The sequence below is a fragment of the Chryseobacterium sp. NFX27 genome, assembly GCF_049887855.1.
GTDB lineage: Bacteria > Bacteroidota > Bacteroidia > Flavobacteriales > Weeksellaceae > Chryseobacterium.
This window is the reverse complement of the sequence record NZ_JAGEKK010000007.1, coordinates 1-57671: the sequence shown is the minus strand read 5'-3', so window position 1 is coordinate 57671 and position 57671 is coordinate 1. Positions and strand designations below refer to the sequence as shown.

Here is a 57671-nt window from a genome sequence, read left to right as displayed (position 1 = left end):
AAAAACTATTATTTCTATTGTTGGTAACCATTACAACAACAGCTTTTGCTCAGAATCAAATTAACGTCGAATCAGGAAACTTTGATTTTTTAAAAGACCAGACTGAAGTTAATGTTCAGTTAAAGTTCGATAATGCAGTTTATCAGGAGAAAAATTTCACGGAAGCACAATATATTGAAAACAGAAAAACAGATATTACTGCTAAAAAAAATGAAGCGGTTTGGAAAAACTGGGAATTTCAATGGGGAAAATTTAAAGCTTCAGAATATTTGGATTATTTCTTTAAAGGAATTAATAACAAATCAAAAAAAGTAACTTTTAAAAATGATACCAAAGCCAAGTATACTTTAATCATTGATGCAAAATGGGTATACGCAGGCTGGTACGGTGGAATGATCGGATCACAGGAAGCAAAATTAACTTCAGATCTGACATTCGTGGAGACTGACAACCCTTCAAAAGTGGTTATGAAACTACACGCTGACAAAATTCAAGGAAAAAAGATGAATAAAGATTTTTCCTGGGAGTACGGAAGAATTGCAGCAGCATACGAAGTTACAGGAAAGAAGCTAGGTACAGAAATTAAAAAAGCAATTAAATAAAACAAAAAGCGGGCTGAAAATTTTCAGACCGCTTTTTTTATGGCTGTTCCTGCTGTTTCTCTGTTTTGATGAGGTTGGCAAGATTTTTAACAACGGTATCGTGCTTTTTTACAAAAGGATTGTCTTTATTCCAGACATAACCTGCTAAGACCGCACATATTTTCCTTTTTACATCTTCATTTTCAGGTCTGTGGAAAAATAATTCCTGAAGATTTCCTGTATACCACTCCTTTACGTAAGTCGTGAAAACATCTACTCCATAAAGAATATAATCTGTGTATTCTTTCTGCCAGTCAATTCGCTCTCCGTTAAGCTGTCGCAAAGCCAATTTTGCAGCAAGCATTCCCGATTCCGTGGCAAATGCCATTCCCGATGAGAAAACAGGATCAAGGAATTCAGAGGCGTTTCCGGTAAGGGCATATCCGTCACCAAACAGTTGCTTTACCGAGCAAGAATAATCTTTCAGGTGTCTGGGTTCAAAGATAAATTCTACATTGCCAAAACGTTTTACATAATAATCAGAAAGAGAAATAGCTTTCCTTAATGCTTCTGTTGTATCCTCGTTTTCAGACAGTTTTTCAATATATTCTGTAGGGCCTACAATGCCTACACTCGTGTTTCCGTTAGAAAAAGGTATTACCCAAAGCCAGACTTCAGTTTCAATGATGTCAAAAGAAATTAAAGTTCCTTCCTCACCTGCTTCTCTGTTGATATCTTCTACATGAGAGAAAATAGCAGAATGCGGAGAAAGTTTTGAAGGCTTTTCAAGATCAAGGAGTCTTGGCAGTACTCTTCCATAGCCGCTTGAATCGATCACAAATTTAGAATGGATCTCCTTCGTTTCACCGTCTTTATTTCTTACGGTAGTTATAGAATCTGTGCCGTTGAACTGAATATCAATAACTTCCGTTTCAAATTCCAGATCAATGCCTTTATTGATAACTTCCTGAGCCAGAGTATGATCAAAATCAGCTCTCGGAACCTGCCAGGTCCAATCCCAGCCTTCCCCGAACTTATCACTAAAATCAAAAATGCATACTTCATTGCCTCGTAAAAAACGTGCTCCCAGCTTTTTTTCAAAGCCCATTTTATCCAAAGCCGGGAAAAGTCCGGCTTCATCAAAATGATCCATTACCCTGGGAATTAAGCTTTCACCAACGACCAGTCTGGGGAACTTTGTCTTCTCGACAACTTTCACGTTGACATTGTTCTTCTTTAAGTATGAAGAAGATACGCATCCGGAAGGTCCAGCACCGATTACGAGAACGTCAACAAATTCTTTACTCATCTTGATTTTTTATTTTAATAATAACTTCTATCTTTGCCGCAAAATTAGTGACAATTAATTAATATTTTACAAAATTAGCAACTATTACTTTTAATTGATGAAAATAAATAACTTTTTAGAACTGAAGGATTTTCAAAAAATTATCATTGAAAACGAAAAAATTGAACTGAATGACTCACTTTTGGACAGAGTGGAAGAAAGTTTTCAGTTTTTAAAGGAATTTTCGAAAAATAAAGTAATATATGGTGTCAATACCGGTTTCGGACCGATGGCCCAGTTTAAGATCAGCGATGAAGATACTCATCAGCTTCAGTATAACCTGATCAGAAGCCACTCTTCAGGAATCGGAAACCCATTGCCTGCCCGGGAAGTAAAAGCCTGTATGTTGGCAAGACTCAATACGCTTTCTCTTGGGAATTCAGGGGTTCATCAGTCTGTTATTCATTTGCTTAAAGAATTGATCAACAGAGATATTACACCGTTGATTTTCGAACATGGAGGAGTAGGTGCTAGTGGTGATTTGGTACAGCTTGCCCACCTTGCCTTGGTTTTGATCGGGGAAGGTGAAGTTTTTTATAAAGGAGAAAGAAAAGCAACAAAAGAAGTTTTTGAAACCGAAGGATTAGAGCCGATCACGGTGGAAATCCGTGAAGGACTTGCTTTGATGAACGGAACTTCCGTGATGTCCGGAATAGGAATTGTTAATGCCTATAAAGCCAATCAGTTAACGGATATTTCAATCAGACTTTCCTGTGCGATTAATGAGATTGTTCAGGCATATGATGATCATTTATCAGAAGCTTTGAATGGTACAAAAAAACATATCGGTCAGCAGAAAGTGGCCGAAAGAATGCGTGCCCATCTGGCAGACAGTAAACTGATCAGAAAAAGAGAGGACCATCTTTATACTCACTTTGAAGAGCAGGAAAAAGTATTTAAGGAAAAAGTTCAGGAATATTATTCATTAAGATGTGTTCCCCAGATCTTAGGTCCGGTTTTGGATACCTTGGAATATACTGAGAATGTTCTTGAAAACGAGATCAATTCAGCCAATGACAACCCGATCATTAATGTAAAAGACAGGCATGTATACCACGGCGGAAATTTCCACGGAGATTATATTTCATTGGAAATGGATAAGCTGAAAATTGTTGTTACGAAGCTTACAATGTTAGCAGAAAGGCAGTTGAACTACCTTTTAAATGCAAAGATTAACGAAATTTTGCCTCCTTTTGTAAATTTAGGTAAATTAGGTTTTAATTTCGGAATGCAGGGCGTTCAGTTTACCGCAACATCTACAACCGCGGAAAGTCAGATGCTTTCAAATTCCATGTATGTACACAGTATCCCTAACAATAATGATAATCAGGATATTGTAAGTATGGGAACCAATGCAGCGGTAATCTGCAGAAAAGTGATCGAGAATGCATTTGAAGTATTGGCCATTGAAGCGATTACCATCATCCAGGCTGTTGAATACCTTGGATTTCAGGATAAAGTTTCGTCTTCTACCAAAGAGCTGTATGACGAGATAAGAAAGATCATTCCTGCATTCTCTGATGATATGGTGATGTATCCGTACTTGGAAGAAGTGAAAAAATATTTGAAGACCATGTAATTATCATTGATAATGAATTGTCATACACTAGGGGATTGAAATTAAAAAAAAAGCTAAAACTAAATAAACACTAACACATGAAATGTGCAATTGTCACAGGCGGCTCCAGGGGAATTGGAAGAGCGGTCTGTATAAAACTGGCGGAAGAAAAAAACTATCATATACTCATTAACTACGCTTCAAACGAGGCGGCGGCTAAAGAAACTTTGGCTAAAGTAGAAGAATTGGGAGCTACAGGAGAGATCCTTAAATTTGATGTAGCCAATGCTGAAGAAAGTCAAAATGTCTTAACGCAATGGCAGGACAGAAACCCCGATGCTATTGTTGAGGTGATCGTAAACAACGCCGGTATTACAAGAGACGGATTGTTCATGTGGATGCAGAGTGAAGACTGGAACAGTGTCATCAACACAAGTCTTAACGGCTTTTTTAATGTAACCAACTTCTTTATTCAAAAACTTCTCCGCAATAAATACGGAAGAATCATCAATATGGTGTCTGTTTCCGGAGTAAAGGGAACAGCGGGGCAAACCAATTATTCTGCAGCAAAAGGAGCTTTGGTTGGTGCTACAAAAGCTTTGGCTCAGGAAGTCGCTAAAAGAAATATTACAGTAAATGCAGTAGCTCCGGGATTCATCAGAACAGATATGACCCAGGATTTTAATGAAGACGAACTTAAAGCGATGATTCCGGCCAACAGGTTTGGGGAAGCAGAAGAAGTCGCAGATCTGGTCGCATTTTTAGCTTCTAAAAAAGCTTCGTACATTACCGGAGAAATAGTCAATATAAACGGAGGAATTTACTCTTAACAATATAACAATATAGCAATGTATCAGTGTAGCAATGTGGCTTTGTCCTCAATATGATGGTTACATTGTTAAATTAATAGAACTCATGGAAAATAGGGTTGTAATTACCGGAATGGGAATTTATTCTTGCATCGGGACCTCTTTGGAAGAAGTCAGAGAATCCCTATATCAAGGAAAATCCGGTATTGCTTTAGTACAGGAAAGAAAAGAATTCGGTTTCAGGTCAGGCCTTACAGGGGTGGTGCCCAAGCCGGATCTTAAAAATCTACTCAACAGACGCCAGCGTGTAAGCATGGGCGAAGAAAGCGAATATGCATACCTTGCAACCAGTGACGCACTGAGGCAGGCAGGTATAGACCAGGATTTCCTGGACAGCCATGAAGTAGGTATTCTATATGGAAATGACAGTGTTTCTCAGGCAGTGGTAGAATCTATCGACATTGCCAGAGAAAAGAAAGATACCACACTGATGGGGTCGGGAGCCATCTTCAAATCGATGAACTCTACCGTAACGATGAACCTTTCAACCATCTTTAAGCTGAAAGGCATCAATCTTACCATCAGTGCAGCCTGTGCCAGCGGTTCGCATTCCCTGGGACTGGCCTATATGATGATCAGGAATGGTTTTCAGGATATGATCATCTGCGGAGGAGCCCAGGAAACCAACAAATACTCAATGGCGAGCTTTGACGGGCTCGGTGTTTTCTCTGTGAGAGAAGACGAACCTACAAAAGCATCAAGGCCTTTTGATACCGGAAGAGACGGGCTTATCCCGAGCGGAGGTGCGGCAAGCCTTATTGTGGAAAGCTTAGAATCTGCTCAGAAAAGAGGAGCCACCATCCTTGCAGAGATTGTGGGTTATGGTTTCTCTTCAAACGGAGGACATATCTCAACCCCTAATGTGGACGGTCCGGCCTTGGCCATGGACAGAGCTTTGAAGCAATCTGGATTAAAAGCAGAAGATATCGACTATATTAATGCCCATGCGACTTCCACACCCATTGGCGATGCCAATGAAGCCAAAGCGATACACGAGATCTTCGGAAGTGATGTTCCTGTAAGTTCTACCAAGTCGATGACCGGCCATGAGTGCTGGATGGCAGGAGCAAGTGAAGTTGTTTACTCAATTCTGATGATGCAGAATGATTTCGTTGCCCCGAACATTAATCTGGAAAACCCTGACGATGAGGCAAAAAAGATAAATTTGGTCTCAAAAACGAAAAATCAAAAAATTGACGTATTTTTGTCAAATTCTTTCGGATTTGGGGGAACCAACTCCGCATTAATAGTTAAAAAATTTGATTAAAAACATGGAAAGGGAAAAAATTGTTGACATCGTTAATGATTTCTTAGTAAACGAATTCGAGGTGGATGGTGATGAGATCAGCAATGATGCTAACCTGAAAAAGACGCTTGGACTTGACAGTCTGGACTATATCGATATGGTCGTGGTTATCGAATCTAATTTTGGAGTGAAATTAGGAGAGGCAGATTTCAAAAAAATGGTCACATTTGATGATTTCTATACTACTATTGAACAAAAAATCGCTGAAAAAAACGCATAACTATCGATTGAACTTTATTTTTTAATAATGTAACAATAAACAATGTACCAGTGTAGCAATTAATTCAACCGAATATTGTTACACTGGTACATTGATAAATGGTAAATTGTATATATGAACAAGTGGAAAGGTAAATCTAAAGGAACCATATTAGGATATAAAATATTCGTTTGGTGTATTAGAAATATCGGGATCCGGAGTTCATATGTTGTGCTGTATTTTGTAGCTTCCTATTATTTTTTATTTCTGAAAAAGAGCAACCGTTACATCTTTTACTATTTTCATAAAAGACTGGATTATGGATACTGGAAATCAAAAGCTTCCGTATTTAAAAGCTATTTTACCTTCGGAAAAGTACTGATTGATAAAACTGCCATTTCTGCAGGACTAAGAGAAAAATATACCTACGAATTTGATGGTGTTGAAAATCTTACCAGCCTTCTGGCTGAAAAAAAAGGCGGTGTCCTTATCAGTGCCCATATCGGAAATTTTGAAATAGCAGAACATTTCTTTGCCGACATTGATTTCGACTGCCAGATCAATCTTGTCACTACAGACCAGGAAGTAACGGTCATTAAAGAGTACCTGGAAAGTGTTTCCGTAAAACAGAGTAATATCAAGTTCATCTATGTCAAAGAAGATATGTCGCATATTTTTGAGATCAATCAGGCTTTGTCGAATAATGAACTGATCTGCTTTACAGGAGACCGATATTTCGAGGGTTCAAAATATCTCGAAGCCGATCTGCTGGGTAAAAGTGCAAAATTTCCTGCCGGTCCGTTCCTTATTGCTTCACGTCTCGGTGTTCCCGTGGTGTATGTGTATGTGATGAAAGAAAAGAATCTTCATTACCACTTATACGCAAGGGTGGCAAAAAACATTAAAAACCGTGATTCTCAGGGACTTCTCAATTCTTATGTTCAAAACCTTGAGACCATGATTGAAAAATATCCGCTTCAATGGTTCAATTATTTCGATTTTTGGGATGATATTGATTAATTTTTCTAATTTTAACCCTGAAAACTAATTAATAAACTCAAATCGTTAAATAAATTCAGGAATTGGATAGATGAACCTTTCATTCGGGTTCAGGTATTATTTTCCAATCCGGGATTTCTTAATTTTTGAAATAAAAACACAGCTTTTCTCCTTTTGAAAAAAGAATACGACATACTTGTGATCGGCAGCGGATTGGGAGGTCTTGTTTCGGCTCTAATTTTGGCGAAACAAGGTCTGAAAGTCTGTGTTCTGGAGAAAAATAATCAGTATGGCGGAAACCTGCAGACTTTTTCAAGGGAAAAGCTCATCTTTGATACCGGAGTTCATTATCTGGGTGGCCTTTCAAAAGGACAGAACCTCCATCAGTTCTTTTCCTATCTTGAGATTATGGATGATCTGGAGCTTCAGCAAATGAATGAAGACGGTTATGATAAAATCTCTTTTGGTGATGAAAACATCGAATATCCTCATGCACAGGGCTATGAGAATTTTATTGAACAGCTCACAGCCTATTTTCCCAATGAAAAACAAAACCTGGAAAGCTACTGCGAAGAAATCCAGTATGTCTGTGCACAGTTTCCGAGGTATCAGGTGGTTGGGAAAGACAGCTATAATGAGGAAATTCTCCATCTCAATACCAAAAGATTTATAGAATCTGTTACCCAGGATAAAAAGCTGCAGGCTGTATTGCTCGGCTCTAATTTTTTATATGGTGGAGATTCAGAAAACATACCGTTTTACGTTCATGCACTTACAGTGAATTCCTATATTCAGAGTGCTTACAAATGCGTAAATGGAGGAAGTCAGATCACAAAACTCCTGATCAAAAAGCTTCGCCAATACGGTGCAGAAGTGCACAAGCACTCGGAGGTTTCCGGATTTATTTTTAATGAAGCCGGAGTGCTGTCTTCCGTAAAAACAAAGTCTGGAAAAGAATATGCAGCGAAGAAATTTATTTCAAACATAGAAATCCGTTCCTTCATCAAGCTAATTGGAGAAGAAAAGCTGAGGAAATCTTTCCTGAACAGAGTGATGAGCTGGGAGCCTGTTTCTTCGTGTTTCAGTGTTTATCTGGTTTTAAAACCACAGTCACTGCCAAACTTTAATTATAATATTTACCATTATTCATCAGAAGAAATGATCTGGAATGCATTCCGGTACAGTAAAGACAGCTGGCCTGAGACCTACATGCTTTCTTCCACTCCCTCAAAGCATCATCCTGATTATGCAGAAAGCCTTACCGCGATCTCCTATATGGATTTTGATGAGGTTAAAGCCTGGGAAAAAACGGTAAATACAGTTGCTGAAGAACACGAAAGAGGGTTGAAATACGAACAGTTCAAGCTGGAAAAAGCAGAAAAAATGATCGGTGCTTTAGAAAAGAAAATCCCAAACCTCAGGCATTCTATAAAAAGTATTTATACTTCATCTCCGCTGTCTTACAGAGACTATATCGGAAGCTTTGAAGGAAATATGTACGGATACATGAAAAGTTCAGATAATCCGCTTAAAACAATGGTCTCGCCCCGTACCAAGACCGAAAATCTGTTCCTGACAGGGCAGTCTGTCAACATGCACGGAATTCTGGGAGTAACGATCGGGGCTTTCAATACCTGTGCAGAAATTCTGGGAAAAGAAATTATAGATGAACGCCTGAAACAAATGATCAATACCCATGAAAAGAAATAACAGGCTTGCTGCAGCATTTAAAGGATTCCAGTTTATCCTGATTCTTTCCCTTATCTCATGTGGTGTCTCAAAATCGGTTCACCATACTCCGGAGGTCAGTACCTATGCGCTGGAAACACCAAAGGTCAATAAGATCAATGACTCTACATTTAGCTTTAACCGGAATTATTTAACCAAAAATAAGCAGCAGCTTTGGGAGCTTTATATTCAGGGAAATCCATTGCAGCTCGGATATAATAACGGAGCCTTAACCCAAAACCTGATGCAGCGGCAGGAAGAGATCTTCTTCTCTAAAGTAGAAGGTTTTGTGCCGTCAAAATTTAAACAGAAACTCCTGAGAGGATTCCTGAAATGGTACAACAGAAAAATGTACCTGAATGTAAGAGAAGACTATCAGGCAGAATTGTACGGGCTGTCTCAGTATTCTTCGGATAAATATAATTTTATTGCGCCAAAATATCTCCGGAGCCTCTATCTTCACGGAGCTCACGACATTGGCCATGCCATGCAGGATTTAGCTATGGTAGGCTGTACTTCGCTGGCCGTCTGGAATGAAAATACAGAAGATGGGCAGTTACTTATCGGCAGGAACTTTGATTTTTATGTAGGAGATGAGTTTGCTAAAAATAAGCTGGTCGAATTTGTAGAACCGGAAGCCGGAATTCCATACATGTCCGTTAGCTGGCCGGGAATGATAGGTGTAGTTTCCGGAATGAATAAAGAAGGAATAACAGTAACAATTAATGCCGGAAAATCTAAAATTCCTTTAACAGCCAAGACGCCGATCTCCCTTGTGACACGGGAAATTCTGCAGTATGCTAAAAATATTGAGGAGGCCATTGCTATTGCAAAAAAAAGAAAGGTTTTCGTTTCCGAATCTATTCTGGTTGGAAGTGCTCATGATAAAAATGCAGTAATCATTGAAGTATCCCCTGAAAATTTCGGAGTTTACAGGGTGGAAAATACCAGCAGAGTGTTTTGTACCAATCATTTTCAGTCCGAGGCCTATAAAGATGACAGAAGAAACCAGAAACATATTATAGAAAGTCACTCCGAATACCGGTATGAAAAACTTCAGGAACTTCTTGAGGAAAAGAAAAAGCTCAACCCTGAAAAAATGGCAGCCATTTTACGGGACAAATCCGGTTTAAAAGATCAAAAGATAGGCTACGGGAATGAAAAAGCAATCAACCAGTTGCTGGCTCACCATGCGGTCATTTTCTCACCTGAAAAAAGGCTGGTGTGGGTTTCGTCAAACCCTTATCAGTTGGGAGAATTTGTCTGTTATGACCTGAATGAGATCTTTTCCGGAACAGATTTGAAAGAAAGCCTACAGGCAAAAACAACACTGAATATCGCCAGAGATCCCTTTTTAGATTCGGAAGAATTCAATAATTATGAAATTTCTAAGATGTTAGAAACAGAAGTTAGTGCCGCCATAAATAAAAAAGAGGATATAGCATTAACTGATGATTTTATTCCTTATTATCAATCTATGAATCCGGATTATTGGCTGGTCTATTTTCAGGCCGGGAAATACTATTTTGGTATCAATGAATTTTCAAAAGCAAAAACTGAGTTTGAAAAAGCGCTAGCCAAAGAAATTACCACAGTTCCGGACAGAGAAAATGTAGAAAAATACCTGAAAAGAACTTTAAAAAAGCTAAAATGATCCCCAAACATATAAAATTACTGTTCTGTATTCCTTTTATCATTATTATGGGTTACACCGTTTACCTGCTTACAAAGTACAGCTCTATTCCGGATATTATACCTATTCATGGATACGGAGGCAAGAATGACGGGTTCGGAAGCAAACTGTTTCTTTTTGCACCCATCGTCTTGAACCTTATTATTTTGGTATTTATCTGGCTGATCATCAGGAAACCGGATAAAATTAGATTTACTTTTGAAGTAAAAGAAGAGGATAAAGCAAAAACCTATGCTCAGTATCAGTTGGTTCTGATTATACTTGCTATATTTGTCACCCTGATTATGAGCCCGTTATCATTTTCGGATGTTGTCTTTAAATGATTTTATATGAAAAGGCTTACAGCTGATTAATTATTTTCTGGATTCAGTTTATTCAGAAAAATAAACGCTACAATCCCGCAAAGAGCAGACATTGAAGTAGCCAGAATAGCACTCCCGATCACATATTGAAGAAGATTATTCTTGATCAGCTCAAAATTGAGTTCACTGCTCAAAATATTACTGTCCCCATGCACAAAAGGAGATCCTAAAAATAGAGAAACTGCGATAATAAAAGGAATAAATGGTGGAAGGCTGACATTGGAGGCTATAAAAGCCAGAACCTTGTTCAGCTTAAAAAGAACGGATAGAGAGATGACAAGCAGAGTGTGGAATCCCCAAAAAGGAGAAAGCCCTATAAAAACGCCGAGAGCGATTGAAAATGCCTTTGTGCGGTTGCTGCCGTCACTTTCCAGAACATCTTCCTTTAAGAACTTTTTAAAGCTTTTTTTTTTGAAATTATTCACGAAATTTCTCGGAATAATGTAAAGCAGTGTTATAGCCACTAAAATAGTATTCAGAATGCTGATCCTTGTGAAATCTTGAAATGGCCTGAAATGTGAAACCCGTTCTGCCGGATCATACAGCACTTTTATCGGAACATTTTTTACAGGAACATGCCTCCAGGCCGTTCTTACAATAATCTCGATCTCAAATTCAAATTTTGGGGTAAAATACTTCTTCGGAATTTTCAGTAATGGATATAATCTATAGCCGGATTGGGTGTCCTCCAGTTTTATTCCGGTCTCAAACCAGAACCAGAAGTTGGAGAACCTGTTTCCGAAACTGCTTTTTTTAGGAATTCCGTCCTGTGACATGTTGCGGTTTCCAATCAGAAGTACATCTTCTTTTTCTTTGGCTAGGGCTTCCACGAATACAGGAATGTCATCGGGATAATGCTGCCCGTCAGAATCAATGGTGATGGCGTAATGATAGCCCAGTGCTTTTGCCTTTCTGAAGCCTGTTTTAAGTCCGTTTCCCTTTCCTTTGTTCTCCGGTAGAGAGATCACCGCTATCTGAGGATATTGTGCTAATATTTTTGAAGTAGAATCTGTAGAACCGTCATTAACTGCAATAATACTGTCGGTATATTCCATAACACCGTCTATCACTCTCTTCAGAGTTTTCTCATTATTGTAGGTAGGTATTAAAATGCAGATCTTCTTTTCAGAAATCGCATTTTGTACTTCAGGAAGGGTCATTGGTTTATTTTATAGTAGCTCTTTCAGTATCTGTAAAGGATTTAGACTGCATGGCAAATTTTTTCACATAACTTTTCAGTGTGGTGTTCTGCTTGCTGTAATTATTGATAAGAAAAGCTTTATCGTCTTTAATACTGCCTCTGTACCCAACTATTTTCGGAATATTTTCCTGAACGCTCAGCCTGATCAGGCGCAGTTCTATATTGTTGGGATTACTTTTGATAATACTTTCAAGGCTGGTAGCACCGGTCTTTACAAGCGCTTTTCTATTATTTTTAGCAATCCTTGCTTCCATGATCTTTGCCGCTGCTTTATAGGCGCTGGTTACGGCATCTGAACCGGATTGTTTTTCTGCAAGGTTAATGAAGGCTTCCGTATTGGCGTTAGACAGATTGGCTTTTGCATAGCTGCTTCTTAAAGATTCCAGATCACTCTGGAAGAAAAAAATAAAAGCCGTTATGAGAGATAAAAAAAGTTTCATAATCTTATTTTTTATAGCTTACTGACATTTTCAATGCAATAGTCTCGCCAAAAGAGGTTGTATTTTTTACTTTAACATCTTCTTCATTCTCAGTGATATCCAGCTGCAGTTTCAGATCCGGGGTTTCAAAAGGATTGATAATAGCCATAAATTTCACATTAGAAGCTGTTTTCAGAAATAGCTTAGAGCCTGTGAACTCTTCCGTCAGCTCTTTTACGATCTGCATCATACAAACCCCTGGTGTAACCGGATTCCCCGGAAAATGGCCTTTAAAAATATCATGATCTTTATTCAGATGAATATAAGCGGTAAAACTTCCGTTTTCTGCCTTTTCATAAGATTCCAAAGTATAAAAGTCTGTAAGAATGGTCTGCATGATCTTATTTTTTCAGATTAAATGTATAATAAAGTCCTGTCTGGAAAACAACATTAGAGTGATTTCTATTGTAGCTGTCCACAGGAATAAAACCTTTTTTTACTCTGGCTTCGATGCCAAAGTTTTTAGTAATGTCGTACCCTAAACCTGCTGTAATTCCCAGGTCGATCTCATTTTCAGGATCAAAATTCTTTTTATCAACTACGAATTCTAAAGTTGGCCCAACATGTACATTGAACTGGTTGAAATAGAATTTGTTGATCAGCTGTAATCCCAGATAAGATACGGAAAGTGCTTTCCCGTCCCAGTTGTTTACATTCGTGCTTATTTTAGCTCCCTGTCTGGAATAATTGATCTCCGGCTGCAAAGCATAAAATTTCGCAAGACGGATATTCCCTATAAAGCCGATGTAAAAATCTGTTTTCGTTTTATAGTCCAGATAAGGTTCAGCAGCGTTGGGGAATTCTTCCAGATAATAATAATTAAATTCTTCACTGTTCGAAAAATGAGAGAAATTGGCTCCCGCTCTGATTCCCGGGGTAAAAGTTACCTGTGAGAAAGACAGACCTGAAATAAAGGCTGTGACTAAAAATAGAAGTTTTTTCATGTTAATTCTGTTCAGTTTCGGTTATTTGAAATAGTTTTATATTGATCTTAAAATCCTTATGCTGCAGGTTTAAGCTATCCGCGAAGATATGTTTTTTTGCCTCAAAAGTAAAATCGATTTTTTCCTTATTGTTTTTTGTGTACACAATTTCTTTTAACAGGCCGTTTTCTTTATTGAAGAACAGATAATAGGCCTTATGATCAGCCTTTGACAGATAAATTTTAGAATCATTATTTTCAAATGATTCACTCACCGGGTATTGTTTTTTCAACAGCTCCCGGAAGTCATTTCTTAAAAAATTGATAACGATCTTTTTATCCAGATCCGGGAGAACATAATTCAGCTTAAAATCATTCTCAGAGATCTCGAAATCGATTAGTTTATTTCCAAAATCAGAGGTCATAGCCACACGATGGGTTGTTTCATTAAGCTTCTTAATGATCAGTATACCGCTTACATGATTTTTATAAATATCCATTTGGCATTTATAAACATAGTCTTCACCGGATGAAAAATATAAATTTTCAACAGTTTTTTCAGAACTCTGAACCGGTTTTGCCTCTGGAAGTTTATAGCTTTTGCAGGAAACAAACAGCAAAACAAGGAAACTATAAACTAAACTCTGAAGCTGCGATCGTTGCATTGATCTTGGTGTTTTTGAAAACAATATTAGTAGTATCTCCCGAGGCTTCCGTCATATTCACCTGAGAAACAGCAGATTGATTCTTAGGAAAATGCAGTTCGATCTGTTTGATGTATTTCAACAGTTGGGAAGATTTCGGAGTGAATTTCGCCACGTTGAAGTTTCCGTTTTTGTAATAAGAAACAGTAAATTCAGGATCGCTGAACATTTTTCCGTTCGAGCTTCCTACAATCAGCTTATTGATTTTTTCAAATGTCTTACTCTTGGCATCTACCGATGATTTTTTCCCCTGGTCGTTGATGAAAATTTTATTATCCTTAAAAACAATGCTGTACTGATAAGGTTTGGTGTATTTCCAGCTCAGCATATTCGGGGTTTTTAAAGACATTTTCCCGTAAGTGACAATATTTTTATCCAGAAAATCCATTTTCTTGGTCTGGGTAAAGTCGCTTTGCATGGTTTTGATTTGTTGGGCCTCAGAAGAAACTTTGGTGACAAATGCTTTTGCTTCCGCTCCTGACATTGCTGTCATCTGTGCAGAAATGAAGCCGGAAACTAATAAAAATGCTCCAAAAGCAATATTTTTAATCATTTTTCTTTGATTTTTGTAATTGAATCGACCGTAAATGTCGAATATTTTTTATCCTTCAAAAATAACAATAAATCGGCCAATACGTGATAAGTCTTTTCGGAAGTGTCGTGCAGAAGAATGATACTTCCTTTCTTCAGACCTTTTGTTATTCTTTTATAAATCTTCTTTTCATCGTCTATCACCGTATCCAGTGAACGGACATTCCAGCCGATGCTTTTTTTATGAGTTCTTTTTATAGCTTTGGCAATATTTGGATTGGTAACACCGAAAGGAGGCCGGTATAAATCAGTTTGTACAGGGCCGGCTTTTGCCATTATATCATCACATTTCTCAATCTCCTCTGTCATTTTTGAAGCTGATAGGAAGCCTGTATTGTTGGAATGGGAAAAGGTGTGATTTCCGACGGTATGCCCTTCGGCAATAATCCTTTGAAATGTTTCAGGAAATTTTTCGATCTGTTTTCCGATGCAGAAAAAGGTAGCCTTTACCTGATGTTCTTTAAGCAAATCTAAAAACTGCGGGGTAAATTCAGTCGGCCCGTCGTCAAAAGTCAGGGCAACTTCATTGGTTTTCGTTCTTTTATGAGTAATGCTGTTGACAAAATACCCGAGCTGTATATCAAAAGATCCCCAGACTATAACTGCAGAAAATGCCAGAAAACAAGCTATATAAACCCAAAAGCTTCCATGAAACGCATAAATAAATGCATTGCAGACAAGATAAAATAGAATGAATGGGTAATGCTTCATCTTCTGTTATTTTGAATTTGGCAATAACAAATTTACAAATTCATTATTTACCCTTTCATTTTAAGCTCTCTCCAGCAGCATAAGACTATGATCGCTTCCTGCCAGATGATTATAAAGAAGAATATTTTTAACTTCTGTCTTTTTCTCTGAATTGATCATCATTATTTCCGGGATCTGCTGATCCTTCAGAATATGACACGCCATAAATGTTGAAAAGCCACTGGCTGTATTGAATTCTCCGCTCAGATGTTTGTAGTACAGCAAAGCTGAATTTTGAAATGCATCCATCGCTTTTGTATAGTACGCATCAGATGCAGAATCGCTGCTGAAACCTAAGATCACCACGTCAATGTCTTCATGTTTCAAATTATTTTTGGCTAAAAAGTCGGTTATAAAAGTCGGTGTTTCTTCCAGATCCAATCTGTTGATCATCTGAATATCTCTGAGTTTAGCATAAGAATTTTCAGTTTTTTCTTCTCCTAAAACAAAGAAAGCCGCACCTTCACCCCAGATCACGCCATTTGTTTCAGAATGTAAATAATCAGCAGGAAGATCCTCTTCTTTTTTAATAGTGTTATTCAAACAATACAGCTCCATAGTTCTGTTAGTCTGCTCATCCGCAGCACCTACGAGAACATTTTCAGCTTCGCCGTCATTGATCTGAAGTTTGGCATCCAGGAATGAAAACTCCAGAGATGAAGAGGTATTAACATACGTGAAATTGTACGCATGGCATTGAAGTCCAAGCGCAATTTGTCCTGCAACGGTATTATGAGTAGACTGAATAAAGAATGTTGGAGTTAAAAACTCTTCCTTGTTATCAATCACATTTTTCAAAAATTTTTCAGAATCCTGTGAACATCCCATTCCTGTTCCCACAATAATGGCATCCGGCTGTTCAATTCCAGCTTCTTTTAAAGCATAATGGGAAGCTACGGAGCTCATTTTTACGGTCTTAGACATTCTTCTGCTCATCGCAGGCGGAATGAATTCTTTATAATTAGGCTCTACCGCTTTTAAAATCTGAATAGATTGGTCAGCCTTAAGATCCTGGAGGAAATTTTCTTTTAAAGTGTCCTGTACTGAAATGCAGGATGCACTGTTGATGTATACGGCACTCATGATTTTGAGAAAATTAAAGTAGAACAGTTACCACCAAATCCGAATGAATTGGAAAGAACATGGTTGATATTTTTCTCTTTCAGCTCAGTAACCGGGGTTAAATTAAACTCCTGCATTTTCGTTTTGAAATTCAGATTCGGGAAAATGACACTGTGCTGCATCGCCAAAATAGAGAATACCGCTTCAATTCCCGCTGCTGCTGCCAGAGTATGCCCGGTAAAAGCTTTGGTAGAGCTGAATTCAGGAACATTATTTTCTCCAAAAATCCTGATCATGGCAATTCCTTCCGAAAGATCATTATTGGGAGTAGCCGTTCCGTGAACATTGATATAATGGATGTCTGTTTTGGCCAGCCCGGATACTTTAAGTGCCTGCTGCATGGCCAGAAAAGCACCCTGCCCGTTTTCAGACGATGCGGTCTGATGATGGGCATCATTTGCATTACCATAGCCGGAAAGGTAAGCCAGTACTTTTTTATTTTCTTTTTTTACAATCTCATCAGATTCGAGAACGATAAAAGCGGCTGCCTCACCAAGATTCAGACCTTTCCGGTCGTTGTCAAAAGGAGTATTGTAAGAATCTGTAAGGATCATCAGGGTATTGAATCCGTTCAAAGTAAATTTTGAAAGGGAATCTGTTCCTCCAACGATGACACGGTCTAAAACTCCGTTTTTAATCAGTTTTGCTCCCATCATAATAGCATTGGCAGCCGAAGAGCATGCTGTACTGATGGTGGAAACCATACCTTTCAACCCCAGATAATCCGCAATGGCTAAAGAGGAATTACCTGCATCATGAGCATCGATATATTTTTGCTTTTCAGGAAAATGTTCGTAAGAGTAAAAATATCTTTCAGTGATATCCATTCCGGCTACACTGGTGGAAGAGATGAGCCCGGTTTTGTATTCATTGATCTTTGAAATCCCGGCAGATTTTACAGCTTCTCTTGCGGCAATCATACCTAATAAAGAGGTTCTCGTCACATTATTGTCTTCAGGCAGCTGAAGCTGTTGTACGAGCTCTTCATTAGACCATTTTATCTCGCCTGTTTTTATAGATCCGGCATGCCGGGTTTCAAACATCTCAATGTCTGAAATTCCGTGTTTTCCGGATTTTAACGAAATAAAATTTTCCTCCACATTGTTTCCGATGGAGGAAATAATGCCCATTCCTGTTATGGCAATTTTTCGACTCATTTTATTGTATAATGTAACAATATATCAATCTATCAGTGTAACAATAATTGGTAAACTGTTAGATTGATATATTGCTAGATTGAATAAATTATTTCGTTCTGTTCTCTTCAATGAATGCAGCCATTGTATCAATAGACTGGAAGATTTCCTTTCCTTTTTTAGGATCGGCTAATTTTATTCCGTAATCTTTATCAAGCAGAACAATCAGTTCCAGAGCATCAATAGAATCAAGGCCCAAACCGCCTCCGAATAATGGATCCGTATCTTTAATCTCTTCTACAGAAACATCTTCAAGGTTAAGGACTTCAATAATTTTGTGTTTCAATTCTGTTTTTAAGTTTTCCATAATTTTATTAATTAATGTAGCAATTTATCAATTTACCAGTGTAACAATGAAGGGATTGTTACATTGCCGGAATGCTATATTGTTACATTTATGTTATTACATTTTTTATAAGGTTAGCAAATATACAAAAGCTTTGTAATTTTCCTGAAAAAGTTCTGTCCAACCACAAAGAACTTTTTCCGCTTTTCCGGACAGCAGGATCTGTTCTGCATAATCGGTTAAAAATTTTTCATCAAATTCATCTAAAACGAAAAAAGCATTCTCCGTCTGCATTGTATGTCTGATACTGATCTCACCTACACAGATGTTAGGTAAGGTATAGACAAATACAGCAGGACTTGGGAAGTAATTTTCCTGCGAATTGATGCTTTCCTGATATTTAAAATCAGTATCCAGACTTGATGACCTGTTGGCAAGAACCACTGCTGTTCTGCTGTGGTCTTCATCTTTTAAAACCATTTCAGCAGCGAGAAATGCAAGTTTACTCAGATTATCCATTTTATGAAACTTTGGGTAATTGAGTTCTAAGCTTTTATAGGCACCTTTTGCAAAGTCATGAAATGTTTCGCTCTGGCTTTCAAAAACAGGATCTCCGTTAACGGTTATTTTTGAATGTTCTATGATACAGCTGTCAGTTTTTTTCATCACTTTCATTTTAACATTTTTCGAAAACAATAGCCGCATTGCATCCGCCAAAGCCTGAAGCTGTTTTTAAAATATACTGAATGGCTGCAAACTGGTTTTCTTTAATGATATTTAAAGGCTGGGAAACTCCTGTTTCTTCAAAATTCTTTGAAGGAATCAGAATCCCGTGGCGGGCACTTTCCATAGATATAATGCTTTCAAGAAGTCCGGATGCGCCGAGACAGTGTCCGTAATACCCCTTCATGCTGTTTAATGGAATATTTTGAAGCTCCATTCTGTTGAAAGCAATGGCTTCCATTTCATCATTATAAATAGTAGCAGTTCCGTGGGCGGAAACAAAATCAATCTGTTCCGATGTGACATTTGCTTCTGTCATTGCACTTTTGATGCTGGCATAGAGTCCGTCTCCTGTTCTGGAAGGGCCGGAAATATGATTGGCATCATTCACTGCAGAATCTCCGGATATTTTAAACCTAAAGTTTTCGTTTTTATTCGGGGCAGAAGTAATATACGTGGCGGCAGCTGCTTCACCAATATTGATGCCGTTCCTGTTTTTATCATATGGTTTACAGGGTTCTGTTCCGATGGCCTGGAAAGAATTGAATCCGGAGATCACAAACTCAGAAACCTCATCGCCGGCAATCACAAAAGCATCTTTATATTTTCCTGCCTGGATCATATTTTTGGCAACAGCAATAGCCATTACTCCTGAAACACAGGCATTGGAAACGACAACTGGTTTTGTTTTAAATCCAAAGTAATCAGCAATTTTCTGCGCTAAATTTGAAAGATAAACGCCTTCCGGTAACTCCGCCTGATTTTTTAATAAGCTGATATTTCCTTTGGTCGTTGATAATATAAAAGCCGTTTCTTCCGTAATTTCATGCTTTTCAACCAGAGGTTTAAGACTCAGAAGAAACATTTTTTCCAGCCTTGTAAAATCCGGGTTGTCGAAATTGGTTTTAAATTCTTCTTCCAGCTTTTCAGTATCAATAATGGAAGCATAAAAAGCTTCGTGGTTTTCGATAACTTTATGTAATGCGACTCCTGATTTTCCTTCCACCAGATGGTTCCAGTTGGAAGCAACATCGAATCCTAAAGGAGTGACGCAGTTGTAGTCTGTAATATAAGTTTCTTTCTTCATTATAATCCCATTTTAACTTTCCAGGCCTGAAAAAAGTCCGGATTATAAAGGCATAAGCTTCCATTGCTGTCTAAGAATACCTGAATGGTTTCTCCACTGCATACCAATTGATCTTCCTGGTTGAAAAGCTCATAAGTGTAGATCAGTTTTGCGGATACCGAATTCACAAAAGTGGTGACAATCCTGAATGTTTCACCATACTTTAACGGCAAAAAATGCTCACAGGTACTTTTTACGATAGGTGTCACATAGCCTTCCCTCTGAATATCAAGATAAGTGAGGCCGTGTTCTCTTCCGAAAGCCTCCCTTCCGTCTTCAAAATACACGATATAATGTCCGTGCCAGACAATGCCCAGCGGATCTGTTTCGTTGAACCTTACTCTTACTTCTTCGGTACAGGTCAATATGTTTTCTTTAGACTGCATTTTGTTTTCGCTCGTAAAAAATAGAAATAGTTACCATGGCAATATAGAATGCAAAAAGGAATGCGAGCTCTTTGGCAATTCCTCCGATACTGCTGTTCCTTAAAATAATATCGTAATAGGCATTCAGTCCCCAGTTCATTGGAGAAAATTTTGCTACGGTCTGCATAAATTCAGGCATTAAGAATACGGGAACCCATATTCCTCCGATCGCGGCCAGAACAACCACCGAAGTAGCTCCAAAAGGAGCAGACTGTTCCTGGGTGTCGGCAATGGTTCCCAGTAAAACGCCAAATCCGATCGCCGCCAGCCCTGAAAACAGGGTAACAACAAGGAGATGGAACATTTTTCCAGAAACATCGAAAGCCGGAAGATCCATATAGGGAAAAAGATAGATACCCACGGCTACCATCAGTAAAAACTGAATGATACAGATGATGAGGTAAGTGAATGTTTTTCCTAAAATATGAACAAAATAAGGGGTCGGACTGATCCTTGCTCTTACGCTTGTACCCTGGCTTTTTTCTTTCACTAAATTAATAGAAAGAGGAACTACAATGAAAAAAATGGCAAAAAGTGTCCATGCCGGGACATTATGCTGAACAGAATTCGGCATTACGTCCATGGTGCCCTTTTTCGGGGTGATTTCTTTGAAACTGATCAGGTTTTTATTTTCCTCAAGGTTTTCCTCAGTTCCCAGCTGATCCTGAAATGCTTTGTAGATCTTTTTGTTTTCGATCTCAAAAACCATTTTATTCACGGAATTCATCACTGAGTTTTTGAATCCTGCATTGGTAGCCGGATCAAAATACAGGTGAATTTCTTTTGCTTTCGGAGCTGTTTTTTTAACAGCTGCAGAATCTCCTTCCAAGCCAAACGAGCTTACAATCGTCTGAACTTTGGAATCTATATTTGAATTTAAATCTTTCGTTAAATTTTCAGGAATAACGATGGCCATCTGGTAATCTCCGGAAAACACGGCTTCCTGCGCTGACTTTTCATTATAGTTGGTCAGCAGCTGGAATGTTTTACTGGTTTCCAGTTCCTGTTTTATATTTTTTGAGACTTCAGACTTGTCATTATCAATGAAAATGATCGGGATCTTTGAGCCTTCCAGATTTTTGAAGGTAGAATCCTGAATTAAAGTGATCGTTACAATTAACAGCAACGGCATGACGAAAATAATGACTATTCCCCCGATATCTCTCTTCAGAAGAAGGATTTCCTTCACGAAGCTTCTCCAAAGTTTATACAACAACATCTCTTAGTTCTTTTCCTGTTAATGATATGAAAACGTCTTCCAGGTTTTCAGCGTTTGCGATCTGTGATACCAATTCTTCCGGTGTTCCTATGGCGTGGATTCTTCCCCGGTCGATAATGGCGATCTTGGTACAGAACTCCTCCGCTTCGGAAAGGTGGTGAGACGTATAAATAATACAGGTTCCGTTTTTATTCAGCTCCTGCAGGAAGTCGATGATCACTTTTTTAGACTGAACATCAACGCCTACGGTCGGCTCATCCAGAAACAGTACTTTCGGATTGTGAAGCGTTCCTGCGATGAGGTTGCAGCGGCGCTTCATTCCTCCGGAAAACTGTTCTACCTGTTTATCTGCAAACTTCGAGAGCCCCATGATCTCTAAGGATTCATCGATGACTCTTTTAAGTTCTTTATGCTTTAAACCGTACAGGCTTCCATAAAACATTAAGTTTTCTTTAGCAGTAAGAGTTGGATAAAGAGCATATTCCTGAGGAACGATGCCAATAATCTGTTTGATTTTAAAGCTGTCTTTATGAGGAGACAGACCGTTGATGGTAAACTGTCCCGAGGTCGGTTTGATCAAGCCTGAAAGCATAGAGATCAAAGTGGTTTTTCCTGCTCCGTTCGGCCCAAGAATTCCATAGATCTCGTTTTTTTCTATAGTCAGCGAAATGTCGTTGACAGAAAAGTCATCGGAGTTTTTATATTTTTTATAGAGATTTTTAATCTCAATCATATTCTCTGCCATATCAGATCGCTTTTCTCAGTTTTTTATAAAAAGCTTCTTCCAGATCAGCAATATGAAGCATGGATTTTGAAAGGTTGTTGTAAATATCGCTTTTCGAGTTTCTGTTTTTGTAAACACGGGCAATATCCACGGCAAAGTCTCTCCATAAATCGCCGATGGCTGTAATTTCTTTTGAAAGCTCTTTTAACTCTTCATTTTTAAGAATTACCGAAGCTTCCTGAAGAAATGCTCCATATATAAACCGGAAACCGCCTCCTCCGGTGCCTATCTCTTCCTGCATTCTTATCAGTTGTCCGAGATAGTGATTGGTGACTTTTGTCCCTTTCTTTTCTGCCCATTTCGGAATGCTTCTGGCCACCCATCTCATAGCTTTTACACCGATAAGAGGAACCGGAGCCAGCATATTTTTGCAGGTATCTTTGATCCCTTTTCTGATGGCTTCTTCAATATTCACATTTTCCGGAATGTAGGTCGGGTAGTACATGTGTCCTTTTGGAGGCAGTGCACCTTTGGCATATCTTACCTTTTCCAGTTCAGCTTCTGATAGGGTAGTGGTATAATCCATCACCGGATCGCTGATCAGGAATTTTCCGTCCTCTTTACCGTATACCACAAGATTGTGGGCATTGAAGTGAAATTTATATTCTTCGGGGAAATAAGTAAGATTAAAGACACCTACCTGAAGTCCTGTAGGAATATTCTGATTTAAGTTTCTTTCTAAAGCGGACTGTGCCTCTTTAGGGTTGGAAAATTTTTCTCTTTTGATTTTAATCCCCAGTCGTTTTGCTGCTTTGCTGAAAATAGCGCCCGGCATCGGTCTATAGCTGAAGCCTGGAGCGAAATTCACTTTCAAAAACGGCAGATAGACAAAAAACAGTCCGGAGCCGATCCCGAAGATCATAGGTTCACTGAGTTTTAAGCCTTTATTAAGTAACAGATTGGAGGCGACACCGTTTTCGCAATGCGCGGTTTGATGGTGTTCGAAGTTAAGTTTCATTTGCTGCTTTTATTCTTTTTCATTGGCGAAATGAAATTCTGCATATTTTTTATGCTTCATTTCTTTATTATTTTCCGTCAAAGTTTTTTAATTCATCCACTGAAATCCCAAATGCATCTGCATATTTTTTCAGTACGGATTGGTTTAGTGTTTTAAATACTTTTGGTTTTGCATGTCTTTTCACTCTCCACTGCCACATACCGACATAAGACGCGAGAACACTTAAGTCCATTTTATTCAGTTCCATGAAGTAAATAATAGGACTTACCAAATTATGGGCAACATTTTGCCTGGCTTCTTCAATCCTTTCATGAATAAGCTCCATAGACTCTTCAAGGGCTGCTTTTTTAGCTTCCCAGCCAATGCTGTTTGCCGTTGTATAATTGTCATTTTCGTCCGTCACATACAAGACTTCGGTCATGTTTGCTGACTTCAGATTGCTTTCGTCCTGAGGCAGGTCTTGTTTTTTCATGTAAACCGTATTATTCTTTTTAATCAGTTGGCTAAAATAGTGAAAATACATTATATGTAAATCATATTACATTAATGCCAGAACAGGCTTTATTAAAAGATAATTCAAATTTTAACATAAAAAGTCATAATGCGCAGTTTACTGTAACAAGTGCATGATGAATGTAGACTTATTGAATTCTATGAAATTTGATTTAAATAAATAAAACTTATGAAGAAATTTTTTATTTCTGTTTCACTTTTCTGCATGCTGCATGCCATGGCGCAGAAATTTGATACTCAAAAGGTGACGGACAGCCAGGGATATACTTACGAAACGGTTAAGAATGACCAATCCGGTGTCAGGGTATATACCTTGAAAAACGGACTAAAGGTTTATCTGGCAAAAAATGATGACGCCCCAAGAATCCAGACTTATATTCCTGTAAGAACGGGGTCTAATAATGATCCAAGTGACAATACAGGTCTGGCACATTATCTTGAACACATGGTTTTCAAGGGAACTTCTCATTTGGGAACTCAGGACTGGACAAAGGAAAAAGCATTGCTTCAACAGATCTCTGACCTTTATGAGCAGCACAAAGCAGAAAAGGATCCTGAAAAGAAAAAACTGCTTTATAAAAAAATAGATGAGGTTTCTCAGGAAGCTTCCAAGTATGCAATTGCCAATGAATATGATAAAGCGATCTCTTCATTGGGAGCAACGGGAACGAATGCACACACATGGCTTGATGAAACGGTTTATAAAAATAATATTCCATCCACTGAGCTTGAAAAATGGCTGAAAGTGGAAAAAGAACGCTTTTCTGAACTGGTATTGCGTCTTTTCCATACAGAACTGGAAGCTGTGTATGAAGAATATAACAGAGCTCAGGATAATGACGGCCGTCTGGTAAACTATGCAATGATGGAAGCGCTTTTTCCAAAGCATCCTAATGGACAGCAGACGACGATTGGAACTTCAGAACACCTGAAAAGCCCTTCAATGATTGCTATTCATAAATATTTTGACACGTATTATGTGCCTAATAATATGGCTGTTGTTCTGGTAGGGGATCTGGATTTTGATAAAACCATTAAAATGGTAGATCAGTATTTTGGAGCTTTCAAGTACAAAGAGCTGCCAATGAAAAAGATGGTGTCGGAACAGCCGATGGAAAGCATTGTGACAAGAACGGTAAAAAGCCCGAGCACACCAAGAATGACTATGGCCTGGAGATCTGATTCCAATGGGACCCAGAATGCGAGATTGGCAGATGTGGTTGCGGAAATTTTAAGCAACAGAGGAGATGCAGGTCTGATAGACCTTAATATGAATCAAACGCAAAAGGTATTAGGTGCAGGAGCTTATGAATCTGCTTTTAAAACTTATGGTGCTTTTACCATGTCCGTAACTCCGAAAGAGGGACAAAGCTTTGACGATGCTAAAAAACTATTGCTGGATCAGTTGGATTTAGTGAAAAAAGGTCAGTTTCCGGATTGGATGCTGAAAGCAATCGTTAATGACAAGAAAGTGCAGCGTATGAAGGCATGGGAAACTGCGGACGGACTGGCAACAACCCTGTATGGTACTTATATTAATGAAAGAACATGGCAGGAGGAATTAGATGATATCAATCAATATGAGAAAATCACAAAGGCGGATGTTGTGAAGTTTGCTAATGAATTTTTCAAAGACAACTATGTGGTTGTTTACAAAGAAAAAGGAGTGAATGATAAACTGGTTCGTGTACAGAATCCGGGAATTACGCCGATTAAGCTGAACAGAGAAGCGCAGTCTCCTTTCCTTAAAGATATTTTAAGCAGTAAAGTAGCTGAGACCAAGCCGGAATTTATTGATTATAAAGCAGCGATCCAGACTTCTCAGATTAAAGATAAGAAGGTAAGTTTTGTAAAGAATAAATATAATGATGTGGCACAGATCAGCTATATTTTCCCTTTCGGAACGGATAATGACAAAGAGCTTTCGGTTGCGGTGACTCTGTTTGAATATCTTGGAACGGATAAATATACTCCTGAGCAGCTGAAAGGGGAATTCTATAAACTGGGAATCTCTTACAGCTTCAGAACGTCCAACGATCAGGTGATCATTACACTGAGCGGCCTTGAAGCCAATATGAAGAAAGGTGCTGAACTGATGAATCACTGGCTTACTAATGTAAAAGCGGATAAAGAAACCTATGCGAAGACTGTGAAAACCATATTGGAGGCAAGGGCCGCCGGTAAAAAGGATAAAACAAGAATTATGGCTGCTCTTACCAACTATGCTAAGTATGGAAAGAATTCAAGAATGACGGATATTGTTTCCAAAGAACGTCTTGAGAGCATTGATGCAACCGAACTGACTAAGAAAATCAAAGTATTAAACCAGTCTCCATATGAAATATTCCTTTACGGACAGGAGCAGTCAGGTTTAGAGAAAGCAGTTAAGCCATATATTACAGAAACCAGTGTGCAGCCAGCAAAAGCTAAGGAATATCCGGAGCCTGCTGCAGAGGGGAAAGTATATTTCACAAACTATGACATGGTACAGATGGAAATGTCTAAAGTAGCGAAAGGAGGTAATGTAAACTTAAGTAACTTCGGAAAAGCGAATGTTTTCAATGAGTATTTCGGAAGAGGTCTGTCTTCTATTGTATTCCAGGAAATCAGAGAAAGTAAGTCACTGGCTTATTCGGCTTATGTTTCTTATGCGAATGCAACGGAGAAAGGACATGCGAACTATATCACGAATTATATAGGAACTCAGGCTAATAAACTTCCGTTAGCGGTAAACGCAATGAATGATCTTATGGCATCCCTGCCACAGATTCCGGCACAGTTTGAGAATTCAAAAGGTTCTGCACTGAAGCAGATTGCATCCAACAGAATCAACAGAACAAATATTTTCTTTAATCAGATGGCGCTGAAAAAGCTTGGTGTTGATTATGATATCAGAAAAGATATTTATTCTGAAATTCAGGGGCTGACGCTGCCGCAGCTTACAAGTTTCTATGATACTGATATAAAGCCTGTAAAATACAATACAGCAATCATCGGTAAAAAAGAAAACCTGAATATGGAATCCATCAATAAGATGGGGACATTCCAGGAGGTATCTCTTGAAGAGATCTTTGGGTACTAACTTTTTATGTTATAAATTTTAAGCGGGGCAGTGATGTCCCGCTTTTTTGTTTGAATTCATCTGAAAGCTGCTTTATTTTCTCTTGGTGTAATTCAGCTTCACAAGCAAATAGATTTCTGTTTTTTCAAGATCATTACACCATGTCCGTTCTGATACTACAGCATTTTCATAGAGATAAAGATCTTCCATATTATTAACATATTCCAGCCTTTCTGAAGTCCGGTACTTAAAGAACGATATGAGGTTCACTTCATCACCGAGTTGTGGCGCAACCGGAAATTCAACAGAAGTTTCAAAATCGAATTCAATGTCATACGAATAGAATCTTACCTTTACGCTCATTATATATTTTATTTAGTCAAATATATTGAAAAATAAAAGGGATCAACTATCAATTATTTTACTTAATAAGTGTATATAAAGAAAAAACCAACCCGATAAAGGTTGGCTTGATATTTTAAGTAAATGATTTTTAAGATTTCACTTCCTGTATAAACAGATTGATTTCTGCCCTGATCAGCAACTCATCATTACTGAAGGTCTCGCAAAAGATATTACAGATATTTTCATACTGGGAGATCAGTGAAGCTTTAGAAATAATCTTATCTCCTGTTTTTGGAAGGGCAAATACTTCAATTTTTTTGATGTTGGTGATAAATCCGATTACTTTCGTGTCTGCGTCTATATTTTCAAAGAAGCTCTGCCCCAGAATGGATGAGCAGGTCTGGGCTAGATTTTCAATCAGGCCGGCTTCTGCCAATTCATTGTTGTGAACAAAGATATTATCTTCTTTTATTTCAAAGGAAGTCACAACCTTTTCTTTGGTCAATTCCAGAATATAATCTGCCATCAGCATCGGTTCGCGGTGCGGCAGAAAGTTATGCATATTGATGAGGTGCTCTTCCTTGATTTCCATTACATTTATTTTACAGCAGTTTTCATTTGGGATTTTGCAATGATCAAACCATTCAGCTTCGTGACAATATCGACCAGCGTTACTCCCATCACTTCATTAAGAATTGTTACTTCCGAGATCAGTCGGTCTCCTGTTTTGGGCAGGGTTTCGGCTTCAAAAGATTTAATGGCCCCGATATATCCTGTAGGAGCCTCTTTTCCTAAAAGATAGTATTTGTAGCCTGTGTGTAAAGCAACGCTTTGTGCCTGATGCTCAATAAGACCGGAAGCCTGAAAAGCTCCATCCTGAATAAAAAGGTTATCTTCTTTTATTTCAAATCCTGAAACAAGACGATCATCAGAGTATTCCGTAAGCTCATGAACCATGACGAATGGAAAACGCTGTGGGATAAGGCTTTCTACGAATTTCTGATCAGATGTCGGCAGTTGGTGTTTCATTAGCAAACCGTTAATAATGCACAAGAGTAGGCGAATCTTCCACTTTCAGGAACACATAACAATACTTTCTCACCTTTTTTCAATGTTCCGGAGTTCATTAATTCTTCCAGTGCAATAAAAATAGAGCCAGCCCCGATGTTTCCTACTTCAGAAAGGTTATAGAACCACTTTTCTGCAGGGAAATCCATGCCTTTTTTAGCAAATTCGTCCTTTAAGCCATCTTTAAAATAGCCTGAAGAGATATGTGCCAGAACATGATCTATTTTTTCAGGATCCAGATTGTGCTTGTCGAAAGAAGATCTTAAGCTTTCTGCTCCTTTTACAAGAATATATTTGTCCAGGATCTTGGTGTCCTGCTTAATGGCAAAGATGGATTCTTTCAGCCATTCATCAGACGGATAATCTGCCCAAGATTTAAGGCTTCCGTCTTCCTGCTTATCGCATCCTGCATACATACAGGCTTCAATTTCGTGGGCGTAAGAATAAAAATCAATAAATTCTATTTTTAAATTGATTCCGTTTTCTCTGGGCTTATTTTCAAGAAGGAATGCCCCGGCACCATCAGAAAGCATCCATCTCAGGAATTCTCTCTTGAAGGCGACGATAGGTCTTTCTTCCAGAAGTTTTAAGTTTTCTGCTTCGTGATTGAATTTATCTGCGGTCATCCATGCAGACATTCTTTCTGAACCTGCACAGACCGCATTTTCCTGTACGCCGGCCTTTACAGAAAGGAATCCGTAGTTCAGGGCATTCATTCCCGAGTTACAGAGTCCTGTAGCGGTATTAATTTCAATAGATTTTCCAATATTCAGCTCGCCATGAACCATAGAAGCATGTGAAGGCTGCATTTGGTCCGGAGAAGTAGTTCCAACAGACAGCAGTTTCATGTCTTTCTTTTGGAAATTTCCATCGAATAGTCCTTCAACAGCTTTTGCTGTAATCTGTGCATTGGTATGGGTAGGATTCCCTTCTTTGTCCAAAGCATAGTATCTGGTTGTGATCTTGTTATTTCTTAAAATCAATGATTTTGCTTTAGAGGGAGCGCCGTTTATCAGACCAAGATAAGTCTCCATTTCATCATTTGATACCGGGTTATTAGGTAAGTATGTTGATGCTTTTGTTATAAATACGTCGTACATTCTATTTTAAATTAATTCCTTGTAAATATGTTTTTTGTTTTTGTCTTTTAGACCAAAATATAGGGGTTGTCAGTAGGTGCAAAACTAAGACGACAGGCGAAATAATCCATATCGCCGCCATCAAATATACCTTAAAGAATTTTATCAGCAATGGACGTTTCTCTTTTTTCTTAATAATAAGGTTGGACCATATGGTGAAGATCTTGTTGCCTACTTTTTCTACTCTTACCAAAAAAGGACGGATCTCTACAGCACCGTTCTGTACCAGATCAGGCTGAAGACCGGACAAGTTTCCATTGCTGAAATGCTTTTCTATAATGTTTCCGTACTTTACAGAGCCCGAAATTTCCTCATTCGAGATCCCTGCAGCAGGAAGGATTCCCGATTTTTCTTTCTGTCCTGTAGTCAGCCAGCGTAAGATCGTCAGTACACTCGTATAATTGTCATGCCTGTCTACCAAAGCAATATTTCCTACCAGTCTTGCTCCAAGGTCTCTTAAATATACTTTAAGCTTTTCCTGGGAAAGCATCCACATATTTCTGGTTCCTGAAATCGTAACCACATCTGTGTCTTTCAGGATCTTCTCTGCAAAACCACTCTTTAAGAATGAAATGACAGGGATAGATGGCGTAAGATACCATACCTGATATCCGAATAAAATAAGGTCGTACTTCTTATTCAGGATTTCCTCAGAAGGCGGGAAGATCTCTTTGGGGATCTGAAGATATGACTCCGGAAAAGTATTGAAGAAAACGTCACCCGGCCAAGGGAAAGGGAAATCTTCCTTCAGCTGAATATTATAATAGGTAACGTCATATTCCTCCTTTTTGGCTTCAAAAGGTTGGGCCATATTCTTCACAATATCCTCCAGCTGGCCGGTTTGCGAATAATAAATGATGAGTATGTTTTTTTTCATTAATATTCTTTAGCGGTTACAAAAATATGCTTTTCATATTTATTTAGTGTTTTTTGAATATTTTAATTGCCTGTGAATTAAATTCCTGTAAATAATCTGGATGGCTTAGCTCTTTAGATACGGTGTTCAGGAATATAACAGTTCCGGGAAGCTCCTTCAGTGTACTGATATCAAAATTGTTATCTGAAATCAGAAGGACATCAATATTTTTATTGATTTCCGAAAAATCATTAATATAATTCAACTTTCTTCTTTTAACCAAATACGTCTGTGCTGCTATTTGTCTTCTTTCCTCATTGTCAATGAACGAGAAAATTCTTCTTTCTGCCTGATAAAGGGTAAGCAGGATATCTTTTTGTCCGAAATCATCTGCAATATGCAGGATAGATGCATCTTTCGGGATGTGTTTGTTCAGTTCAAGATAAACAGATTTGTTGGCGTTAAAATCATCTTTTACTTCTTTTACCACTTCACTGTCTTTGTAGAGATAGCTTAAGAATAACTTTTTCCTGAAATAATTTTCGTCTTCCAGCTCATCTCGCAGTTTTGCAAATTCCTGTCTGAAGTACGCATTGATTTTTTTCGTTCTTTCAGAATAGTTTTTCCCGAAATTCAGATCGTCTTTGCTGATTCTCTCTCCGACTTTTACGGTAATGCTTCCGTCGTAGATAATGAAGTCTCCTTTCGGCAGGACCTCGGAATTTCCGTGAATATATAACGGGAGAATATCCAGCCCGAACTGTTCTGCAAGATAAAACGCTCCTTTATGGAATCTTTTTACATCGTTCGTATAAGATCGTTCTGCTTCAGGAAAGACAACCAGCGAATACCCCTGGTCAATTTTTTCTTTCAGTTTTTCCATTCCGTTCTCTATTCCCTGGGAAACCGGATAAAAGCCGAGAGCTCTTACTAACCTTCCGAAAACAGGAGAGTCATATACCCAGTCATTGACCAGATAGATGATTTTATGGGTTGCCATGGCAATGGCCAGCGTATCCAGGAAAGAAGTATGGTTGGCAATGATAACGGCCGGTCTGCTGAAATCTTCCGCCGGATTTTTTATTACTCTTTTCTTTACAAACGGACTGATGTGCAGTACAGATGTTAAAAATTTAGCTAAAATTAATTTAATGAGATCTAAAGTTCTTCCTTTTGATCTTTTGATAAATACACTTCCGATCAGTGAAAAAACAAATCCTCCCAAACCGTAATAAAAGAATGATATGATGCATCTTAAAAACAGTCTGAAAGTAATAGGGGAAAGTCCTTTTTTTGCTCTGTTTGTGATCACTAATCTGAACCAGAAAGGAAACAGTATTGAGGTAATGATGATCACGGAGAACATCCCGATAAGAGCGACCAAAGCCAAGGAGTGTAATGCAGGATGCTTTGCAAAGATCAAAGAACCGATTGACAGAATGGTTGTGAAAACGGCTAGCATAATAGAAGTTCTGTAAGTCGGAAGCTCATTTTTTCCTGTAGTGTGCTCTTTCTGCATGGCTTTCGTCAGAAAAATACTGAAGTCATCCCCTACACCAAAAACCAATGTACAGACTACCGTACTGAAAATATTTAATTCCAATCCTAAGAAATACAGGATTCCCGCTGTTACGATTCCGGTCAATACAATAGGAAACATAGTGAGAACAGTAAGCTCAAAGTTTCTGAAGAAAACAACAATGGTAAGGATAATAGCCAGAAGAGAATAATTGATCAGTGTACTGAAGTCTCTTTTCAGCAGTCCCAAAAAGTTCTCGTTCATTTGCTGGCGGTCAATGGCAAGAGCATCATGGTTCTTTTCAACATCTTTTATGAAGGCGTCTCTTTTCTTTTCATCTACCTTTACCACATTGGAGACGGTGTAAAATCCGTTTTCATTGCTCAGGAATTCCGAGATCTGCAGTGCTTTTACTTTCTCATAATCCTTTAGGCTTAATACGGAATAATTTTTATTTAAAATTTCATTGAAATTGTCAAAAGCATTGCTGTTGAATCCAAATTGATTCCCACTGTTCACCAGTTCAGCAACAGTGCGGTTCTTTTTGTCTCCATTCCAGAATGTATTCCATACTTCTATCCTTTGTTTCTGATCTTTTTCAGAAAGCACAACATTTCCAAGTGAGTTGTAACTCAGGATCTTTCCTTCCTTTTTTTCCTTCTCAAGAAAGTGGCTCAGCCTTGAGTTTCTTGCCAGTGCCTCTTGCTCCGAGTCCCCATAAGAAATGGTGTAAATGGATTTTGAAGTAATATCAGAAAGTTTCTGAAGTTTGGCCTCACTTATTTTTAATTCTTTCGGAATATAATTCAGGTCACCAATATCCTCATTGAATTGTACATGTCTGAAACCGAACAGGCAGGCAATAATAATGATAGAACAGCCTATGATCAGAGGTTTGTTTTTTTCATAAGGATAAGAGCCGATCCTGTCGATAAAATTAGCGTTGTGTTTACCTTTCTGTTTAGGCTTGTAAAGCTGAGGGACGATGATCAGTGCGGTAACGGAAGAGAAAACAACCGTAATCGCTGCAAAGAGGCCGAGATCTTTCAGAGCTTCAGAACGTACAAATACCAGGCATAAAAAAGAAACAGCAGTCGTGGCGCTGCTCAGTATAATCGGTTGAGTGATCTCTTTGTACAGCTCTTCTATATTATTGTTGTGCTTGTAATGGGTAAGAATATGGAGGGCATAATCTATGGTGATTCCGATAAGAATGGCTCCCACACTCAGGGAAATGGCTGAGATCCTGTCTTTTATAAAATAAAGAATCAGCAGGGCTAGCAATACCGAAAATACAGTCGGTAGAAATACAATGATAGGGGTGAAAAAATTCCTGAAATAATAGATCAGCAGAACCAGAAGCACGGTCATAGAAATCATGACTGTATTCTGAATGTCTTTTTTGATCTGCTGGGCATTCGCTACTGCAATTACCGGAGAACCGAAATAGCTGAGCTCTGTTTTTCCTTTAAACTGTTTATTAACGCTGTCTTTTATCGTATTGAGCTGGTTGATGAAAGCTTCGTTGCTTTTGGTATCATTGCTTTTATTTTTAGGATCAATAAAAAGCAAAAGGTTTTTCCCGTCTTTCGTGACTACATAATTGTCTTCAAGTTTAAAATCCTTGCTGATGTTTAAAGCATTCAGTTTTTTGATTCCTAAATAGGTGATTCCCAAAGGATCTTTTTTTATGAATTCCTTTGTCACAAGACTTGTCGGGGAAACCAAAGAGACATAATTATTCTCTACCTGTTTTGAAATACTGTCTTTTTGAAGTTTCCGCTCAATTTCCCTGTAATCATTTTCATCAAGGAAAAGAGGCAGGTTCTGATTGACAAAATCAAATGTTTCCGAGATTTCGCTGTCGTTCACCTTTCCCTGCACAGAGCCTATATATTTTTTCAAAGGTTCAATCTTTTGCAGAAAACTATCGGCCGTTTCAGAAAGCTGAAAGTTGTCTTCCCTGGATTTGTTCTCTATGATTACAATGATCTTGTCTGAAAAATTAAGTTGTTTAAGAACTTTGGCTGTAAGATCCGACTTTTCATTTTTAGGAATTATCTGGTTGATATCTTCTTCAAAATTAATTTTTGAAGCAAAAAAACCGCATAATACAGCGATTCCTAAAGCGAGAATTGCTGAAAGAAGCCTGTTTTTAGATATCAGATAATATAAAAATATAAAGAAACGATGCATTACATTATGAAATCAAGTCTGCAAATTTAATTTTTTCAATATTAGTTCAAAACATTTCGGCTATAAGTTTGTCTGAAAATCAACAAAATATTCTAGGCAGAATAAAAAAATATTCTACTTTTGCAGAAGTTCCCTCTTAAAATATATTTTAAACCAATATTATTACTAAAGAAATAAGAATCTGTTTTAGATATGTTGAAAAAAAATGATGAAAAAATAAACGGATTGCTATTGACGAGCATTCCCTTTTCTGCCGTCTGCATTATCTTGTTACAGGTTTGCATCTTCTTTGTGTGTACTGCACTGGTTACAAAAAACATTAGATTAGCATGAGTTTATTACATCCATATTTCATTGTTGCGATTGCATACATGCTTTTCTTTAGTGTACAGGAAGTTTTCGGAAAAAGAGTAGAAAAAAAGTGGTTTTGGTTTTTGGGGATCTATCTTATTTTACTGGCAGGTTTCAGGAATAATGTAGGCCCGGATTACGGAAGTTATAAAGCAATTTATATCTATTCTGATGTAAAGAGCTATTACAGTATTTTTATGAAAATGCTCCATATGGAAGGTTCTGAGCATCTGGAAGTGGAGTGGCTGTATACGCTCATTAATAAGATATTGCTGAATGTCTTTAATGCACCCTTTTATATGCTTACCCTCGTTATCGCTATCTGTGCTGTTTTTTTCAAAATAGAATATACGGAGGATAATACTTTTTACCCCTTTACATTTACCCTGTTCATGTTTATTCCTTACTTTTTTGTTGGGGAAAGCGGACAGATCAGGCAGAATCTGGGGACGTTCATTGTTTATTTTGCCGTACGGTATATTAAAGAACGGAAGTTATGGCATTACCTCTTTTTTATATTTCTGGGTTCAGGTATACATACTGTTTGTTACCTGTTTCTTCCGATGTACTGGCTCGCCCGTATCCCATTAAGTAAAACTGTCATGCTGGTTCTGATCATCATTTCCATATTTCTTTCGCCATTTGAGATATATAGGGTATTTGGGAGTTTTTTAGACAGTATGGCCTCAGATAATATTCTGGTGAATGGATTAAATGGATATATGGATGAATATTCAGAAAGGCTGAATGGAGGTTTTGGAATTCCCGAAGCTATGATGATGATTCTCACATTCTTTCTTTTTGCATTTGACACCAAGATGAAAGAGCTGTATCCATATTATGAATACCATAGAAGCTATGCCGTTGTGGGAATATGTTTTTATTTTATTTTCAGAAACAATCCCGTATTCTCATCCAGACTTGTAGGGGCGTTTATTGGATTTTCTTATGTGTTGATCCCCAATACCATGTATGTGGTCTCAAGTGGTGTGAAAAAAATGATTTACGCTTTTATCATTGCACTTGTTATTTTTAACTTTGTTGTTTTCTCCTCCTTCTTAAATATTAAAGTGGGCAGATTTACTATTGAGCTTTATAAGAACCACATTCTTCCTTAGATTTATTGTATTGATTATATTTTATAAAGACAGCTGTGAGGCTGTCTTTTTTTTCATATTCCCTCTCTTCTCAAAAACGATGATTACCCTCATAAAATTTATTATTGGGAAAAAATTACTTTTGTATTCTAAAGTGCTGTTTTCGTATTTATAATCTCTTATTGGTGATTTATTATCAATTTAATTGATGTATAGGTTTGTTATTTATATTATTAATTGTTTATTGTTGATAAAGGCTTAAAAGTTGTATCTCCTCTAATAGCACACAAGTCTAAGGATATGAAAAATTTAGTTAAAAATTTTGCGGCAATTTTTTGCTTAGTGTCGATTTGTACCTATTCCAAGAATAGTAGAGGATTAAAAGAAAGTCCTCCGTATGAATTAAAAGAAAGATCAGTATCTGCAAAAGATACTTTGACGAAGCCTGCTGACAGGAGGGCAGTAATTCCGGACTGGACAAAAGCTCCCAATAGTTATATTTTTGAACCCAGCCAAAACAGCGAAGGCCTGCTGATTCCGGTAAGAAAAGCTTATGCAATGTGGCAGGGGGATGGATACATTAAAGGTGAAGGAATCCCTTCCGGTAACCTGACAGCGGAAGTATTGTGGGAAGATACCCATGGACTGATAAAATCAGGGGAGAGATACGCACTGGAAATTTTAGGTTCCGATGAAAACGCCAAAATAAAAGTTCCCGTCAACAAAGCAAAAAAAGGAAATGCTGTCGTTGCCTTCAAGGTAAATGGCGAAATCTACTGGAGCTGGCATATTTGGGTAACCGATGATCCTACAAACGGATCAAATTACAAAAGCTTTGATAATATTACAAGAGCCAGACAGGATGGAACGGTTGAGCCAATTCCCGATTCCGATTGGGGATGGATGGACCGTAATCTCGGAGCTTTAAGCAGCTCTATTACTTCATCAGACTGGAACAGAAGCATGGGACTGCTCTACCAGTGGGGAAGGAAAGATCCCATCCCGCCTTTGGTAACAAGAGGGAACGACTTTTATGAAGTGTCAGGCTCCATAGGAAGGATAAGGCACAGGGGCGCGAAAAACTTTACCGGTGCTTTAAATATTGATAACCTCACGAAATATGTTCCGCTTGCCAATGCAGAGGTGACCAATAATATCAGGCTTTCTGTGAAAAATCCATTAAGTCTCATCTATGTCAACAAAGACGACAACAGCGGGCAGGCTTATTATAATAACAACCCCAGTCTTCCGGTTAACTGGTTTGGACGTGCTGCCGGAATTCCGGATAGCAGGCTTTCAGAGCTTAATCTTTGGTCTGATAACTCCCGTGGTTTGATCGGCACAGGATATAACAGCAATACCAGTGCAAAGCCATACTGGGATAAATCTCCTTATGATCCATGCCCCAACGGATGGAGAATGCCCTCAATGCTGGTAGCAAATTTAGGGTCACAATCTTATATAGATGATATCAGACTGGATTTTTCCCCTTTCGGAGTCAGGACCAATATGGCTAAAAATGTTTTCGAAACAAATAAGCACCAGATCATCAAGCCTACAGATACTGGAGTTCCGTCATTCATGACAGGTTTTAAGGTCTATCCTAATTTAGGCTTTGACCTCTCCAATGCAGGTGGAAATAATATGGGGATCTTCCCCGGAACAGGACAGCTGATCAGGAATGCCCACCTCGGGCAGTATACCGACCAGCATCATGTTGCCTTATGGACCGCAACAATGGCCAGACACTTTGATACTTCACCGGCTGTCATTACCAGAGGGCTTTTTATGATTCCTGATAAAGATCAGCCTGATATACCAGATCCCAATTATCCCAATATTAAAGGAAGATATTTTTATATGCCTATGTCAGGAATGTATACTTCTGAAGCCAATGGATGCCGATGCATCAAAGATCCTCTCTATATCGTAGATGATTATAATTTTCCTTCTGAATATCTGGCGCCGAAAACAGAATACACAGAGGGACTCAATAATCCAAATACATATCAGGCTGTTAAAAGCTCAAATTCTTTTACTGTAGAAATTCCGGTGAGTAAAGCCTTTTCAGTGCAAAGCCAGCTTCTGAATAATCAGGAAATATTGGATTCTCCTAATTTTAATAATTTAAAAGTAAATGTGCTTTGGACGACTAACACAGCTCTGATTAATAAGGTGTCGGTCGTTAATCCTTTCCCAACTTCACTTCAAAGTCTCAGTGACTCAAAGATTTCGGTGGTGATTAACCCGAACCAAAGTGGAAATGCTGTAGTAACACTGCATAACGGAAGTATTTCTTCCCCGGTATATTGGAGCTGGCATATCTGGATAACAGATTCTGCTCTGGGATCTTATAATTACAGGACAGAACTTCCTATGGCTGAGGCTGTCAATTATGTTAATTATGTAAATAAAGCGGACGTTGTGCTCCGGACAGAATTTATGGACAGGAACCTGGGGGCAATAGATGCATTTCCGATAGTTGCTAACGCCATGACACCAACTGCCGCGGAGCTTGCAAAAATAAGAGTTTCTACAGGACTACATTATCAGTGGGGAAGAAAAGATCCGATTCCTACTTTTCAGTATGCAGATAACAGAGCTTCTTTCAATGTGTTTTTAGGAACAGCATCAGGTAGCGGAACAGTGGCTTATACTACACTGACTTATGCTGCATATAATAATATGTCAGGAAACTATATAGTTCCTTATAATACCTATGCCGCTTCAAGTGTTCAGAGTACGGATAAACCGGCAGAGAAAATTGCAAAAGTACTGTCTTACTCTGTAAGGAATCCTTTGGTATACATGATTCCAAGCTCTTTTGCACCTTACAACAGTGCAATGCCTAATTATACCAATGGAACAGACTGGCTTTCCAATGAGCCGAATCTTGCTGCTGACAGATGGGGCAGAGGAGGCAAAAAATCACCTTTCGACCCTTGCCCGGAAGGTTGGAGAATCCCAGACCTTACCAATGTTGCATTGATTTCTAATCAGGATTTCGGACAGTCGCCATGGTATAAAAAAGATAAAAAAGTAGCCACTTTTTATAGTGTCAGTACAGACTATGCCGGATATAGAGTAAGAAATCCTTCCACAACTTCTACCATAGGGTATATGTTTATCGGTCCATCCTATATACTTGGTAATTTCCCGGATTCAGGTTCACGCGGATACAGAAGTGTTCTGGCTAATCAGTCTCCGCAAGGGACATTTAATACAGTCAATTTTCAGTATCCAGGCGTATGGACAGGAGCTTTGGCTGCCAACTATCTGGGAAGAGCAGTCAATGTTTTATTTGATGCAGCTTCTACTGCCAACCGGTTTATTGCATTTAATGATAATAACGACCCGTATTTAGGGACAAGCTGCCGGTGTGTTAGAATAAAGTATGATGCTCAGGGAAATGAGGCCGGCCCTATTCCGGGATTACAGGTTACAGCTCTCGCTTCAGCAAAAGAAGCAGCTGTCTTAAGCATTGCCGAGGTAAAAGAAAAAGTAAGTCAAAAAAAGATATCGTTATTTCCTAATCCGGTAAAAGATGTTCTGTATATTAATGCTTCGGAAAAAACAGGTTACTACTACCAGATCTATAATATTTCAGGACAGCTGGTAAAATCCGGCAAGTTTGAAAACGGGAAAACAGATTTGTCAACCCTCAGTTCGGGAGTATATTTGGTAAGAATTAACAATGCTGAAGAAATTGTGAAAATTATTAAACAGTAAAACTAAAAAAGCAGTAACAGAGCAGAACAGCATTTCCTGTTCTGCTTTTTTATGACATGCATGTGCTTGCATCTATCATAACTGATGAAAAATTCTATATCATCTATTTTAAAGGTGCTGAATTTTAAGCTAAACAGTACACCTTAAAGGACTTGATGTCTTTAAAAATGCCCTCAGGAACGCATGTTAAACACATCTAAATATTAAATTAAACTGTTTTAACAAAATGTATATAATAAAAAAGCTTTACTTTTGCAAAAAAATTTTTTAGAATGTCGAAAAATTTAGTAATCGTAGAGTCACCGGCAAAAGCAAAAACTATTCAGAAATATTTGGGGAAGGATTTTGAGGTAAAATCAAGTTTCGGACACATCCGTGACCTTCCAAAAAAAGGAATGGGAATAGACCTTGCCACCTTCAGTCCTGATTATGAAGTTTCGGCTGACAAAAAGAAACTGGTAACAGAATTAAAGGCCGCTGTAAAGAAAGCCGAAATGGTATGGCTGGCTTCCGATGAAGACCGTGAGGGAGAAGCTATTGCATGGCACCTGGCAGACGAACTGAAACTGAAACCCGAAAACAGAAAAAGAATTGTTTTCCACGAGATTACTAAAAATGCCATTCTAAAAGCTATTGAAAATCCAAGAGATATTGACCAGAATCTTGTCAATGCTCAGCAGGCAAGAAGAGTTTTAGACAGGATCGTAGGTTTTGAAATGTCTCCGGTTCTCTGGAAAAAAGTAAAACCGGGTCTTTCTGCAGGAAGAGTGCAGTCTGTGGCCGTAAGATTAATTGTAGAAAGAGAAAAAGAAATCCGTGAATTTGTTCCGAAAGCAAGCTTCAAGCTGGACGGGATCTTCTTAAATAAAGCTGAACAGGAAATTGCTGCCAAGCTTAAAAAAGACTTCGAAAAAGAAGAAGACGCAGAGAAATTCCTTGAAAAAGCAAAAACGACAGAATTTAAAGTCCTGAATGTTGAAACAAAGCCGGGAACACGTACTGCATCTGCACCATTTACGACTTCCACCCTGCAGCAGGAAGCCTCTTCAAGATTAGGATATAACGTAACCAATACCATGCGTCTTGCACAGAGACTGTATGAAGAAGGATACATTACCTATATGAGAACCGACTCCGTGAATCTTTCCCAGGAAGCGATTGAAGGTGCGAAAAAGCAGATTACTTCAGAATATGGAGCAGAATATTCTTCACCAAGAAATTACACCACAAAATCAGCATCTGCACAGGAAGCTCACGAAGCGATCCGTCCTACCGATTTTGCTGTGAAAAGTATCGGTGATGCCCAGTTAAACAGATTATACCAATTAATATACAGAAGAACACTGGCTTCCCAAATGGCTAACGCTAAAATTGAGAAGACCGTGATTGAAATAGGGAATGCATCACTGCCCCAACATTTTGAAGCCCAGGGTGAAGTGATCATTTTTGATGGTTTCCTAAAAGCTTACGGAATTGTAAAGGCAGAAGAAGATGATGAAGAAAACAATGAAAAACTACTTCCTAAGGTAAGTGTTGGTGAAATCTTAGACTATAAAAAGATCACAGCTTCAGAAAAATTCACAAGACCGAGCGCAAGATATACGGAAGCCGGGCTGGTGAAAAAACTGGAAGAACTGGGAATCGGACGTCCGTCTACTTATGCACCAACGATTCAAACGATTCAGAACAGAGAATATGTAGATAAAAGAGAGATAGATCCTCAGACCCGTGAAGTGATGAGAATGTCTCTTACAAAAGATAAGATTAAAAAAGAAGTTCTTGAAGAAAAATTCGGGGGCGACAAAAATAAATTTATACCTACAGATATCGGTGAGGTGGTTAATGATTTCCTGACCGATAATTTCAAGGAAATTCTGGACTATGGATTTACAGCAAGAGTAGAGGAAAGCTTTGACGAAATTGCCAACGGAGATCAGAAGTGGAAAGAAATGATGACCAATTTCTACTCAAAATTCCACCCGAGAATTGAAGATGTAGAAGAAAATGCAGACAGAGCTAATGGTGACAGGCTTCTTGGAGTAGATCCCAAGACCGGTAAAAATGTTCATGCAAGAATCGGAAGGTTCGGAGCGATGATCCAGATCGGTGAAACGGAGGATGAAGAAAAGCCAATCTTCGCTTCATTGATGACCGGACAGAATATTGCAACCATTTCTTTGGCTGAAGCGCTGGAACTTTTCAAATTACCATTTGAGCTTAATGAATTTGAAGGTCAGGCTGTTTCCGTAGGAGTCGGAAGGTTTGGGCCTTATGTGAAGTGGGGTGAAACATTTATCAGTATTCCGAAAGGAGAAGATCCTCTTTCTGTAAGCCAGGCGCGTGCAGAAGAGATCATCAACGAAAAGAAAAAAGCTGATGCTCCGATTGCTACCTATAAAGGAGATCCGGTAACCAAAGGAACAGGAAGATTTGGTCCGTTTATCAAATACAAAGATATTTTTGTGAATGTTCCGAAGAAATATAATTTCGACAATCTTTCACAAAGTGACATCAACGAACTGATTGATGCCAAGTTGGAAAAAGAAGCCAACCGTTACATCCAGCAGTGGGAAAAAGAAAAAATCTCTATTGAAAACGGAAGATGGGGGCCATTCGTTAAATTCGGAAAAGCGATGTTCAAGATTCCTAAGAAGAAAGACGATACAAAATATGAGGCTGAAGAGCTGAAGGATGTGCCTCTGGATGAGGTTAAAAAATGGATCACAGACCAGGATAAAAACGCTTTTGCAGAGAAAAAGAAACCGGCCGCAAAAAAACCTGCAGCCAAGAAAGCAACTGCAGTAAAAAAGACAGCCGCTAAAAAAAAGTAATATTAAAATAATTATACAAAGCCGTTAACAATATGTGTTGACGGCTTTTTTTATCAATAAAAATGGCCACGGCATATGAACTTGCTCCGGTTTTTTTGTATGTTTGTTCGGTAAAGAAATGAGTCAATTAACCTATTCCCAAGTTTTCAGATTAAAATATGGATTTTGAAGATTTTATTATTTCACCAAGAAATTTCAAAGCAGAAAGCTGGCAGATCGGCAGCAGGATCACAAAAAATATAAAAGAAGACAGCATTGTTCTTCTCTTTCTTTCAGATTACAGAGGAGCGGGCGGTGATGCAGAAGTACAGGATTTTACAGCAGTAAGAAAGGAGTTTTATAAACTTTCACAGCTGGATTTTGAAGTTCCTGTTGTAGATCTTGGAGATCTGGTTTCCGGAAAGTCCGTTCAGGATTCCCATTATATTCTGCAGGAGGTTTTGTCGGCATGCCATTACAAAAGAGCTCTTCCGGTGATTATCGGAGGGTCTAATGATTTTGCTTTCTCACTCTTTTCGACATTGAATTTTCACAAGAAAAACATAAACTATACCCAGATCAGTAATATTATTTCCCTGCAGCAGGGTGAAACAATTAATGAACATACCTTTTTGGGAAAAATTTTAGGTTCCAAGAATTTCTCCATCAAAAATTACCATCATCTGGGGTATCAGAAACATCTGAACGAGGCAGATTCAGTAAGACTCATCAAAGACGTGGAGTTTGATATCATCCGCCTTGCCGAAATGATGAATTCTACCGAAAAAACAGAACCTTTTTTCAGAAAAACAGATCTGGTGACCTTAAACTGCGATGCTGTTGAAAGCTTCAGTGAACCGTTTTCTATGAATCCTCAGGTCAACGGATTGAACCGTAGAGAGATATGCGCCTACATGAAAGAAATAGGTTTGAGTGAGAATTTAAAATCTGTAGGAATTTTCAATTACAACATCTATTCTGAAAGTCAGCTGAACCACCAGCTTCTGGCACAGATGATCTGGTATCTCATTGAAGGGATCAATATTCAGAGGTCCCATCCCAAAGAAAGGCACTATGAACTGTTTTATGTTTTAATTGATGATAACCAATATGCTTTCAAGCGGGATACTTTCAGTAATCTATGGTATTTCGGAGACGATGAAAATATAGAAAACTGTATTCCATGCTCTAAAAAAGACTTTGAAGAAGCAAAAAGAGGAACGCTTAATCCCAGGCTGACTTTTTAATGGCACATTAAAGATGAAAAAAAAATTAGTTTTAAGTATTATTCTCGTAACCGCGCTCGCCAGCTTCATTTATTTCTGGAATAAATATGCTTATGCAGGCGAGGAAAATTATTTTTCTTCCAATACAAAACCTGAAAACGGACTGCAGATCGGTATTATTGGTGACAGCTGGGTAGTAAGGCAGAACCTGGATTCACTTTTACAGAAAAAGCTGTTGGATAAAGGACTGCATTCAGAAATTTACTCATCAGGAAACCCCGGGGCTAAAACCAGAAAGATCTACGAAAACCTTTTTAAAGATGATAACGAAGAATTTTCTTCCAGAAAAGTGATTGAGAAAAAACCGGATTACTGCATCGTAATTGCCGGGGTCAATGATGCGGCAACCTGCATGGGACCTGAGTTTTATACCCATCATATGGTGAGGGTCATTAAAACGCTTCTGCATTATAACATTCAGCCGGTTGTTGTTTCCCTCCCGGAATTTGGAGTCGAAGAAAATTTTAAAAATAAAAATATAGTGAGCAGTCTCAGTAACAGAAGTGTTGAACTGGTTTTGAATGATGGTGACCAATTTAAGATCCCGGATTATAGGAATGCTCTGCTGAAAGAATTAAAGCGTGACCAACTGGATAAAAAAGTGATTAATTTAAATTTTGATGAAGTAAGTTCTGATTATGATAAAGACAGAAATCTGTATGCAGATCCGCTTCATTTAAATAAGCAGGGTTACCAGAAGTTCAGTGAGTTTTTAGCGAAAGGAATTGTTAATTTAGAAAGCACAAAATGAAGGTTTCAATTATAGTTCCTGTATATAACGTAGAAAATTACCTGGCAAAATGCCTGGATTCTCTCGTTGGCCAGACTCTTCAGGATATTGAGATTTTGGTCATCAATGATGGCAGTAAAGACCGCTCAGAAGTTGTCATTGAAGAATACGCCCGTAATTTTCCGGATAAAATAAAAGCTTTCACCAAAGAAAACGGAGGTTTGAGTGATGCCAGAAACTTTGGTATTGAAAGAGCTTCTGGAGAATTTATAGGTTTTGTAGACAGTGATGATTATGTGATGGAAACCATGTTTGAAGAAATGCTGCAGCTGGCAGAAAAGCATCAGGCTAAAATGGTTATCTGCAACATTCAGAAAGTAGATCAGAATGGAAAAGTAACCCAGAAACTGACGCAGATTCCCAATATGTCTGAAAAAATAAATTTGGGAGATCATTTTTCTGTTTTTTCAGATCTGAGTTATTTTGCCTGCAATAAACTGTTTAAAAAAGAGCTTTTTGACCAAAAAAGATTTAAAAAAGGAATCCACTTTGAGGATATTCAACTGGTACCCCAGCTGCTTCTGGAATGCAAAACTCTGGCTCAGACGCAGAATTTTCATTATCAATATCTGGAGCGTACGGATTCTATTACAAAAACCCATACAGAAAAAGGACTTGATATCCTGAAAGCCGTAAAAGATGTGGAGCAGGTATTTGAGAAATCCGGATATGCCCACAAAAGAAAAGAGCTTAAAAACTTTCAGATTTTCGAAGGGGTATATTCTTTTTTAGCTTATCTCGCTTTTGTAAAAGACAACGAAACATTTTACAAAATGAACGGTGAACTGGCGGTTTTTATGCAAGAAAGGAAAATAAAAATTCGAGATATATTAAACTATAATCGTTTTGGTAAGAATTATCTTTTATCTTTGCCGTTGAAAAAAAAGATATTTTATTTGTTATTTTTTGCAGGGCAAAAGAAACTGATAAGAAAATTGTTATAACACAAATGATAAGTACAATTATTTCATTAATTATATAAAACATTGAAATATACCGCCTTGCGTGGGTGGTTGGGTGAGTTTTATTAGAGATATTGATGATGTGCTTGATAAAAAAAAATGAAGAATTTTGAATTGTTCTTAAGCGAATCAGGAATTTCTATTTTTTACGTGAAAATAGGGTTGGGTTTTCTATTCTCTTTTTTAATTACCTTTTTCTCTATTCCTACCATCATTAAGATCTCCAGGAGAAAGAATCTTATGGATGAGCCGGGTATAAGAAGTTCGCATCTCAGAAAAATCCCCAATCTTGGCGGGATTGCCATTTTTTACTCAATCGGAATCTGCGCATCCATCTTTGCGTATGAGCTTTTCGATCTTTACAAATTTTTATTTGCTTCGTTAATTATCCTTCTGTATATAGGAGTGATGGACGATATTGTCGTAATGAGAGCTTATAAGAAGCTTGTGGCTCAGATTATGGTTTCTGCATTGGCTGTAATAGGATCTGATATTAGAATCAGAAGTCTGTTCGGAATATTTGGAATTTATGAAATGAGCTATTTCATAAGTGTACTGTTCAGTATCATTACTTTTATTATCCTCATCAATGCCTTCAATCTTATTGACGGAATAGACGGACTTGCCGGAGGCTATTCTGTGATCTGCAGCGCTCTTTTCGGAATAAGCTATTACAGGTTGGGAGAATATAATTTCCCTTTGGTTGTCCTATCAGTTGTCATTATAGGTACTGTGCTGGCATTTCTATATTATAATTTATCTAATTACAGGACCAATAAAATATTTATGGGAGATACGGGATCTATGCTTCTCGGTTTCCTTTTGGCATTTACCTCGATCTGTTTTATTGATATTTTCATAGACAGAGAGCTTCCCAACGTGCCGAGATATCACCTGCAGTCTGCACCGGCAGTGGCTGTTGCTATTCTTATTCTGCCGATCGTGGATACCTTAAATGTAATTATTGTAAGACTGTGCAATAAAAAGTCACCTTTTGATGCAGATAAAAACCATATTCATCACAAGCTCCTGAAACTGGACCTTACCCATAGGCGCTCCACATTTTATATCATTGTCTATTATCTGATGATTGTAGCTGTAGCCTATTATTTAAGACATATCAATGTAAATTTCCTTCTTTTGATCATTGTTTTATTAGGCTTTTTTGGAGCTTATTTACCAGATCTTATCTATCATTTACGAAATAATAAGAAAATAAGAATTTAATTTTTACTTTTGCAAATAACATCCCAATATGATGAAGAACTTGAAATATTTATTTTTATTATTGCCCTTTTTTATTACATCCTGCATCACGAAAAAAGATGTAAGGTATATGCAGCCAAGCGAAAGCCTGGTGATTAATGAAGAAGGACTTATTCCCTACAATATTCCTACTTACAGAATTACCAAGAACGACATTCTTACCCTCAATATTGTAACCACTCCCAAGGGAGATGCCGCACAATTTTATTCATCTCTGAATTCTTCCGGAGGAGCAGGAGGCAATAACTCTACAGTAGGAGGTTTTGGTACCGGAGGTTCCGGTTCTGGAGTTGGTGGAAATATAAACTTTTATTTTAACGGACTGAAGGTAGATTCCAAAGGTGATATTAATGTATTCGGAATAGGATTCGTTAAAGCCGAAGGAAGAACATTGGAAGATATTACTCAGGAGCTTCAGGAAAAAGTGAATGAAAACTTTCAGGAAGGAAAAGCTGAAGTAAGGCTGAATACAAACGGAATCACCTATTATATTCTGGGAGATGTAGAAACTACAGGTCTTTCCGGAGAAAAAGTAGCGCACAAAAACACGCTTACTATTACAGAAGCATTGGCTATTAACGGAGGTTTGAACAGAACTGTTGACCGTACCAATATCGTTATCCACAGAAAATTGCCTGAAGGAATAAAAAAAGCGAAAATAGACCTTACCCGCGAAGATATCATGAATTCTCCGTACTATTACGTACAAAATGGTGACGAGATCTATCTGAATACCAGAGGAAAAAGTTTAAACGGATTCGGAAAAGATCCTGTACAGACTTTAACAACTGGGGTATCGGTGATTACTACAGCATTATCAATTTATCTGCTTCTTAAAAACCTTTAACCATGATTCCAGACAAAGACACCCAAATAGGGAAGAGCGAGCCCCAGAAGGAAAAGTACGGATCGTTTGCATTATTTGACATTGAGCATTTTCTGAGAAGAATACTCAAAAACTGGTATTGGTTTGTGTTTATGCTGTTTATCGGCTACATTATTTCATGGGTATACAGCAAATATTATGCGCAGAATATTTATGCATCAGATCTTTCTCTGAGCATATCCAATAATACCTCCAGCTATTTTACCCCAAGCCAGTCCATCAACTTTATCTGGGGACAGAATGGGAATCAGGACGGAGTTTATCTGAAAAAAATGCTATTATCAAGATCTCACAACGAGTTTCTGGTAAAAGAGCTTGATCTTTTTGTGAATTATTCCACCAAAGGATTGATCAAGTCTACCTATATTGATAAAACAGACTCTCCCGTGTTTCTGCAGGTTGATAAAAAGCATCTTCAGCAGATTGATTATCCTATTACCCTTATTCCAAAAGGTGGAGACTCTTATGAAGTAATTCTTCCGGAAGAAGGGCAGTCTACCAATTTATATAGTTATGAATCTGAAGGATTTCAATCCGTAAATGGGTATAACAGACCAGCCAACAAGATCATAAAAATCAACGAATGGTATAATTCCCCAAATCTTAGATTTAGACTGCTTAAAAACACAGTCAAGCCTAAAATAAAATTTGAAAATATTATTGTAAAGCTTGGTTCTGTGAATCAAAGTGTTAATGATATCGTATCGACAATTGGAGTAGAATTTGATAAGGAAATTGGTACTATAATGATTATCACCAAAAAAGGGTTTAATCTTAACAGTACTGTGAATTTCTTAAACAAATCTGTAACCGAACTTCAGAAGAAAAGGCTGGCAGACAAAAATATTGTTAATAAGAATACAGACCTTTATCTTCAGAACAATATAGATGGTATCCGTAAAAAACTGGATTCAAGCGCAGCGGTACTGAACTACCTGAAAACTTCTGAAAAGCTCTATAATATCAAAGACAGAGATGAAAAATCTTTAGATAAAATAAAAGATCTTGAAGCCAGAAAAGCAGATATTGTAAGTAAAATCAGCTCACTGAATAATATTAAAAATACACTGCAGGCCAGGGATTTTGATAAAATGATCAGTACCAATGCAGCAGGTTTTGAAGATGGTTTCTTTACTGCTTCTGTAACAGAGCTCAAAGCTTTATATATGAAGAAAAGAGAAATGGCCACCATCTATAAGCCAAACTCTGAGCCTATGAAAGAAATAGACCGGCTTATTAATGAAGCAAGAATGGGCTCATCAGGTACTTTGAGAAATTATTATACGAAATATTATGATGAAATTAATAAGATAGACCGTCAGGTAGCAGAAGCCAATTCTGATCTTACTTCATATCCTGAAAAAGAAAGAAAATATCTGGATGCGGAAAGAGGTTACAATATGATTGAAGCAACCTATAACAGCCTTTTGAACAGACAGAATGATGCACAGATGAAGGTCGCGACTAACCAGTCTGATATTACAGTAATAGATCCTGCAAAGAATTTGGGACAGTCTCCGATTGGACCCAATGTAAAAGCAATAAAATCGGCAATTATGTTTGGTTTACTGATGCTGCCATTACTATTCATTCTGATCGGAGCCGTGCTGGACAACAAGATTCGAAACATCAAAGAACTGTTGAGTGCAACAAGAATTCCGCTCCTTGGCGTTATCGGGAACAACAGCAACGAAAATATGCTTACCGTTTTGGAACAGCCTAAATCATCAGTATCAGAGGCATTCAGAGGAATTAGGGCCAGCATGAGATTCCTGATGGAAAACAATAAAGAAGATGGTAAAGGGAAAACTATTTTGGTGACTTCTTCCATTGGTGGAGAAGGAAAAACATACATTTCCATTAACCTGGCTTCAGTAATAGGGTTAAGTGATAAAAAAACAATCCTGCTTGGGATGGACCTTAGAAAACCTAAGATCTTTGGAGATTTTAAAATTGATAATAAATATGGTATCTCCAATTACCTGACTGGAGAAGTGGAGATAGAACAGATCATCAATAAAACCAGAATTCCGAATCTGGATGTGGCGACTTCCGGACCAATTCCTCCAAACCCTTCAGAGCTTTTGATGAGCGACAGGAATATCAGATTTTTGGAAGAGCTGAAAGAAAAATATGATTTCATTATCATCGATTCGCCGCCGGTAGGTTTAGTAGCAGACTCTTATGAGCTGATGAAACATTCTGATGCCAATATTTATGTAGTCCGTCACGAATATACCGAGAAATATATGCTGAAGATGATCACTGAGAAATACCATAACGGAGAGATTAATCATTTAGGGCTTATATATAATGACTACAATAAGAAACAGGGATATGGATATGGTTACGGTTATGGTTACGGATATGGCTACGGCTATTTTGATGAAGATAAAAATTATAAAGAGCCGTTATTAATAAAAATACGAAATAAGGTCCAAACAATATTTAATAAAAAATAGCGTTTTAAACCCTCAGCAAATGGGGGTTTTTTTATACATTCAGTATTGGTAATCTAAGGAAAAAAGAATATTTTTGGCACTTTGTCGTTTACTTTATAACAAATTATGTTTTTTTGTTTATTTTTAACTATACATTAAGAATATCATTAATATAAAAATGTTTTATATTTGCAAAAATTAAATTTTAAAATAACCATAAATCCATATTCTTTTATGAATAAAAAATTATTGTTTAGCTTTCTTGCCTTCCTTGGAGTGGTAAGTGTTAAAGCACAAAGAAACGAATTGGGAGTTCGTCTGGGAATGAGTAACCTTGTTGGGGACATAGGAAGGACCAATTATATTTTACAAAAGCCGTTGGATTTAGACAGAATGTCAGATTGGGGTTTCCCATTCTATGGTGGTTTATTATACAGATTTAATTTTAACCCGCATCAAACCGTTAGATTGGACTTAGGATACAACCAGATCCAGTTTAGTGATAAAGTTGCGAAAGAAGAATATAGAGTGAATAGAAATTCATACGGAAAAAATAACGTATACGAGGCAAGTTTAATGTTCGAATACAACCTTTTCCCTGTCAATAATGAACAGGTAAGTATGGTGAGCCCTTATATCTTCGGTGGTATTGGTGCTTTGATGTTTGATGCTCCTAAAGCTACCCTTGTAAACGATTTTAGAAGAGATGCGGACGGAGTGGCTCAGGCTCCGCTTAATGAGCTGGATTTTAAATCAACTCCGGAATACTCATTAGGGAAAAAAGTAACAATGCATATCCCTTTTGGGGTAGGTTTAAAGTATAAGTTCAATCATAATTGGGCTATATTTGCAGAAGCTACATTTAGATATACGCTGACGGATCAGCTTGATCACAGCAAAATACTTTCTAAAGACGTAACGTCCAGCTTTAATGCAGATATTTTGGACCCCACAACAGGCGGTTCACTGTTACAGTCAGGAAACTATTATGCGGTCTCTAAAGAAAGAGAGCAGGAACTTATTAACAAAAGAAATATAGGAGATGAAAGGTCTAAGGACTGGATGAATACTTTTAGTTTAGGGCTAACCTATTCATTCGGAAGACCTCCATGCTACTGTGATTAACTAATATGTCGTTGATTAAAGATAAAATAAATTCTCAGAATTTACCGAAACACGTCGCCATCATTATGGATGGCAATGGAAGATGGGCAAAAACACGTGGCGAAGAAAGAACTTTCGGCCACAAGAATGCCATTAATGCAGTAAGAAATGCCATTAATGCCTGTAATGAAATTGATATACCTTATTTAACACTGTATACATTTTCTTCTGAAAACTGGAGCCGTCCCGCAGATGAAGTAAGTACACTGATGAATCTGCTGGTGGAAACCTTATTGCTGGAGGCCGAAGAGATCTTTAGCAAAGGACTCAGAATGCATGTTATAGGAAACCTGGAAAAGCTTCCTTCTCTCGTGAGAGAACAGCTGGAACGTGTGGTAGAACTTACAAAAGAAAACACAAAAGGCAATTTAGTGCTGGCAATAAGCTACGGCTCACAGAATGAAATATTAGATGCCGTAAAAAACATCAGTTCCGATGTGAAAGAAGGAAAAGTTGATATTGAGAATATTGATGAAAAACTATTCGAAAATTACCTTTATACAAAAGACTTTCCTCCTGTAGACCTGCTGATCAGAACCAGCGGGGAAATAAGAATAAGCAACTTCCTTCTTTGGCAGATTGCCTATGCGGAACTACAATTTTTAGATGTCCTGTGGCCGGATTTCACAAAAGATATCTTCTTCAAGTGTATTGTTGATTATCAGAATAAAGAAAGAAGATACGGCTTAACTGGCGAACAGATAAATGCCCAATAAATTTAAAGAAAAGAAAGACTCGATAAAATGAAGTTTAGACTATTACCCATCATAATGTTTGCTGCTTCGGCGCATTTTTATGGACAAGTAACTCCTCAGGACAGCACTAAAGTAAATAATGCTGTACACGCAGAAAATGAAGCAGGAACTTACACTCTTAAAGACATTGTTGTAGATGGGGTAAAAAAATATACGCCGGCACAGATCTTAAGATTTACTGGCTTAACTAAAGGAGAAGCTGTAGATATTCCGGGACAGAAAATCAGCAATGCTGTTAAAAAGCTTTGGGATACCCAGTCTTTTTCAGAAGTTGAAGTTTATGTTCAGAGTATTGAAGGGCAGACCGTAATTTTGAGATTCTACCTTGAAGATCTTAAAGAACTTGGAGAAGTAAAATTCACAGGTAAAGGGATTGGTAAATCTAAAAACGAAAAACTCACAAAGGACAACAATCTAAAGCCTGGAACAAAGATCACCCAAAACCTGATCTCCAGCCTTAAAACTAAAGTCCCTCAGGATTACGTGAAAAAAGGCTTTGCTGATGCCAAAATTACCATCCAGGATAAAGTGAATGCAAATGATCCGTCTATGGTAGACTGGACCATCAATGTAGAGAAGGGCAAAAGAGTAAAAATTGACCATATCGAATTTGAAGGCAACCCAAGCGTTACAGATGCAAAACTTAGGAAAAAAGCTTTTAAAGAAACCAAACAGAGAAGATTAGGTATCGGAGGAATCCTGAAATCTTCAAAATTCATTGAAGAAAAATACCAGGAAGACAAGCAGAGTCTTATCAGCTACTATAACTCTTTAGGATATAGAGATGCCAAGATTGTTTCGGACTCCGTATGGAGAAACAAGAGAAATAATTATGAAATCAATGTAAAACTTAATGAAGGTAAAAAGTATTATATCGGAGATGTTACATTCACCGGAAATACCGTTTATTCTACAGAATACTTACAGAGATTATTAGGATATAAGAAAGGTGATATCTACGATGCCGTAGGTTTCAATAAAAAAGTAGGAGAAGACGGAGGTAAAGAAGATGACTCGGATATCAAATCTGTGTACATGAATAACGGTTACCTTTTCTCTAACGTAACGCCGGTAGAGAAATCCGTATCAGGAGATGCTGTAAATCTGGAAATCAGAATTAATGAAGGAGAGCAGGCTACATGGAATAAAGTAACATGGCAGGGGAATACAACTACCCATGACCATGTGGTACTCAGAGCTCTAAGAACAAAACCGGGAGAGCTTTTCAAGAAAACAGAAATCAAAAGAACTTACTTCGATTTAGCCGGAATGTCTTTCTTTGATCCACAACAGGTAGGACAGGATATTCAGCCAAATCAGCAGGATAATACTGTGGATATCAACTGGAAACTGGTAGAGAAAGGTTCTTCTCAGGTACAGTTACAGGCAGGTTATGGAGGTAACAGCTTTATCGGAACATTAGGACTTACGTTCAATAACTTCTCTTTAAAGAACTTCCTTAAATTCAAAGACTTTAAGCCGGTACCTCAGGGAGACGGGCAGACTTTGTCTATCCAGGCTCAGGCAGGACAGTATTTCCAAAACTATGGTATTTCATTTACAGAGCCATGGCTATTCGGAACAAAACCGACTGCTCTTTCAGTAAGTTTAAACACTTCCAGAGTAAAATATAATGACAGTAACGGGCTTGACCAAAAGCTTAATATATTCTCCGCTTCAGTAGGTCTGAACAGATTACTGAATTGGCCGGATGACTACTTCTCATTATATACAGGAATCCAGTTCCAGAAATATAAATTCAGTAACTATCCGTTCCAGTTTGGAGATACTACAGAATACTACGGTGATGCCAATAACTTAAGTCTTAACTTAGGTTTAAGCAGAAACTCAGCAGGTATTGACCCTATCTTCCCGACAATGGGTTCAAATATTGAAGTTTCCGCAAAAATGACTGCGCCTTACTCATTGTTCAGTAATAAAGATTACTCCACCATGTCACCGGTTGACAAATATAAATGGATGGAATTCTACAAAATAAAGTTCAAGGCTGATGTATATAATGAAGTTGCAGGAAAACTTGTGCTGAGATCTTCCGCTGAAATGGGATTCATGGATGGATATAACAAAAAACTCGGGGCTCCGCCATTCGAAAGATTCTATGTAGGAGGTACTGGTTTATTTGGGGGTAGATATGACGGACGTGAATTGATTCCATTAAGAGGATATGAAAATGCTTCAACATACGGAGGAGAAATAGATGATATTACCCAAAGAGGGGGAGGTACAATCTATAACAGATTTACACTGGAATTAAGATACCCGATCTCAATGAACCAGACAGCCAAAATCTATGCACTTACCTTTGCAGAAGGTGGTAACGTATGGAACTCCTGGAGTACATACAACCCATTCCAGCTGAAAAGATCTGTAGGAGTTGGGGTAAGAGTTTATATGGGAGCTTTTGGTTTGATCGGATTTGACTTTGCTTACGGATTTGACAAAACTGTTTCCGGAACAGAGCCATCTGGATGGAAAACACACTTCCTGATGAACCAATCATTATAATTCATATATATGAAGAACTTTAAAATCATTTTCACATCTGTACTGTTCCTGCTTTTCGGACTTTCAAACGCCCAGAAAATTGGAATAGTGGATACGGGCTATATTTTAGATAAACTGCCTCAATACAAAGAAGCAGAAGCAAGATTGAATGCTCAGATCGATACATGGCAGTCAGAACTTCAAAATCTGCAGTCAGAATACGAAAGAAAAAAATCAGCATTTGAAAGTGAAAAAGTATTGTTGATAGGAGATCAGTTAAAGCTCAGAGAAAAAGAAGTAATGGATCTTGAAAAGAATATCAAAACGACGACCAGCTTACGTTTTGGAGCCAACGGTGAAATTACCAAGCTGAGAACAAATCTGGTTGTTCCGTTTCAGGATCAGATCTGGACTGCTGTTAAAACAATGGCTGAGAAAAATGGATTGGGCACGGTTATTGATAAATCCGATAACAATGTGCTTTTCCTTCTGCCAAGATATGATTACACAGAAAAAGTATTAACTATCTTATTAAAAGGATCTGCTGCATCTGATAAGAAAGAAAAAAATAGCAGCAAGAGTAAAAAGTAAATTTAAAATTAACTTTTACTTAAAATTAAAATCTAAAAACAAATTAAATTATTTATTTTACCAATTATGAAAAAATTAAGTGTATTATTTGCCGCGGTAATAATGGTTGTATCGGTAAGTATGGCAAAAGCTCAGAAATTAGCTACTGTAGATTTAATGGGAGTTCTTAATGCAATGCCTGAAAAGAAAAAAGCAGATACTGACATAAAAGCTTTCTTAGATGCAAAACAAGCTGAGATCAAGAAAAAAACAGATGCTGCTCAAACTAAATTTCAGCAATATCAAACTGAAGCTCCTAAAAAAACTGCTGACGAAAACGCTGCCAGAGAAGCAGAAATGAAAAAATTAGGAGAAGAAATCCAACAAATGCAGGAGAAGGCTCAAAAAGATCTTCAGGCTAAGCAGGATGTTGCTTTCGGACCAATTGAGAAAAAGCTGAACGATGCAATCGAGAAAGTAGCTAAAGCTAGCGGATACGAGTTCATCATGGATGCGAACGCTGGAGCATTAGTGTACAAAGCTGGTGCAGATGCTACAGCTGCTGTTAAGAAAGAATTAGGGATCAACTAATAAATTAACAAAGTTTTAAAAATTAACCGCCTCTTTTAAAGGCGGTTTTTTTATTTTTGCGCTATGGAAAAAGAAGTATCAACGACCGTAAAAGTAAGGTTCAGCGATTGTGATCCGATAGGACATTTGAATAATGTAAAATATCTAGACTATATGTTCAATGCCAGAGAAGATCATGTAGAAACATTTTATGGATTCACATACGAGGAATATACCAAAAAGACCGGATGTACATGGATTGCCATTCAAAATGAAATCGCTTATTTAAAAGAGGTAAGATATAATACCCAGGTCGTGATCAGCAGTAAGACCATAGAAGTGCAGGACAGAACGGCTAAAGTTGAAATACTCATGAAAAGCCTGGATGAAAAAACAGTGCATGCCGTACTATGGGTTACAGTGATCTATTTTAATCTTAAAACAAGAAAATCAGAGATACATCCCCAAGACATAAGAGAAACCTTTGGGAAGTTCTTTGTAGATCTTGAGCAGAAAGATTTCCAGCCTAGACTGAAGTTCCTGAGATCTCAGAACGCAAAAAATTCGTAATCAGGTGATGCCGGAAATAACCGTTGGTAGCCATGTGCTTTTACAGTATATCTTAATAAAATAATAAATTGCAGATGAAAAAAATAGCAGTAATAGGAAGCAATGGACAGTTGGGGAACTGTATCAGAAAAATTGCCCCTGATTTTGAAAATACCTATGAATTCATATTTACAGATTCTCAGGTCCTGGATATTACAGATGAAGATAAAGTCAATGATTTCTTCTATGACAATAAACCAGACTACTGCATCAATGCGTCGGCATATACCGCAGTTGATTTAGCCGAAAAAGAAAAAGATAAGGCATTTGCTGTCAATGCTGATGGAGTAGCCCATCTTGCCCAAGCCTGTATAGATCATAAATGTATCCTGATCCATGTTTCCACCGACTATGTATTTGATGGAGATACCAACCTTTCCTACTCAGAAGATGATTTTACCAATCCAACCGGAGTATATGGTGAGTCAAAAAGAAAAGGTGAAGAACTGGCTCTGGAAATCAATCCAAAAACTATTATTCTGAGAACCTCTTGGCTGTATTCGGAGTTCAATAAGAATTTTGTTAAAACAATGCTGAATCTCTTTTCTCAAAAACAAGAGCTGGGAATTGTAGCCGATCAGTTTGGGCAGCCTACCAATGCTAATGATCTGGCAGAAACAATCATGGCTATTATCGAAACTCAAAACAAAACCTTCGGTATTTTCCATTTTTCAAACTATCCGGAAACCACCTGGTTTGAGTTCGCTAAAAAAATTGCTGAATTTTCAAACTCTTCAGTAAAACTGAATCCTCTTACGACAGAACAGTATCCTACTCCTGCCAAAAGACCGGCCAGAAGTACAATGTCATTAGATAAGATAGAAGAAGTGTATAAAATAGAACTTAAGCATTGGGAAAACAGTCTTGAAGAATCTGTCAAAATACTAACACAACAATAATATGATCAAGAACCTGGCAGTTGCCATTTCCATATTCTGTGTCCATCTGTGCAATGCACAGAATGTATACCTTTCAAAAGTTGAGAAAACCAACGACAATACAGATAAATTCCTGTATAAAAAGACAGAGGCTGCAAGTGATGCCGAATATCTGGGAGAAATTGAAGTCCAGGGATTTTCAAGAGATGATGCAGCTGTTTTTTCCTTAATATATAAAAAAGCAAAAGAAATAGGAGCCAATACCTTTTCATTAAAACCCTTTGAAAATATAGATGGTACCCTTCAGGATTTCAATCCATCTAACTACAGGATTACTTTATATTATACTCCCAAAGAAAAGCTGATTAATCAGAACGGAAAGCTTTACGTTTTTGCTTCATCCGATAAAGATCAGAAGATTAATATTAATAAGAAAGACTATCTGCTTGCGCCTAGATCTTATATTACTCTCGATATTATTCCGGGAGAAGTGTATACCCTGTCAACAAAAAAGCTTTTAGGCTCTACTATTAAGGTTCAGCCTAAAACAAATGATGAAAACCTGTACTTTCAGATTTCCTCGCTAAAGGTAAAATCAGATACCTCCGGAACAGGCGGTTTAAATTTGAAATCCGGCGATATTATCGGATTGGAAAAATCATACGCAGAGTTTTTAAGCCTGATCTACATTCAGAATAAAGATAAATAATCATTATTAACTGATGTGGATGAAAAATTAAACGTAAGTTTAAAATTTTTCATCCTGCATACCAGCTGTTTATGGTTTTATATTACAGAATTGTAAACTTTATGTTAAATAAGTTTGTTTTGCGTTTGAATAAGTTGTTATCTTTGCCCCACTGAAAAACGAGAGTATGACAGTAGCGCAGGAGAGCTTTTAGATAAGCATAACTATTTATAATAGCTTACAGATTCAGGGGAAAAGTAGCTTAACAATTTTTTAGAAATAAAAGTTGCAGGGTTTAATTTTTTTTGTATCTTTGCAGTCCGGTTAAACGGAGCGCAGGAGTAAGTAAAGATTAAGGTGATAGAGGGAGTTAAGGTTACTAAAAAAACTTTAAAATTTTCCTTCGAAACATTTGGTCAGAAAGAAATAAATAATTACTTTTGCAACCGCAAATAGAGAGCAGAACGACAGAAAAGATTCTCTATGAT

The 57671-nt window shown here is 37.8% G+C and carries 51 protein-coding genes (1 of these 51 running past the window's edge); 27 read left to right on the top strand and 24 right to left on the bottom strand.

What is annotated here, in order from left to right; genetic code table 11:
• A protein-coding gene (locus J4Q03_RS09540) for a hypothetical protein (RefSeq protein ID WP_426047964.1) crosses the window boundary here: on the top strand, positions 1 to 602 show its 3' portion. Its footprint begins 7 nt before the window's first position; 602 of the gene's 609 nt are visible here — the last part of the coding sequence; the start codon falls outside the window, past its left edge; it ends in the stop codon at positions 600 to 602.
• 37 nt (positions 603 to 639) lie between these two features.
• On the opposite strand, the gene J4Q03_RS09535 is transcribed toward J4Q03_RS09540, so the two are convergent.
• The gene (locus tag J4Q03_RS09535) at positions 640 to 1890 is read right to left on the bottom strand and encodes an NAD(P)/FAD-dependent oxidoreductase (RefSeq protein WP_426047963.1); all 1251 of its coding nucleotides are present in this window, start codon (positions 1888 to 1890) and stop codon (positions 640 to 642) included.
• Between the two features lie 97 nt (positions 1891 to 1987).
• Between J4Q03_RS09535 and J4Q03_RS09530 the strand changes: the two genes are divergently transcribed.
• From J4Q03_RS09530 to J4Q03_RS09495, 8 genes are all read left to right on the top strand, one after another.
• On the top strand, positions 1988 to 3508 hold the full coding sequence (locus J4Q03_RS09530; protein ID WP_426047962.1) for an HAL/PAL/TAL family ammonia-lyase: 1521 nt from the start codon (positions 1988 to 1990) through the stop codon (positions 3506 to 3508).
• A 77-nt stretch (positions 3509 to 3585) separates the two neighbouring features.
• Entirely contained in the window at positions 3586 to 4317 is a 732-nt protein-coding gene (fabG, locus tag J4Q03_RS09525) for a 3-oxoacyl-ACP reductase FabG (RefSeq protein ID WP_426047961.1), read from the top strand.
• An 85-nt stretch (positions 4318 to 4402) separates the two neighbouring features.
• Entirely contained in the window at positions 4403 to 5623 is a 1221-nt protein-coding gene (locus tag J4Q03_RS09520) for a beta-ketoacyl-[acyl-carrier-protein] synthase family protein (RefSeq protein WP_426047960.1), read from the top strand.
• Positions 5624 to 5627: 4 nt separating this feature from the next.
• The gene (locus tag J4Q03_RS09515; RefSeq protein WP_034727052.1) at positions 5628 to 5882 is read left to right on the top strand and encodes an acyl carrier protein; all 255 of its coding nucleotides are present in this window, start codon (positions 5628 to 5630) and stop codon (positions 5880 to 5882) included.
• Positions 5883 to 5996: 114 nt separating this feature from the next.
• Positions 5997 to 6881 carry a lipid A biosynthesis acyltransferase gene (locus J4Q03_RS09510; RefSeq protein ID WP_426047959.1) on the top strand — a complete coding sequence of 295 codons (885 nt, stop codon included), beginning with the start codon at positions 5997 to 5999 and terminating at the stop codon, positions 6879 to 6881.
• Positions 6882 to 7034: 153 nt separating this feature from the next.
• Positions 7035 to 8570: a phytoene desaturase family protein gene (locus tag J4Q03_RS09505; protein WP_426047958.1), complete on the top strand. Its 1536-nt coding sequence runs from the start codon at positions 7035 to 7037 to the stop codon at positions 8568 to 8570.
• The gene (locus J4Q03_RS09500) at positions 8557 to 10242 is read left to right on the top strand and encodes a C45 family autoproteolytic acyltransferase/hydolase (protein WP_426047957.1); all 1686 of its coding nucleotides are present in this window, start codon (positions 8557 to 8559) and stop codon (positions 10240 to 10242) included. The genes J4Q03_RS09505 and J4Q03_RS09500 overlap by 14 nt, the downstream gene beginning before the upstream one ends.
• Positions 10239 to 10604: a hypothetical protein gene (locus J4Q03_RS09495; protein WP_426047956.1), complete on the top strand. Its 366-nt coding sequence runs from the start codon at positions 10239 to 10241 to the stop codon at positions 10602 to 10604. Before J4Q03_RS09500 ends, J4Q03_RS09495 begins: the two co-directional genes overlap by 4 nt.
• A 26-nt stretch (positions 10605 to 10630) precedes the next feature.
• Here the strand turns inward: J4Q03_RS09495 and J4Q03_RS09490 are convergent, their stop codons facing one another.
• The 17 genes from J4Q03_RS09490 to J4Q03_RS09410 all read right to left on the bottom strand — a co-directional run bounded on the left by J4Q03_RS09490 (position 10631) and on the right by J4Q03_RS09410 (position 23601).
• On the bottom strand, positions 10631 to 11803 hold the full coding sequence (locus J4Q03_RS09490) for a DUF2062 domain-containing protein (RefSeq protein WP_426047955.1): 1173 nt from the start codon (positions 11801 to 11803) through the stop codon (positions 10631 to 10633).
• A gap of 4 nt (positions 11804 to 11807) precedes the next feature.
• Complete coding sequence (locus tag J4Q03_RS09485; RefSeq protein ID WP_426047954.1) at positions 11808 to 12284, bottom strand: hypothetical protein; 477 nt, start codon at positions 12282 to 12284, stop codon at positions 11808 to 11810.
• A gap of 4 nt (positions 12285 to 12288) precedes the next feature.
• The gene (locus J4Q03_RS09480) at positions 12289 to 12660 is read right to left on the bottom strand and encodes a 3-hydroxyacyl-ACP dehydratase (protein WP_426047953.1); all 372 of its coding nucleotides are present in this window, start codon (positions 12658 to 12660) and stop codon (positions 12289 to 12291) included.
• Between the two features lie 4 nt (positions 12661 to 12664).
• A complete protein-coding gene (locus J4Q03_RS09475) occupies positions 12665 to 13267 on the bottom strand; it encodes an outer membrane beta-barrel protein (RefSeq protein ID WP_426047952.1) in 603 nt (200 codons plus the stop codon).
• A gap of 1 nt (position 13268) precedes the next feature.
• Positions 13269 to 13910, bottom strand: a complete 642-nt coding sequence (locus J4Q03_RS09470; RefSeq protein WP_426047951.1) for a hypothetical protein — start codon at positions 13908 to 13910, stop codon at positions 13269 to 13271.
• Positions 13876 to 14502, bottom strand: a complete 627-nt coding sequence (locus tag J4Q03_RS09465) for a LolA family protein (protein WP_426047950.1) — start codon at positions 14500 to 14502, stop codon at positions 13876 to 13878. Before J4Q03_RS09465 ends, J4Q03_RS09470 begins: the two co-directional genes overlap by 35 nt.
• Complete coding sequence (locus tag J4Q03_RS09460; RefSeq protein ID WP_426047949.1) at positions 14499 to 15251, bottom strand: polysaccharide deacetylase family protein; 753 nt, start codon at positions 15249 to 15251, stop codon at positions 14499 to 14501. Before J4Q03_RS09460 ends, J4Q03_RS09465 begins: the two co-directional genes overlap by 4 nt.
• Before the next feature lie 60 nt (positions 15252 to 15311).
• Positions 15312 to 16373, bottom strand: coding sequence for a beta-ketoacyl synthase N-terminal-like domain-containing protein (locus J4Q03_RS09455; RefSeq protein WP_426047948.1), 1062 nt, complete (start codon positions 16371 to 16373; stop codon positions 15312 to 15314).
• A complete protein-coding gene (locus J4Q03_RS09450; protein ID WP_426047947.1) occupies positions 16370 to 17569 on the bottom strand; it encodes a beta-ketoacyl-[acyl-carrier-protein] synthase family protein in 1200 nt (399 codons plus the stop codon). The genes J4Q03_RS09455 and J4Q03_RS09450 overlap by 4 nt, the downstream gene beginning before the upstream one ends.
• Positions 17570 to 17657: 88 nt before the next feature.
• On the bottom strand, positions 17658 to 17915 hold the full coding sequence (locus J4Q03_RS09445) for a phosphopantetheine-binding protein (RefSeq protein ID WP_111958661.1): 258 nt from the start codon (positions 17913 to 17915) through the stop codon (positions 17658 to 17660).
• A 105-nt stretch (positions 17916 to 18020) separates the two neighbouring features.
• Positions 18021 to 18560 (bottom strand): 3-oxoacyl-ACP synthase, encoded by a 540-nt coding sequence (locus J4Q03_RS09440; RefSeq protein ID WP_426047946.1) that lies wholly within the window; start codon positions 18558 to 18560, stop codon positions 18021 to 18023.
• A gap of 10 nt (positions 18561 to 18570) precedes the next feature.
• Positions 18571 to 19704: a beta-ketoacyl synthase N-terminal-like domain-containing protein gene (locus J4Q03_RS09435; protein ID WP_426047945.1), complete on the bottom strand. Its 1134-nt coding sequence runs from the start codon at positions 19702 to 19704 to the stop codon at positions 18571 to 18573.
• The gene (locus J4Q03_RS09430; RefSeq protein ID WP_426047944.1) at positions 19704 to 20129 is read right to left on the bottom strand and encodes an acyl-CoA thioesterase; all 426 of its coding nucleotides are present in this window, start codon (positions 20127 to 20129) and stop codon (positions 19704 to 19706) included. Before J4Q03_RS09430 ends, J4Q03_RS09435 begins: the two co-directional genes overlap by 1 nt.
• The gene (locus J4Q03_RS09425) at positions 20119 to 21387 is read right to left on the bottom strand and encodes an ABC transporter permease (protein ID WP_426047943.1); all 1269 of its coding nucleotides are present in this window, start codon (positions 21385 to 21387) and stop codon (positions 20119 to 20121) included. Before J4Q03_RS09425 ends, J4Q03_RS09430 begins: the two co-directional genes overlap by 11 nt.
• Positions 21374 to 22132 carry an ABC transporter ATP-binding protein gene (locus tag J4Q03_RS09420; RefSeq protein ID WP_426047942.1) on the bottom strand — a complete coding sequence of 253 codons (759 nt, stop codon included), beginning with the start codon at positions 22130 to 22132 and terminating at the stop codon, positions 21374 to 21376. The genes J4Q03_RS09425 and J4Q03_RS09420 overlap by 14 nt, the downstream gene beginning before the upstream one ends.
• Before the next feature lies 1 nt (position 22133).
• Positions 22134 to 23129 (bottom strand): BtrH N-terminal domain-containing protein, encoded by a 996-nt coding sequence (locus J4Q03_RS09415; RefSeq protein WP_426047941.1) that lies wholly within the window; start codon positions 23127 to 23129, stop codon positions 22134 to 22136.
• A 67-nt stretch (positions 23130 to 23196) separates the two neighbouring features.
• On the bottom strand, positions 23197 to 23601 hold the full coding sequence (locus J4Q03_RS09410; protein WP_426047940.1) for a hypothetical protein: 405 nt from the start codon (positions 23599 to 23601) through the stop codon (positions 23197 to 23199).
• A gap of 210 nt (positions 23602 to 23811) precedes the next feature.
• On the opposite strand from J4Q03_RS09410, the gene J4Q03_RS09405 reads away from it, so the two are divergent.
• Positions 23812 to 26724, top strand: coding sequence for a M16 family metallopeptidase (locus J4Q03_RS09405; protein WP_426047939.1), 2913 nt, complete (start codon positions 23812 to 23814; stop codon positions 26722 to 26724).
• A gap of 72 nt (positions 26725 to 26796) precedes the next feature.
• Here J4Q03_RS09405 and J4Q03_RS09400 read toward each other — a convergent pair whose 3' ends face one another.
• The 6 genes from J4Q03_RS09400 to J4Q03_RS09375 all read right to left on the bottom strand — a co-directional run bounded on the left by J4Q03_RS09400 (position 26797) and on the right by J4Q03_RS09375 (position 33826).
• On the bottom strand, positions 26797 to 27066 hold the full coding sequence (locus J4Q03_RS09400) for a hypothetical protein (RefSeq protein WP_426047938.1): 270 nt from the start codon (positions 27064 to 27066) through the stop codon (positions 26797 to 26799).
• Positions 27067 to 27196: 130 nt separating this feature from the next.
• Positions 27197 to 27640, bottom strand: coding sequence for an ABC transporter permease (locus J4Q03_RS09395; RefSeq protein WP_426047937.1), 444 nt, complete (start codon positions 27638 to 27640; stop codon positions 27197 to 27199).
• Between the two features lie 5 nt (positions 27641 to 27645).
• The gene (locus J4Q03_RS09390; protein WP_426047936.1) at positions 27646 to 28077 is read right to left on the bottom strand and encodes a hypothetical protein; all 432 of its coding nucleotides are present in this window, start codon (positions 28075 to 28077) and stop codon (positions 27646 to 27648) included.
• Entirely contained in the window at positions 28077 to 29216 is a 1140-nt protein-coding gene (locus J4Q03_RS09385; protein WP_426047935.1) for a beta-ketoacyl-ACP synthase III, read from the bottom strand. Before J4Q03_RS09385 ends, J4Q03_RS09390 begins: the two co-directional genes overlap by 1 nt.
• Position 29217: 1 nt before the next feature.
• Complete coding sequence (locus J4Q03_RS09380; protein WP_426047934.1) at positions 29218 to 30132, bottom strand: dialkylrecorsinol condensing enzyme DarA; 915 nt, start codon at positions 30130 to 30132, stop codon at positions 29218 to 29220.
• 43 nt (positions 30133 to 30175) lie between these two features.
• A complete protein-coding gene (locus J4Q03_RS09375; protein WP_426047933.1) occupies positions 30176 to 33826 on the bottom strand; it encodes an MMPL family transporter in 3651 nt (1216 codons plus the stop codon).
• A gap of 329 nt (positions 33827 to 34155) precedes the next feature.
• Here J4Q03_RS09375 and J4Q03_RS09370 point away from each other — a divergent pair, with 329 nt between their 5' ends.
• From J4Q03_RS09370 to J4Q03_RS09290, 17 genes are all read left to right on the top strand, one after another.
• The gene (locus tag J4Q03_RS09370) at positions 34156 to 35295 is read left to right on the top strand and encodes an EpsG family protein (RefSeq protein WP_426047932.1); all 1140 of its coding nucleotides are present in this window, start codon (positions 34156 to 34158) and stop codon (positions 35293 to 35295) included.
• Between the two features lie 279 nt (positions 35296 to 35574).
• Positions 35575 to 39003 carry a T9SS type A sorting domain-containing protein gene (locus tag J4Q03_RS09365; protein ID WP_426047931.1) on the top strand — a complete coding sequence of 1143 codons (3429 nt, stop codon included), beginning with the start codon at positions 35575 to 35577 and terminating at the stop codon, positions 39001 to 39003.
• Between the two features lie 272 nt (positions 39004 to 39275).
• Positions 39276 to 41834, top strand: a complete 2559-nt coding sequence (topA, locus tag J4Q03_RS09360) for a type I DNA topoisomerase (protein WP_426047930.1) — start codon at positions 39276 to 39278, stop codon at positions 41832 to 41834.
• Between the two features lie 158 nt (positions 41835 to 41992).
• Entirely contained in the window at positions 41993 to 43060 is a 1068-nt protein-coding gene (locus tag J4Q03_RS09355; protein WP_426047929.1) for a formimidoylglutamase, read from the top strand.
• A gap of 13 nt (positions 43061 to 43073) precedes the next feature.
• Complete coding sequence (locus J4Q03_RS09350; RefSeq protein ID WP_426047928.1) at positions 43074 to 43850, top strand: SGNH/GDSL hydrolase family protein; 777 nt, start codon at positions 43074 to 43076, stop codon at positions 43848 to 43850.
• A complete protein-coding gene (locus J4Q03_RS09345; protein ID WP_426047927.1) occupies positions 43847 to 44833 on the top strand; it encodes a glycosyltransferase family 2 protein in 987 nt (328 codons plus the stop codon). The genes J4Q03_RS09350 and J4Q03_RS09345 overlap by 4 nt, the downstream gene beginning before the upstream one ends.
• A 117-nt stretch (positions 44834 to 44950) precedes the next feature.
• Positions 44951 to 46078 (top strand): glycosyltransferase family 4 protein, encoded by a 1128-nt coding sequence (locus J4Q03_RS09340; protein WP_426047926.1) that lies wholly within the window; start codon positions 44951 to 44953, stop codon positions 46076 to 46078.
• Between the two features lie 28 nt (positions 46079 to 46106).
• Positions 46107 to 46964: a polysaccharide biosynthesis/export family protein gene (locus J4Q03_RS09335; protein ID WP_426047925.1), complete on the top strand. Its 858-nt coding sequence runs from the start codon at positions 46107 to 46109 to the stop codon at positions 46962 to 46964.
• A gap of 2 nt (positions 46965 to 46966) precedes the next feature.
• Positions 46967 to 49465 carry a polysaccharide biosynthesis tyrosine autokinase gene (locus tag J4Q03_RS09330; protein ID WP_426047924.1) on the top strand — a complete coding sequence of 833 codons (2499 nt, stop codon included), beginning with the start codon at positions 46967 to 46969 and terminating at the stop codon, positions 49463 to 49465.
• 213 nt (positions 49466 to 49678) lie between these two features.
• The gene (locus J4Q03_RS09325; RefSeq protein WP_426047923.1) at positions 49679 to 50569 is read left to right on the top strand and encodes a DUF6089 family protein; all 891 of its coding nucleotides are present in this window, start codon (positions 49679 to 49681) and stop codon (positions 50567 to 50569) included.
• 5 nt (positions 50570 to 50574) lie between these two features.
• A complete protein-coding gene (locus tag J4Q03_RS09320) occupies positions 50575 to 51324 on the top strand; it encodes an isoprenyl transferase (RefSeq protein WP_426047922.1) in 750 nt (249 codons plus the stop codon).
• Positions 51325 to 51351: 27 nt separating this feature from the next.
• Positions 51352 to 53889: an outer membrane protein assembly factor BamA gene (gene bamA, locus J4Q03_RS09315; RefSeq protein WP_426047921.1), complete on the top strand. Its 2538-nt coding sequence runs from the start codon at positions 51352 to 51354 to the stop codon at positions 53887 to 53889.
• 9 nt (positions 53890 to 53898) lie between these two features.
• Positions 53899 to 54459 carry an OmpH family outer membrane protein gene (locus tag J4Q03_RS09310; protein WP_426047920.1) on the top strand — a complete coding sequence of 187 codons (561 nt, stop codon included), beginning with the start codon at positions 53899 to 53901 and terminating at the stop codon, positions 54457 to 54459.
• A gap of 66 nt (positions 54460 to 54525) precedes the next feature.
• Positions 54526 to 55029: an OmpH family outer membrane protein gene (locus tag J4Q03_RS09305; protein WP_426047919.1), complete on the top strand. Its 504-nt coding sequence runs from the start codon at positions 54526 to 54528 to the stop codon at positions 55027 to 55029.
• Between the two features lie 63 nt (positions 55030 to 55092).
• Positions 55093 to 55578: an acyl-CoA thioesterase gene (locus tag J4Q03_RS09300; RefSeq protein WP_426047918.1), complete on the top strand. Its 486-nt coding sequence runs from the start codon at positions 55093 to 55095 to the stop codon at positions 55576 to 55578.
• Positions 55579 to 55652: 74 nt separating this feature from the next.
• On the top strand, positions 55653 to 56516 hold the full coding sequence (gene rfbD / locus J4Q03_RS09295; RefSeq protein ID WP_426047917.1) for a dTDP-4-dehydrorhamnose reductase: 864 nt from the start codon (positions 55653 to 55655) through the stop codon (positions 56514 to 56516).
• A 1-nt stretch (position 56517) separates the two neighbouring features.
• Positions 56518 to 57204, top strand: coding sequence for a hypothetical protein (locus tag J4Q03_RS09290; protein WP_426047916.1), 687 nt, complete (start codon positions 56518 to 56520; stop codon positions 57202 to 57204).
• Positions 57205 to 57671: the final 467 nt, after the last annotated feature.

Bases quoted from the DNA above. Each gene is read 5' to 3' on its own strand.
- J4Q03_RS09535 (WP_426047963.1), bottom strand. From the start codon at position 1,890: ATGAGTAAAGAATTTGTTGACGTTCTCGTAATCGGTGCTGGACCTTCC.
- J4Q03_RS09530 (WP_426047962.1), top strand. From the start codon at position 1,988: ATGAAAATAAATAACTTTTTAGAACTGAAGGATTTTCAAAAAATTATC.
- fabG (WP_426047961.1), top strand. From the start codon at position 3,586: ATGAAATGTGCAATTGTCACAGGCGGCTCCAGGGGAATTGGAAGAGCG.
- J4Q03_RS09520 (WP_426047960.1), top strand. From the start codon at position 4,403: ATGGAAAATAGGGTTGTAATTACCGGAATGGGAATTTATTCTTGCATC.
- J4Q03_RS09515 (WP_034727052.1), top strand. From the start codon at position 5,628: ATGGAAAGGGAAAAAATTGTTGACATCGTTAATGATTTCTTAGTAAAC.
- J4Q03_RS09510 (WP_426047959.1), top strand. From the start codon at position 5,997: ATGAACAAGTGGAAAGGTAAATCTAAAGGAACCATATTAGGATATAAA.
- J4Q03_RS09500 (WP_426047957.1), top strand. From the start codon at position 8,557: ATGAAAAGAAATAACAGGCTTGCTGCAGCATTTAAAGGATTCCAGTTT.
- J4Q03_RS09495 (WP_426047956.1), top strand. From the start codon at position 10,239: ATGATCCCCAAACATATAAAATTACTGTTCTGTATTCCTTTTATCATT.
- J4Q03_RS09490 (WP_426047955.1), bottom strand. From the start codon at position 11,803: ATGACCCTTCCTGAAGTACAAAATGCGATTTCTGAAAAGAAGATCTGC.
- J4Q03_RS09485 (WP_426047954.1), bottom strand. From the start codon at position 12,284: ATGAAACTTTTTTTATCTCTCATAACGGCTTTTATTTTTTTCTTCCAG.
- J4Q03_RS09480 (WP_426047953.1), bottom strand. From the start codon at position 12,660: ATGCAGACCATTCTTACAGACTTTTATACTTTGGAATCTTATGAAAAG.
- J4Q03_RS09475 (WP_426047952.1), bottom strand. From the start codon at position 13,267: ATGAAAAAACTTCTATTTTTAGTCACAGCCTTTATTTCAGGTCTGTCT.
- J4Q03_RS09470 (WP_426047951.1), bottom strand. From the start codon at position 13,910: ATGCAACGATCGCAGCTTCAGAGTTTAGTTTATAGTTTCCTTGTTTTG.
- J4Q03_RS09465 (WP_426047950.1), bottom strand. From the start codon at position 14,502: ATGATTAAAAATATTGCTTTTGGAGCATTTTTATTAGTTTCCGGCTTC.
- J4Q03_RS09460 (WP_426047949.1), bottom strand. From the start codon at position 15,251: ATGAAGCATTACCCATTCATTCTATTTTATCTTGTCTGCAATGCATTT.
- J4Q03_RS09455 (WP_426047948.1), bottom strand. From the start codon at position 16,373: ATGAGTGCCGTATACATCAACAGTGCATCCTGCATTTCAGTACAGGAC.
- J4Q03_RS09450 (WP_426047947.1), bottom strand. From the start codon at position 17,569: ATGAGTCGAAAAATTGCCATAACAGGAATGGGCATTATTTCCTCCATC.
- J4Q03_RS09445 (WP_111958661.1), bottom strand. From the start codon at position 17,915: ATGGAAAACTTAAAAACAGAATTGAAACACAAAATTATTGAAGTCCTT.
- J4Q03_RS09440 (WP_426047946.1), bottom strand. From the start codon at position 18,560: ATGAAAAAAACTGACAGCTGTATCATAGAACATTCAAAAATAACCGTT.
- J4Q03_RS09435 (WP_426047945.1), bottom strand. From the start codon at position 19,704: ATGAAGAAAGAAACTTATATTACAGACTACAACTGCGTCACTCCTTTA.
- J4Q03_RS09430 (WP_426047944.1), bottom strand. From the start codon at position 20,129: ATGCAGTCTAAAGAAAACATATTGACCTGTACCGAAGAAGTAAGAGTA.
- J4Q03_RS09425 (WP_426047943.1), bottom strand. From the start codon at position 21,387: ATGTTGTTGTATAAACTTTGGAGAAGCTTCGTGAAGGAAATCCTTCTT.
- J4Q03_RS09420 (WP_426047942.1), bottom strand. From the start codon at position 22,132: ATGGCAGAGAATATGATTGAGATTAAAAATCTCTATAAAAAATATAAA.
- J4Q03_RS09415 (WP_426047941.1), bottom strand. From the start codon at position 23,129: ATGAAACTTAACTTCGAACACCATCAAACCGCGCATTGCGAAAACGGT.
- J4Q03_RS09410 (WP_426047940.1), bottom strand. From the start codon at position 23,601: ATGAAAAAACAAGACCTGCCTCAGGACGAAAGCAATCTGAAGTCAGCA.
- J4Q03_RS09405 (WP_426047939.1), top strand. From the start codon at position 23,812: ATGAAGAAATTTTTTATTTCTGTTTCACTTTTCTGCATGCTGCATGCC.
- J4Q03_RS09400 (WP_426047938.1), bottom strand. From the start codon at position 27,066: ATGAGCGTAAAGGTAAGATTCTATTCGTATGACATTGAATTCGATTTT.
- J4Q03_RS09395 (WP_426047937.1), bottom strand. From the start codon at position 27,640: ATGGAAATCAAGGAAGAGCACCTCATCAATATGCATAACTTTCTGCCG.
- J4Q03_RS09390 (WP_426047936.1), bottom strand. From the start codon at position 28,077: ATGAAACACCAACTGCCGACATCTGATCAGAAATTCGTAGAAAGCCTT.
- J4Q03_RS09385 (WP_426047935.1), bottom strand. From the start codon at position 29,216: ATGTACGACGTATTTATAACAAAAGCATCAACATACTTACCTAATAAC.
- J4Q03_RS09380 (WP_426047934.1), bottom strand. From the start codon at position 30,132: ATGAAAAAAAACATACTCATCATTTATTATTCGCAAACCGGCCAGCTG.
- J4Q03_RS09375 (WP_426047933.1), bottom strand. From the start codon at position 33,826: ATGCATCGTTTCTTTATATTTTTATATTATCTGATATCTAAAAACAGG.
- J4Q03_RS09370 (WP_426047932.1), top strand. From the start codon at position 34,156: ATGAGTTTATTACATCCATATTTCATTGTTGCGATTGCATACATGCTT.
- J4Q03_RS09365 (WP_426047931.1), top strand. From the start codon at position 35,575: ATGAAAAATTTAGTTAAAAATTTTGCGGCAATTTTTTGCTTAGTGTCG.
- topA (WP_426047930.1), top strand. From the start codon at position 39,276: ATGTCGAAAAATTTAGTAATCGTAGAGTCACCGGCAAAAGCAAAAACT.
- J4Q03_RS09355 (WP_426047929.1), top strand. From the start codon at position 41,993: ATGGATTTTGAAGATTTTATTATTTCACCAAGAAATTTCAAAGCAGAA.
- J4Q03_RS09350 (WP_426047928.1), top strand. From the start codon at position 43,074: ATGAAAAAAAAATTAGTTTTAAGTATTATTCTCGTAACCGCGCTCGCC.
- J4Q03_RS09345 (WP_426047927.1), top strand. From the start codon at position 43,847: ATGAAGGTTTCAATTATAGTTCCTGTATATAACGTAGAAAATTACCTG.
- J4Q03_RS09340 (WP_426047926.1), top strand. From the start codon at position 44,951: ATGAAGAATTTTGAATTGTTCTTAAGCGAATCAGGAATTTCTATTTTT.
- J4Q03_RS09335 (WP_426047925.1), top strand. From the start codon at position 46,107: ATGATGAAGAACTTGAAATATTTATTTTTATTATTGCCCTTTTTTATT.
- J4Q03_RS09330 (WP_426047924.1), top strand. From the start codon at position 46,967: ATGATTCCAGACAAAGACACCCAAATAGGGAAGAGCGAGCCCCAGAAG.
- J4Q03_RS09325 (WP_426047923.1), top strand. From the start codon at position 49,679: ATGAATAAAAAATTATTGTTTAGCTTTCTTGCCTTCCTTGGAGTGGTA.
- J4Q03_RS09320 (WP_426047922.1), top strand. From the start codon at position 50,575: ATGTCGTTGATTAAAGATAAAATAAATTCTCAGAATTTACCGAAACAC.
- bamA (WP_426047921.1), top strand. From the start codon at position 51,352: ATGAAGTTTAGACTATTACCCATCATAATGTTTGCTGCTTCGGCGCAT.
- J4Q03_RS09310 (WP_426047920.1), top strand. From the start codon at position 53,899: ATGAAGAACTTTAAAATCATTTTCACATCTGTACTGTTCCTGCTTTTC.
- J4Q03_RS09305 (WP_426047919.1), top strand. From the start codon at position 54,526: ATGAAAAAATTAAGTGTATTATTTGCCGCGGTAATAATGGTTGTATCG.
- J4Q03_RS09300 (WP_426047918.1), top strand. From the start codon at position 55,093: ATGGAAAAAGAAGTATCAACGACCGTAAAAGTAAGGTTCAGCGATTGT.
- rfbD (WP_426047917.1), top strand. From the start codon at position 55,653: ATGAAAAAAATAGCAGTAATAGGAAGCAATGGACAGTTGGGGAACTGT.
- J4Q03_RS09290 (WP_426047916.1), top strand. From the start codon at position 56,518: ATGATCAAGAACCTGGCAGTTGCCATTTCCATATTCTGTGTCCATCTG.